Here is a 51884-nt window from a genome sequence, read left to right as displayed (position 1 = left end):
CGGCACGCCCTCTGCCGCCAGCCGCCTGATCAGCGCCCAATCTTCCAAAGTGATCACTCTCCAATCGTCGAGTGTTCACTTTTCACCGCCACAACTGTCCAGTTTTCAACCGCCGCCGACAACCATGCAAGTCGAGCCGTCGCATCGGGTGAACTGTCGGAGTTGTTCGAGCTGTGGGAAGAAACTGACGAGCTAGACGAGTGGCTTCTTCCGGCTCGAGAGACCGTCGCGAAGCTGACCTCCTGAAACCCAGCCGGAAGTGCCAATGAAAAAGCAGGGCGGCTGACGGTCGGCGGCGTGCCCCTTACTCGATGGGCGTCACGGCGTCGTGCAGCGATATGCCTGCTCTGCGATCTCTTCGTGCAAACCGGAACTTCACGTCGGGGCTCCATTCCCGGCTCTCTCCTTGCGGCGATGGATATCCGGCAGCGCGAGGGTCCGCGAGCCACATCGTGCGGAAGTCACCCGCTCCTGCTTCGAAGCGCACCAGAGCGAGCCCGCTGGGTCGGTCAGCGGACACGACCTCGATCCAACTCGAATGCTTGTATGTCGGGATGTTGAAGTCGTACCGAGCGAGAGGCAAGGCGGTCCGGTGGGCAGGGTCCAAAGAGATGGGCGACTGAACGAACACGTGAAAGGCTGACTCGACCAGACGCTCCCAGTCGTCATGAGCGTCCTCGTCACGCCAGCTGAGGAGCGCTCGGTCAGCTACCGGCATCAGTGTCAGTATCGACTCTCGGAACGTGGCGATCAGCTCGCTGATCTCGAATGACACCATGCCCTCTGTTTGTCCCACATCATGAGCCTACGAGAGTCGGCTATGTAGCTACGACCCACGACGCAAACCACCAATCGCTCGGCTCCTGGGCGGCAGCTATGGCCGTGGTTACGCGAGCGTGGACAACGTCCAGAGGTTCAGCAACGTGTCGAACTGGTGCCAGCCGCCCGTCCGGCCCACCATCGCTGTTTTCGAGGCGACCAACCCGGATGAGACCCAGGTCGAGCAATCGAGCGAGGCTCTCGAATGCCGCACTCACGGCGTCCGGCGTAGGTCTGTCCTTGGTGCTCTCGATCAGCCCGAGGTCGAACAGCATTGAGACGGTGTGCACGTCGTCAATCTCGGCATCACGAAGTAACGCAAGCTCGCCTTCGGTCAACGCCGTCTCGTCACTCATTTCCACACAGCGTAGGCCTTGAACGCAGGTGCAACCGTCGAAGCTGGTGCCGGTAGCGGCGATCCTCCCGGGGCCTCACTGTGGCAGCGCCCAGACTGCCGTCACTTGCGGTGTAGACAGCTGTCGATTACTTTCGGCGCATGAGAGCTTCGTCACTGGTCTCCGCGGTGGTTCTGGGAGCAGCGCTCACCGGGGTGCTCACCGCGTGTGCAGCCCAGGACGAGTTGCCGGCCTTCTCGCAGCCGCAGGAAGAACGCGACCGACTGCCCACCGACGGCACAGCGGACGTGCTGGATTCGGTGGAGGAGGCGTCCACTCGCTTCCTCTGGGAGGACGAGACGGGCACGACGTTCTATGCGGCTCGGGGCACGGGGACCAGCGACGGATACAGCTGCCTGGTGATCTTCGCCGGCAGCGAAGGGCACAGCGCCTGCGGCGGCCTCCCCATCACGGTCGGACTCGGCGGCCAGCCCGAGTACATGCTCAGCGTCACCGTGGGTGGCGACAGCGACGAATGGATCGAGGTCGCTGACAACCTCTACGTCGCCAGCGACGCTGCGGAACAGGGACGGTAGACGATCGCGCCCCGCGCCGCCCATCCTCGCGCCGGTGTAACAATCGAGGCGCCTCGGGGCACTACGGGGTATGGAGAGAGTGAGCTCACGGGACGGCACCACTCAATGGGAGCTGGCTCGGGCAGGTGACGAATCGGCCTTCGGGGCGATCTTCGACGCCCACCGAGACCGGGTGTTCCGCCACGCGTACCGTTTCGTCGCCGATCGCCACGACGCAGAGGACGTCCTGGCGACGACGTTCCTCGAGCTGTGGCGCCGACGGGACACGGTAGGGCTGGTCGATGGGTCTGTGCTGCCGTGGCTGCTCGTCACCGCATCGAACACCGCGCTCAGTTCGCGCCGCGCTCGGCAGAGATACCAGAAGCTTCTCGGCAGGATCCCCCACGACGAAGCCCTCCCCTCGGCGGAGGAGGAGGCCTTCGCCCGCCAGGAGACACTCGACTCCCGTCTGCGCGAAGCGCTGCATCGACTCCGAGACATCGACCGCGGCCTCGTGGCGCTGGTGATGCTCGAGGGCTACCCCACCGCCGAAGCTGCAGCCGCCCTCGGCATCACTCCCGGCACGGCTCGCACCCGCCTCTCCCGAGTGCGCACCCGGTTGCGGCTCGAACTCTCCCCCACAAGCGCCCCCGCACTCCCGACCGAAGAGGCCAGCTCATGAACAGCTTCTCCCCCGGACCTGAATTCTCCAGCGCCCTGCGAGGTGCCCTGCTCGAGCAGGTCGGATCGCGAACACCTGCACGCAGGCGACGCTGGTGGCTCGGCGTCACCGTGCTCGGGATCGCAATGGTCACCGGCACCGCGGGCATCGCGACCGCGAAGCTCCTCACCCCGCCGGGTACCCCGATCATCCATGCCCTTGCGGATCCGGTCTCCGGATCGTTCACCGGCACCGGGACGCTCGATCTCGGCCCAGTCCCCGCCCACGCCACCGGAATCTCCGTCACCGTGACCTGTCACACAGACGGCACGTTCAGCTTCGGATCGTTCGGCAGTCTCTCCTGCGCCGAAGGATCCACCACGGATGCGTGGGGCACGGTGCCGCTCGGCCTCGATCAACAGGGCACGATCACGCTGGAGACGACACCAGAGGCATCCTGGTCGATCACGGCCCACTACGTCGAGACGATTGACACGGACTGGGGAACCAACGCATCCGGAGAGACCTTCGGGGCGCCGAAGGCCGATGGCCTCGAGAACCCGGACCTCGTGCCGGTCACCGCCCTGAACTGCACACGCGGGTACGCACGGCACGACGACCTCTATGCCGTGAACGACATCACCGAGATGACGTGGGACGAGGGCATCGCCTTCGTCAACGGGGCCAACCGGCTCGACCGGTACATCCCCGTCTATGAGTCCGACGGCACGACCGTCGTCGGTGAGTTCCTCATACCCGGCACCGACAGCACGCCGATCTCCCTCGACTGCCCCTAGGCAGCGGAGTGCGGGGGCGCAGTCGGCAGTCACCTGCTCCGCCCGGTGAAGGATGCCGCCTGCCGGCCTCGGTGCCGGCCACGATGCGCTGAGCACGGGACTCGCGGACGTCACCGACGCCCGGGCACGCACACGGGGACAACCGGCGGTCGCCGGCACCGTCTACGCTGGGGGCATCCGGGGGGAGATGGCGTGGCGACAGAGGACAGTGGGGCCGAGGCGGTGCGCATCGGGGGCGACGTGACCGGGGCCGAGGTCGGGGCTCGCGAGGTCATCCGGCTCGGGATCGTCGATGATCACGAGTCGGTCGCGCTGGGAGTGCGGGAGGCGTTCCGCGACGACCCGAGCGTCGAGGTGGTCGCGTCGGCACCGACCGTCGACGGGCTGATCGCCGCGCTGGGGGCGGTCGACGTGGAGGCCCTCGAGGTGGTGGTGCTCGACCTGCGGCTGGCCGACGGGTCGTCGCCCGTCAGCAACGCGGAGCGGCTCTCGGAGCGGGGAGCACGGGTCATCGCCTACACCTCGGGCGAGCACCCGCAGCTGATCAGGCTCGCCGCCACCAGCGACGTGATGGCGCTCGTGCGCAAGTCGGCACCCATGAGCGCGCTCGTCGATGCGGTCAAAGGGGTGCGGCGGGGTGCCCACCTGCTCTCGGCCGACCTCGCGGCGGCCATCCACTCCGACCCGCGCATCCGGAGCGCCGGCCTGAGCCCGCAGGAGGTGAGGGTGCTGCAGCTGTTCGCCGACGGAGTGAAGTCGCAGGTCGTCGCCAGCGAGCTCGGCATCGCCCCGGGCACCGTCGACGACTACGTGCGCCGCATCCGCTCGAAGTACAGCGCGGCAGGGCGGCCCGCGCACACCAAGATCGACCTCTACAAACGGGCCGTGGAAGACGGCCTCCTACCGGTCCCGCAGCTGTGAAGCAGAGCGGTCGCGCGCGGCCCGGGGTGACCGAGCGGCGCTTCACCCGCACCATGGTGCTCTGCCTTGCCGCGACCGCCGTCGCCTTCGGGGCGGTGGTCACGGGGCCGATCCTCACTCAGTCGGGCTTCGAGACGCCGCTCTGGGCCGTGGCGTCGCTCCTGATCGTGTTCGGATCGCCGGTGGCCACCGCCGTCGCCGCCCTCGCCGGCTCGGATCGCGGTGTGCGGGCCGGGCTCGTGCTCACCAGCGCCGGATTCGTGGTGCTGCTGCTCACCCTCGAGCTCGGCCTCCGCTCGGGCACGCTGCCGCCGGAGGCCGGGGCGCCCTGGATCCTCGGCATCACGCCGCTGGCCGCCGCGACCGCTGCCCTCGTGCTGCCACCGCTGGCCGCCTGGGGCTACTCGCTGGCCCTCGCCGCCCTCGTCGCGGTCGCCCGGATGCTCGCCTTCCCCGAGTCGATCGCCGACGTGGCTCTGCAGGATGCCCTCGTCGCCCTGCTGCTGCAGTCGGTGTTCGCAGGTCTCACGCTCGCCACGCTGCGGGCGGCCCGCTCGCTCGACGCGGCTGCCACGGCGGCCCGAGCCCAGGCCGTCGCCGACGCCCAGGCCGAGGCGCGCGCCCGCGAGCAGCGGCACACGGATGCCCTGATCCACGACACCGTGCTGGCCACGCTGCTCCTCGCCGCCCGTGGGTCATCCGGTGCCCCGGACCAGCGGGCCGCCGAGCTGGCCCGCCGCGGGCTCCAGCAGATCGAGCAGCTGGCCGCCCCGACCGTGGCGGCCGGCCCGGTGGGAGGCCAGGAGCTCGTCTGGCGGGTGCAGGCGCTGACCACCGATCTCGACCCCTACGCGGAGTTCGTGTGGACGGTCGCCTCCGAGCTCGAACTGCCGGCGATGGTGGCGGATGTCGTGGTCGACGCGGTCGCCGAGGCCCTCCGCAACTCCCTCCAGCACGCCGGCGCCGAGGGCGTCGCCCGCACCGTCGTGGTCGACGTGCGCGATCGTGAGCTGCACGTCGCCGTGCTCGACGACGGCGCCGGCTTCGACCTCGCGGCGGTGCGCCCCGACCGTCTCGGCATCCGGCTCAGCGTCACCGAGCGGCTCGCCGCCCTCGCCGGCGGCCGCGCCCTCGTCTCGTCGCAGCCGGGCGAGGGCACGAGCGTCGTGATCGGGTGGCGGGCGGATGCGGCGGGTTGACCGGGCGGCTCCCGTCGACCTCGCCGCGCTGGTGGGCATCCCGGGAGCCGGTTCGAGCATCCTGCTGGCCGTCTACCTGGTGACCGTCGTCACCCTTGCGCTGAGCGCCGGCGGCGCGCCCATGCGCAGCTGGTCGGGCTGGGCGGCGCTCGCGGTGGTCGTCGCCGCCGCCGTGGTCGCGGTGTCGGGGCGCACCCATCCGCTGCCGCTCGCCAAGACGCTCGTCGTCGTCGGGGCGACGACCCTCGCGAGCATCCTGGTGCCGCTCGAGCTCGACGCCCGCATCGGCAACGGCTACTCCACCTGGCAGATCCTGGCCGGCACCCTGCTGCTGCTGGCGCTGGCCGTGCGCGGCCGGATCGCCGCCGCCTGGAGCGGGTTCGCCGTGATGGCCGCGCTCACCGCCCTGTGGACGACGGTCGACGGCGCCGGCCCCGTGACCGGCCTGCTGATGGTCGCGCACGAAGCCGTCGCCCTGCTCGCCGGCACCCTCTTCGCCGTCGGGCTCGCCCGGATCATCCGCCCCCTGGCGGAGCTGCACCGCCTCGAGGCGTCGCACGCGGCCGCCGCCGCTGCGGCGCAGGAGTCACAGGCCGAGCGCACGATCCAGCTGCAGCGCCTGACCGGGCCGGTGCGCGACGCGATCGCCCGGATCGCCACGGGCGAGCCCTCGACACCGGATGATCGAGCGGCCTACCGCACACTGGAGGGCGGCCTCCGCGACTCCATCCGCGGGCGTCTCCTGGCGGTGGAGCCGCTCACCGCCGGTGTCCGCCGGGCGCGCCTCCGCGGGGTCGACGTCTCGCTCCTCGACGACACGGGCCTCCGCACGGCCGACGGGGTGGAGGATGCCCGCGACGCGGTCGTGCGCCGCGTGGCCGAGGTGCTCGACGGGGTGACCGCGGGCAGCGTCACGGTGCGCCTGACGGCCACCGGCGCGGAGCTCGCCGCATCCGTCGTCATCGGCAGGCCCGACGGTTCGATGCACCGCGAGCTCGTGCGGAGCGGGCGCTGAGGCGCCTCCGACCTACACTGGCCGCATGATGAGCTCCCACAGCAGTGCCTCGAATGCCGACCTGTTCCGAGCGTCGATCGCCGCGATCGACGCCGAGCACCCGCTGCGGTCGCCGTGGCACTACGACCAGAGCATCACCGGCCCGCGCCTCGATCGACTCGACGCCAAGACGGCCTACTTCGCCGACTACATCCAGTACCTCGAGCAGCGCCTCGCCGCCCTGGAGGCCCGCCTCACCCAGGGCTGAGCCGGATCGAGGAGCACGGTCAGGGTTTCCGGGTGGCCGACGGCCACACGCTGAGCCCCGCGATCCCGATCACTGCGAACACACCCAGGACCATCCAGTTCTGGATGACGAGTCCGACGATCATGAAGGCGACGGCGATGACGACCGTCATGGCGGCTGCGACCCGGTACAGGGTCGATATCGATGCGCTGTTCATACGGATTGCCCTTCGCTCCTGTTTGCTTCTGACTGCTTCTGCTTGCTCCTGCTTCGAGGGTAGGGAGCCCGCCGGCTCGGCACATCCGTCTGACGACGGAGAGCTGAAACTCCTCCCCCGCGCAGACCGGCACGACGCGGGGTGGGTCTTTCGGGCGAGTTATCGGCTCGGGACTGACGCTGCGGGAGGTGCGACACCGACGAGCGCCTCGGACACCGCCCAGAGGCGGTGTGCCGCATCCGGATCGAGCGCGTGCCGCATCACGCCGTGGACTCCGTCGACGATGCTGTCCACGACCTGCGCGGGCCCGCAGTCCTCCCAATACGCCGGGGCACCCATGCCGAGCTCGGCCCGGGTGGCGACGAACACGGTCGTCGCCGCCCCCTGCTCCACCGTCTTGACGCCGTCGGAGTACCGACGCTTCATGTCGGCCAGCACCGCTGGGTCCCAGTGGCGCTGCAACCCGGTCCAGATCCCCCCGGGCATCACGGCCGCAGCCGCGATGCCGTCGTCGTGCCATCGCCTCGTCGCCTCGATGCCGAACAGCACGTTCGCACTCTTGGACTGCCCGTAGGCCAATCCGGCGTCGTACCGCCTCATCCGGAAGTCGAGGTCATCGAACCGGATGCCGCTCGCACCGTGGCCACTCGACGACAGGGAGACGACTCGAGCTCCCTGAGCGTCGGCCAGCGCCCGGTGCGGACGTGTGGCCAGGGCGAAGTGACCCAGATGGTTCACCCCGAAGTGCCACTCGTGACCCCGTGCCGTGCGCTGTTCGGGGACGTGCATGACGCCGGCGTTGGCCACCAGCAGGTGCAGCGGGCCCGACCATTCGCTCGCCAGGCGACTCACGGAGTCGAGGTCGGCGAGGTCGAGCTGCAGCACGCGGAGATCCGCGGCCGGATTCCGCGCCCTGATCTCCGCGGCCGTCATCCGGCCCGCGTCGACGTCCCGCACCGCGAGGACGACTGCTGCGCCGGCCTCGGCGAGAGCCCGCGCAGTCTCGACACCGATCCCCGAGCTGGCGCCCGTGACCAGTGCGGTCCGCCCGTGCAGATCGATCCCCTCGACCACGTCGAGAGCGGTCGAGTGCTCCCCGAACCGATCCGAGTCGTCAGCGACGGGGTTGCCGGTGGCGCGGTCGGGTCGCGGCCCCGGCTGGATCCTGGGTCCCACGATCAGCCGAGTCGGACGGCGGCGATCCCGCCGTCGACGTCGATCGTGCTGCCGTGCACGAACGCGGCTTCGCCGGAGACGAGCCAGCGCACCGCGAAGGCGATGTCGATCGGGCGGACGGGGCGCCCGGCGACCGTCCCGGCCGTCATCGCCGCGAGCACGTCGGCGCTCTCGGCGTTTCCGGGCGTGCTCGTCGCTCCGGGAGCGACGGTGGTGACGCCCACGCCGCGCGGCCCGAACTCGGCCGACCAGGTGCGGGTCATCTGCTCGAGGGCGGCCTTGGACGCCGTGTACGCGGCGCCGAAAGGGACCCCGACGCGCGCCATCCATGATCCGATGTTGACGATCGAGCCCGAGCCGCGCTCGGCCATGGCGGGGGCGAGAGAGGCGACGAGCACGTGGGGTGCCCGGATGTTGGTGGCGAGGACGGCGTCGAGATCGGCGTCGGTCAGGTCGGCGGTGGGGCCCACGGGGTAGATGCCGGCGTTGTTGACGAGCACGTCGACGCGCCCTCCGAGTGCGGCCTCGGCCGCGGAGGCGATGCGACGCACCTCCGATGCGCTCCCTCCCAGGTCACCGACGACGGCGTGGGCGCGACCGCCCACCTCGGTGATGGCGCGCACGACGGCGTCGGCGCGGTCGGCGCTGCGACCGCTCACGACGACCTCGGCTCCGGATGCCGCGAGCACGCGGGCGATCGCCTCGCCGATACCGCTGGTCGAGCCGGTGACGAGAGCGGTCTTGCCTGCCAGGCGGGTGTCGGGAACGAGGGCCTGCAGTTCTTCCTGATTGGACTTCATGGTCCATTCTTAGCAGACAATTGGACCAGATGGTCCAGCGAGGTAGGATCGTCGTGATGGACGACATGAAGCTGACAGCGCGGGGCCGCGCCACCCGGCAGCGCATCATCGAGGCCACGGGCGAGCAGATCCTCGCCTCGGGCATCGGCGGCACGACCCTCGACACCGTCCGGGCGGCGACCCTCACGAGCAAGAGCCAGCTGTTCCACTACTTCCCCGGCGGCAAGGCCGAGCTCGTGCGCGAGGTCGCTGCCTGGGAGGGCGCGCAGCTCCTCGCGGCGCAGCAGCCGCACGTCGACGACCTCGGCTCCTGGGAGTCGTGGAGCGCGTGGCGCGCGGCCCTCGTCGACTACTATCTCGGCCTCGGCCGTTGGGCCTGCCCGATCGGCTCGCTCGCCACGCAGGCGGCGGCCACCGATCCGGAGCTCGAGCGCGTGATCGCCGAGAGCATGGGCGCCTGGCGCGACCTGCTCTCGGCGGGCGTGCGCAAGATGCAGGCGTCGGGCGACGTCGACGCATCAGCCGACCCCGAGCGCATCGCGATGGTGATCCTCACCGCGGTGCAGGGCGGCCTCGTCATGAGTCAGCCGCTGCGGTCGGCGTGGCCGCTCGAAGCAGCGCTCGACTCGGCCCTCGATCCGCTGCACCGCGTTCGCGTCGGATCCGAAGGCGCGTGATCCGATGCCCGCAGGCGGTCAGCGGCCGGCGAGCTGCGCGACCACCGGGGCCAGGGCGTCTGCGGCGTTCGAGCCGATGACGACGTAGGAGAAGCCGGATTCCTCGCGTCGGCGCTGGAGCTCGTCGACAGCTGCGGCCGGGTCATCCGGGAGGTACGCGAGGGAGCCGGCAGCCCGGAGCTCGGCGGGCCGGGTGTCGGGCCCCGTCATGAACGGGGCGACGGTCTCGCCGACCACGGAGACGTGCAGAGCGAGCACGATGTCCCGGATGCCGCGGAACTCGCGTGCGATGGCCTCGATCTCGTCGCGGGGGTCGGCGGGCGTCGTGGCGATGGTGACGATGTCGGCGACGTCGGCCGCGAGGGTCCGCGCCCGGGGGCCGCGCACGGCCATGGCCACGGGCGTGTGCACATCCGCGCCGTCGAGCCGCCGCAGTTCGTCGACCACCGCGCGGATGCGATCGAGGCGCTCGCCTGCAGTCACCGGCGGCAGGCCGAGGTCGCGCACGAGATCCTCGATGCCCGGGCGCCCCGTTCCGATGCCCAGGTCGAAGCGGCCCTGCGTGAGCTGCGTCAGCGAGTGCGCCTCCCACGCGACGTCCCAGGCGGGGCGCAGGGGCGAGGCGTACACCCAGGTGCCCACGCGGAGGTCGGAGATGCTCGCCGCGACAGCCAGCGTCGGCGCCGGGGCCGGCTGCCAGCCCGGGACATCCGGCATGAGCACCGTCGAGTAGCCCTGGCCGGCGATGCGTCGCACCTGCTCCTGCCACGCGGTCATGCTGCCCACGACCGGCGCGACGACGCCGAAGCGGAAGGGCCTGCGCACCTCGGGCATAGCTGACGCCTCCCTCTTCACGACTCCGTGTGCCCGCCCTCGGGTACACACAGAGCGAGCGTCTCACGCGGTCTCGTGGACGTCTACCAGCCAGCCCGCGTGTGAAGGCCGGCGGCGCTCCGGCGGCGGGTCGGCGGCGAGCGCCGCTGCAGGTGCGAGGGGCTCGGCAGCGTCCGAGCGCACTCCTCGAGCGGGAGTCAGGATCGCCGAATCCGGAACCGGCACGATCTCGATCATGTAGCGAGAGGGCGTGGTTCCGAGAGACACCCCGTCGCCCACCTCGCGGCCGACGAAGGGCCATGCTTCGCCCTCCGCCGGCATGACAGCATCCGGTGGCGCGCCATGGCCGGGACGGCGCAGGGACCGACGCTCGACGACGTCGACCACGACCGCGTTCACCGCGATGACCCTGCCGCGTACGCTAACCGTGCAGGGCCCCCGCAGCCGTGGTCTGGGAGCGGTCGGCGAGGCGGCGGTCGTACTGCCCGGGGCGAAGGCGCGCCCGGCGAAGGAGCATCAGCCCGGTGACGATGATGACCGCGTGGAGGGTGATGAACACGAGGTTGTTCAGCAGCGAGTAGCCCTGGCTGATCATGTAGATGTCGTGCCCGATCCCCCGCACGAGCGACAGCCCGCACAGCAGCAGGACCAGGGGTTCGAACCAGCGGGGCACGAACGACGCCGCGATCAGGAACACCCCGAGCACGAGTTCTTCGAGACCGAACATGAACAGGTAGTCCACGAAGCCCTGCCAGCCCGGACCATACACGGCCCCGTCGAAAGCCGGGACGAGCTGCGTCACCCGCCCGGTGTTGATCGCGGGGATGAACGTGGACCCGAGGATGAGATAGACGAGGCCTACGCCCCGGAACCACCATGTCAAACTTTTCATGAGTGCACTGTAACATTAACCATTACGGCGCACTACTCAAAGTGTGCCGAAGCGCGATGAGTGGAGTGGGAACGATGAACAGTGCAGGTGCGGCGACAGAGAATCCCGTCGGTCAGGCGACAACCGAGGTGCGCCCTGCGTGGGGGCTGTGGGGTGGGTCGGCGATCACTCTCGGCGGGGCTCTGCTGTTCGTCGCCACACTCATCGAGGTGCCACTCTGGCAGGAAGAGACCCTCAATCCCGGCTTGCTCGCGGTGTTCACCGTTCTGTTTCTGGGGAGCACGGTCGCCCACGCTGTCGCGATGATCCCCTTGTCCGGCGGCCGGACCGGCTCTGACGGGATCGTCGGCCGGTCGCTCGTCGGCCGGGTGGCGCTGCTGGGGTTCGGTGCCGTGTTCCTGACGATGCAGACGGTCTACTACACCGTCACCTACGCGCTCCCTGCCGCGGATGACTACTCCGGTGTGCTGGCGCTGACCACGGTGCTGGGCGTGGTCCAGCTGGCGCTGCTGCTGATCGGGTCGCTCGTGATCATCAGGGCGGGGGTTGCGACGGGGGCTGCCCGCTGGGCGTTCCTGGCGCTGACCGTCGTCGCGATCATCACCGGGGCGACTGCGAACACGACCGAGAGCACGGAGATCGCGACGGTGGCTCTGCTCTGTTCGACGGGGGCGCAGATCGTCGTCGGGCTGGTGCTGGCGACCACGCGGAACCGGGCGAGGTAACGTCGAGTCATGGCTCGCGCGTACAGCTCTCCTCGCCGGACGGCGGAGGCCGCCTCGACCCGTGCTGCGATCATCGCGGCCGCGTCGACGCTGTTCGTCCGGGACGGATACGTCGCGACATCGTTGAAGGCGATCGCGAAGGAAGCGAACGTGGCCGTGCCGACGGTGCAGCTGCAGGGCAGCAAGCATTCGCTCCTGATCGCAGCGTTCGAGGTCGCGTTCGCCGGCGATGAGGGAACCCATTCCCTCGCGGAGCGGGCCGACGTGGCCGCGATCATGGCCGAGCCCGACTTCGCGACCGCGATCGACCGGTACGTGACGTTCCTGGACGACGCCAACCAGCGCGCCGCCGGCATCATCCGGGCGATGGGCGCGGCTGCAGACGCAGACCCGGCAGCACGCGCCGCCTACGACGAGCTCGAGCAGCGCCGTCACCGGGACATGCTCCTGGCCGCGGGCTGGTTCGCCAGCAGGAACCGCATCCCCGACGACCGCATCCCCGACGCCGCCGACATCCTGGGCTACATCACCGGCGCCGATGCCTACCTCCACTTCACCCACACCCGCGGGTGGACCCGCGACAGATGGAAGGCTTGGACCGCCCACCAGCTCACCCACCTCGCCGAGCAGCTCCCTCAGCCTGCGGAGATCACCGAACCCGCGTAAGCGCGATCTCGACGTCGTCGACGAGACCACGCGCCCCTGTCGCGGCGGCGATCGACTCCCCGACCGCCGCACTCCTCCCGGCGAACGCGCGGTCGTCCAGGACTCGGTGCACTGCGGCCCGGACCTGGGCAGCGGTGGGCCGGCCCGTGCGGAGGTTCACGCCGACACCCGCCCATTGCACGCGGGCAGAGGTCTCGACCTTGTCCTCGGAATCTCCTGCGATCACGATCGGCACCCCGAACCGCATCGCCTGATGCAGACCTCCATATCCCCCGTTGGTCACGAAGGCGGAGGTGCGCGGCAGCAGCACGTCGTAGTCCAGATACGACGCCGCGAATGCGTTCGCCGGCAGCTTCGGAAGCGCGTTCACGTCAGCGCCGCCCGCCGACACCACCACCTGCACGTCCTCGTCCGCCAGCGCCTCGAGGGTGGGTTCGATGACCTCGGAGAAATCGGTGTTCGCCACCGTCCCCTGCGTGACATGCACCAACGGCGCATCCGGTTTCAGCCGCCCCCACCAGTCCGGCAACGGACGCGGCGAGGCCGCCGGGGACACCATGGGCCCGTAGAAGCGCAGGTTCTGTGGGCCGTCGCTGCGGGGGTACTCGAATTCGGGCACCGTGAACTGTGCCAGCACGTCGCTTCGTCCGAGCACATCCATGAAGAACGCGCCCTTCAGCCCTGGCGCCCCCACGCTGGCCAGGAACCGGTCGAGCGCCTGGTGCGCCGGACGGAGCACCATCTTCGCCGATCGATTCAGCACCGCATCACGAACCCGCCCCCACCCGCGGTTCTGGAGGGGCACGATCCCCATGCCGTACGGCGGGCAGTCCCTGCTGGAGAACCCGGCCGGGCCGATCCCGCACATCACCGTCAGGGGCCTCTCCCCCGCCGGTCGCCCGAACAGCGCCTGCACCCCTAGGAAAGTCATGTCGTGGAACACCACGTTCGCCGACTCCCGTTCAAGGAGCTGCAGCACGCGGCCGGCGGCCGAATAGGCGGGACGCACGAACGCCTCCTCGACACCGCGATTGATCGTCGCGAGACCCCGGTTGCGCTCACCCTCCCCCACCGCATCCAGCGTGTCCGCCTCGGGCGGGAGCTCGACGAACTCCACCCCGGCCGCCTCCACCTGGGCCCGGTAACGGCGCCCGGTGAGGAACCGGACCCGCCACCCGCGCCGCAGCAACTCGCTCGCGACGACGAGCAGCGGCCCCACATGCCCCACCGCCGGCATGCTGCACACCAACGCCGACCGTCTCTCACCCATCACGTCCCCCTCACCACGTATTGACTATGTCATAAACATAGCCAATTTATGCGGGCAGCATGGCGAAAAGGCAAGGGCTTGCCCCGTTGCCGGTGTGACGTACTGTGAGAGCTGCAGTTCTTCTCAACGCTCGACTCGCAGCGGTGTGGCCGAACGGTCGATGGCGATGAAGGGCCGCAGTTTATGTTGGACGATTTCAGCTTGAGGGTGATCTTCGCCCTCAACGCGGTCACCCTCCTGGCGCTGTTCACCTCGTCGTTCCACCGGACCCGGTCGCGCTACAGTCTGGGCTGGACCGCGGCGCTGGCCTTCCTGCTGGCCGGATCCGCACTGTTCCTGTTGATCGGCACCTCCGCGCAGGCGTGGGCCATCCCCGTGGGCAACGCGCTCACCGTCGTGGGTCTGGTGTGGGCGTGGTGGGCGGTCCGGTCGCTGAAGGCGCGCTCGCTCCGATGGTGGCACTTCGCCGTTCCGGCCGTCGTCGTGGGCATCGTCACGGTTCTCGACGATCCCGCCGCGAACGATCTGGCCGGCTTCCTCGCCGTGGCCGCCGTCAGCGCCGTGGTGATGGGTCTGGCGGCCCGCGACCTGTTCCTGCTCGACGGCCGCATCTCCCGGTCCCGGCGTTCTCTGCTGACCGCCGCCACGGTGCTGTCCATCTACTACGGCCTCCAGGTCGTGGTGCACCTCGCGGCGCTGGGCGGCGTGATGGCGCCCGCCGTGCTGACGAGTGATGCGACGACGACGGTCATCACCCAGCTGGTGCTCGTCGTCGTGTCGTTCAGCATGGCCGAGCTCAGCCACGACGAAGCCGCCAGGCGCCTGCGTGCGAAGACATCGAGCATCACGCGCGAACTGAGCGAGGGCGCTCAGGTGCAGCGGAACCTCATGCCGGATCGCCCCCTCACCGGCGACGGCTTCTCGGTCGCGGGCGTCTGCGTGCCCAGCCGCACCCTCAGCGGTGACTTCTTCGACTGGGAGGACACCGGAGATCACCTGGTCATCACCGTCGGTGACGTCATGGGCAAGGGTGCGGGGGCCGCGATGCTCGGCGCGACCGTGCGAGCCGGTCTCCGCCTGGCGCGCACCGACGATCCGGGAACCACGGTGCCGCGCATGATGAAGGCGGTCGGCGACGACCTCGCGCGCAACAACTCGTTCGTGACGCTCTTCCATGCCCACCTCGACCACGGAACCGGACGGCTGACGGTGCTCGATGCCGGCCACGGACTCGCCGTCGTGGTGCGTCTGGATGGCAGCCACGAGCCGATCCGATCGGCCAACCTCCCGCTCGGCCTGAACAATCTCGCTGCCGCGGACAGCACCGGCTGGACCACCCAGACGCGGTCGCTCGAGGTCGGCGACAAGCTGCTCGTCTTCAGCGACGGTGTGCTCGACCTGTTCGACGGGTCGCTCGCGTCGCTGGATCTCGCCGTGGACCTCGCGCTGGCACCCCCCGCCACCGGAACGACGTCGGAGAGCGCAGTCGACAGGGTCCGAGCTCTCGCCGAAAGAGCCGATCGTGAAGACGACGTCACGGTCGTCACCCTCGACCGGCTGGCGCCCCGGCCGCCCGACCTCCCGAGCGTGCGCACCGCCGAGAGCCTGGACGACTGCGCTCGAGCCTAGGCCCACCGCTGGCACGTTCCGCCGCACGGGCGGCCGGGCTATCGGGCTACTCGGCGACGACCTCGAAGCCGACGTCGAGGGTGGCGCAGCTGCCGGTGTCGTTGCAGGTCGAGTAGTCCCAGTTGCGTATGTTCACGTACGCCCGGCCGGCGGGAAAATCGGGCGGGAGATCGACGGTCACCTCGAACGATCCGTCGAAGGGCTCGGCGGTGGTGACGGAGATGGGCGGCTGCTCGGCGTGACCCACCACGACCGTCCAGCCCTCCGCGGGGACATCAGCGCCGCAGACGTCGGCCGACGCGAGAACGATCGGCTCACCGGCGACGGCAGGGGACGGCGAGACGGTGATGTGAGGGAGACAGTTCTCCTGCGCACCGCCGATGAGCGAGCATCCGCTGAGCAGCAGCAGCAGCGGCACCGCCAGCGCCACGACCCCCACCCTGACCCGACCGCCCGTCATGCTGACAACCTATCCGAGCCGCTGATCGCTTTCCGGGGTTCTGGTGGAGGGTGGTCGTATGACCGTGGAACGCGCGACCGCCATCATCACCTCACTGCTCGACGGACGGTGGCTCCGGGACGAGGCGACGGCATCGGCGCAGCTCGCCGAGCTCGGCTTCCCGGTCAGGCCGGGAACGGAGACCGAGCTGTCGCCAGGCCTGATCCAATGGGAGCTCGAAGCCACCGCGGGGATCGAGCAGCCGTCGTTGTCCAGCCTGGAGGGGAAGCCCACCACGGTCAATTTCTTCGTGGGGGCTTCGCCGGAGCCCGAGAGTGCGACGACGAGGTCGGCCTATGAAGCCCTCATCGCCTCACTCGACCTCACCCTCGGCGCACCTGAGCGGGTGTGGCCCGATCAGCCCACGCCGGTCCTGTGGCGGAACGGGGACCTCGACGTGGGCATGCAGCTCTTCGACCGGCGCGACGCGAGCGTGGTGATGGTGTGGATCGAGCATCGCCTGCGCAGTCAGGACGCTGAAGCACGAGCACAAGCCGACGAAGGTGCCGGCTGAGGAAGCAGGTCACCCTAGTTTGGCCGAGAGTGATCTTCTTTTCGGCTCAGCCGGGTCGAACGGCGTAAAGGTTCCGGTCATGCTTACTGCAGGCAGGCAGGCAGGCTGGCGACCAGCGTCAACGGTGGGGATCGGCACCGTCATCGGCCGGCCGGGACGGCTTCAGCCCCACGACCACGAAGGTCAGCGCCAGCACGGCGAACGGCAAGGCGAACACCCAGTTGTCCATCGCGACACCCAGGGCAGCGGCGAGGGCGATGAAGGCGGCTCCGACGCCGAGGTACACACGGTTGCTCTCTTTCGCATCATCCATGCTTCGACGCTAGGCAACGAGCGGACGTCGCGCATCCGCCTCCCGACGGATCTCAGGTGCCGGCACGGTGGAGGACGCCGCGACGGTTCGCGGCCCGGACCTCGAGGTGGCGGCGGAAGTGGGAGACGGGCAGCACGAGCAGCACGTTGGACTCGGAGGTGTCGATCGTCAGGAAGCCGAGTCTGTGGGCCAGCGAGAGGGACGGCTCGTTGTCGCGGTGGATGACCGCGGTCACCACTCGCGCGTGCACGGAGTCGAACGCGAAACAGATGAGCGCCGTGCAGGCCTCCGTCGCGTAGCCGCGGCCCCGGTGCTCGGGGTGCAGGAGCCAGCCCGCCTCGACCATGCGCACCTCCGGGGCGATCGCGCGCAGCTGCAGGGAGACATCACCGACATACTGACCATCTCTCTCGACCGCGAGGGCGAGGATGTCGTCGGCCTGACCGAGATGGGTGTGGTGCATGCGGTCTCGCAGGTGCATCCGGGACTCCGCGCGAGTGCGCGCGGGCCAGGACAGGTATCGGACGATCGTCGGGTCAGACGTGATCTGGTGCCAGGATTCCTCGTCACCGGGGGCGTAGGGGCGCAGTGTCAGGCGCGCCGTGGTCATCCGCGGGGCCTCGACCGGGACTTCGATGGGCCGACCTCGAAGGAATCGGGGCCGGTGGACGACTCGCATGGGCGCCTCCATTCGCTGGGGAGGCTTCCCACACACTCCCTCCCGACGACATCGCCCAGCGGGTTGACCTTCATCGGCGATGGTGCTTGCGGCGCGCGAGGAGCGCTGTGACGGTACGGTCCACCTCAGGGAAGTGCAGAGAGCGAAGGCGGTGCGACCCGGATGAAGGTGGAGCAGACGACGTTGATCCGCGTCTCCGACGACGAGTTGGCCGACCTGGAGCGCAGGGTTCGCGCCACGCGCTGGGCTCCCGAGTGGCCTCTGCAGGGGTCGACCGCCGGCACGGACCCTCGCGTTCTGCGGCGGCTCGCCGAGTACTGGGCCGACGGGTTTTTCTGGCCTCCGCAGCAGCAGGCGATCGACGAGCTGCCCTCGTTCAGTGCCACGCTCGACGGCACGGAGGTCCGATTCCTGCGGTTCGAGCCCGAGGGCGCAGGGGCCGGCGGCCTCCCGATCATCCTGACCAACGGCTGGCCGAGCTCGATGCTGGAGATGGTCGAGCTGGCGCGGAGGCTGGCGGCGCCGGCCCGCTACGGTCTCGCCGGCACCACCCCTCGCACCGTCATCCTGCCCGCACTGCCCGGGCTCCCCTTCTCGCCGCAGCGCCCTCAGCTCGGTGTGCACACGCACGAGCTGTGGCACCAGCTGATGCACGACGTGCTCGGCTTCGAGCGCTACACCGCTCACGGTGGGGATCTCGGAGCCGGAATCACGTCGCGTCTCGCGCAGGCGCATCCGGAGGCCGTCGCCGGGATCCACCTGATGGCGGTCGCGGGGCCCAGCGATCCGGATGCCGACTCGCTGACACCTGCCGAGCAGCAGTACCTGAGCTCGGCCGCCCGGTGGACCGCCGACGAGGGCGCCTACGAGCACCAGCAGCAGACCCGCCCGCTGTCGTTGGCGCCGGCCCTCTCGGATTCGCCGGTCGGTCTGCTTGCGTGGATCCTGGAGAAGTACACGGCGTGGAGCGACTGCGGCGGCGACGTGAGCACGCGCTTCAGCGACGACGTGCTGCTCACCCAGGCGTCGGTCTACTGGTTCACGAACTCGATCTCCACGTCGTTCCGCCCCTACTTCGAGTTCGCGCAGGGGTATCCGGGGCCGATCACCGCGGTCGAGGTGCCGACGGCCGTGGCGGTCTTCCCCTTCGACCTCGGCAGGCCGCCTCGGGAGTGGGCGGAGCGCACCTACGCGCTCGAGCAGTACACCGTGATGCCGCGGGGCGGGCACTTCGCCCCGCACGAGGAGCCCGACCTGCTCGCGGCCGACATCTCGGCGTTCCTCGGGCGCCTCGACTAGTTGCCGCCCGAGTTCGGCGAACGTCGTGGAGCACGGCCGCCGAGGCGTACGGCGTCTAGGTGGCTAAGAGCGCAGTAGTCGATCCGTCGAAGTAACGCGAGTGCGTCCGCCGGATCGTCTCGAGGGAGTCAGCGTTGAGGGAGGCGATCTCCCAGTCGCCGTCCTCACGCTCGTTCTCGATCTCGATGCGGCGGAGAAGAGCATCGCGATGACCGGAAGGGCCATCGAACTCTTGCACCCGTACTTCACGAGAGCGTCGGTTGTATTCGACCAGGAAGGCTGGCATCTAGTGCGCGTCCCTTCGTGCTTCTCGATGCATATCGATCAGCAGGTCTCGTAGTTCGTCCAGTCCAGAACGGAGATCGTTCTCCCGACCTCGCTGTGCCTGCTGCATTCGTTCCAATCTAGCTCTAGTTTCCGAGAGTTGCGCCGCAGCCTTCTCGGTGTCATGAGCAGGAACGTGCCCCAGGTTCTGTTCGGCCTCGTGAATGGTCAGCGCAAGCCGTTGAATCTCGACTGCTGAGTCTTCCACGCGTGCGATGCCGACGCACGAGATGCGTTGCATCGATCGGACGATCTCGGCGCTGGAAGCAGCTTCTGGGATCGCCCCGTACCGGATACTCCGACCCAGGACATCGCCGGCGGCCTCGTAGGCGTTGGCCCAGGCGCTCTGGAGGTGAGTGCGGACCTGAACCTCGACGCGCGCATCCAGTCTGAGCCAGAGGTGAACCGCACGATAACCAGAATGGTCACCCTCCCGAAGATCGTGGACGGCTGCCTCATCGTGGTCGAAGCAGCCACGGATGGCAGTGATGACCGCATCCTGCTCAGCCAACGTCATCTCGGCTTCGAATCGCAATCCGGCAACATCCTGGATGTTCGGCAGCTTCATGCTGCGCTGATCGCGCAGCCTGTCGCGAAGGGTGTCGATCGTCTTGACTCGAGACGTGATCTCAGGTCGCCGCTCTCCGAGCAATGGCGTCCAGTCCACGTTCTCGATGACGCTCTGTACGTCGGTCAACACGTCGGCGTACCAGACCATAGCCTGAGAATATGAAGGCGTTCCTTCCGGCACTGGCCGATCATCGCGGATGCAGTCGCCGAGCTTGCGCAACCTCTGGGCGGGCCAGGGACAGCTAGTCATCCCCGGGAGGCTACCGCCCAGTCGGGAGCGGCCGTGCTGAGTAATTTGGTGCCACCCAATGCGGGTCGGAGAGCACGAACGCCCGCAACTCCAGTTGCCCTAGCGCAACTCTGGTTGCTTATTCGCAACTCTAGTAGCAGAATTGGTGAATGGATCTCGAATCCCCCCTCCGCACGATCGCCAACCCGGTCGAAGCCGAGGCGCTTCGTGTCCTGGCCGGAGCGGACACCGAGTTCAGCGCGTCGCAGGTTCATCGACTCATCGAGACTGCGTCGCCCTATGGAGTGCGCAAGGCTCTCGCGCGCCTCGCCGACGCCGGCCTCGTCCTGCCGACATCCCGCGGCAACTCGACGTTCTGGCGCGGGAATCGACAGCACGTTCTCTGGCCTGCGATCGAATCGGCCGTCGATGCCCGTCGGGTGCTGCTCGAGCGTCTGCGTGACGAACTGGCCAAGCAGGACGGAGTCGCAGCGTACCTCTACGGATCATTCGCGAGGAGGTCAGCCGGCCCCCAGTCCGACATCGACATCCTGATCGTGTATCCGGATGACACCTCGGAGGAAGCCATCATCGACTTCGCTTCCGGCCTCAGCGAGCAGATCACGGCGTGGACCGGCAATGAGGGGCACCTGTACAACGCGACGCGCATGTGGCTCCACGAGGCGATCGAAGGCTCCGACCCCGTCATGATGTCCGTCCGCGAAGATGCAGTGGCGCTGGTGGGCCCCGAGTTCGAGCAGCTCCTCCGGGAGCCCCACTCCGCGAGGCTCGCGAATGCCTAAGCACAGCACGGTGAGCCTGGACAGAGGGGGAGCTCGGGCCAGGCTGCAGGAGGCCCGCGTCTATCTCGCCATGGCCGAACTCGCCGGACCAGGCAACGCCGCCGAGAACAAGGTCGCCGGATCCAACGCGATTCTTGCCGGCATCGCTGCAGCCGATGCGATCTGCGGGCTCGTGCTGGGAGAACGCAGCGCCGGCGATGACCATGCTCAGGCCATCAACCTGCTCAAGAAAGCCATCCACCCGTCGACCAAGTCCGCCACCAGTCTGAAACGGCTCCTCACTCAGAAGACGCCGGTGCAGTACGGTGCGGATGCCATCAGCGCGAGCGATGCGGCCAACCTGATCCGATGGGCGCGCGACATCCTGCAGGAGGCCGAGACCAAAGACCGGTAGTGATGCACGTCACTGTGGCCTCGTCGTCGGATCAGCCGATCGGAGCCGGTGAGCCACCTCGGTGGTCGTCCGCAGGCTGGCGGGCAGCGCTCCGAAGGGGAAGCCGCCCAAGAGGGGGAATCTCAGTGGCACGAGACCTCCAGGTGTCAGCACCACCACGTTCAGACACCACTCCCCGTCCCACCGACGCTGCGCCTGCACCGGATCCACGGAGTGGACCACACCCCACGGCAGGTGCAGAAGCTCATGCGGTTCTCTTCGGCCCACCCAGATGCCGAGCGCCTCCTCGGACACAGAGAGAGTCAGTCCCCACGGCAACTGCAAGAGAGGCGGAACACCGTCGAGCTGGCGCATGTGATGCAGCACATCGTCGGTCGAGTTGATCTCGAGCGTCTGCTTCACACCGACGTCCATCGTGCGCAGCGCTCGCCGCCGAACGCCCCATCCCCCGACAAGAGCAGCACCCCAGATCATCAAGACAACCCCGACCATCACCGACACTGAACTGACGGTGGCATATGCGAGGGCGTCGCCGGTCGTCACACCGTCACGACCGACTCCCCAGAAGATGAGACCGAAAACGAGCAGCAACCCCGCCGCAAGACGGAGAGTGAATCGCACGACATCGCGCATTGGACCGGAAACGTTCCGCCAGCCTCGGTGGATCGGAAACTGATTGCTCACCGGGCACGTCGAGTGCTGGCGGTCGAAGAGGGCCGCCTCTGCTCATTCGCGGTGCCCTCGGCCGGGACGTCGGGGGCGGCTCCCTCGTGGCGCCGGAGGTAGGCGGCGCGCACGGCGAGGCCCGCTCGGGCGTCGTGGATGAGGGGGTGGAAGAAGGCCGTGCGGTAGGCCGCGTTGGTGGTGACCGACACGAGGAAGTTGAGCGACGAGACACAGCTCAGGAAGATCGACGTCTTGACGAGCGCCCAGGTGAACGGCACCTCCACGCCGAACAGCTCGACCATGGTGAGCCGGTCGCCGACCCACGCCCGCAGCACCTCCGGTGAGAACGCGAAGGAGCCGAGCACGATGAGGAACACGCACACGATCGCCGCGAAGACCAGGGTCTGGAGCACGAGGGCGAGCACGAGCACGGCCTGCAGGTTGGCTCGTTCGCGACGGGCCAGCGGAGGACCGGGCGTCGAGGCGTAGCCGTCGAGCTCGGCGAGGGCCGACGACTGCACGAGACGGATGCGCTCCGCCGGCTGCATGCTCTCGTCGAGCTCCTTCATCTCGACCCGGCTGACCGGGATCACGAAGAGGAGCCCGAGCACGAGGAAGAAGATCGCGACGGCGACCAGGCGGGTGGGCGACATCGTGCTCGTGACATCCCACAGGGGCTTGGAGAAGAACGCGAACACGACGACGAGCATGAGGATGGGGAGGGCGCGCGTGACGAGAGCGCCGATCGCGGTGAGCTGCTGCAGTGCCGCGTGGGCCGCCCAGGCGAGGAGCGAACCGACGCCGAGCCAGGTGAGCAGCACCGCGATCGCCACGATGAGGAGGTGGACGCCCGCGTGCCAGGCGGCCTCGCCGAGCGGCGATGTCAGGGCCGTCACGCCGGGCAGGACGACGAGGTAGCAGACGAGCACGACGATCCCGGTCGGAAGGGCGGCTCGCGGATGCGCCCGGAGCACCCGGGCGGAGAGGATCCCGAGAACGATCGGCACGGCCACGAACCCCACACCGACGACCAGCACCCCGCCGACGAGCAGCGCCACGATCATCGTGGAATCGAGCTCGACATCGATGTCGGCGTCGACACCGAGCTGCACGAACAGGCCGGCGACCAGCGCGAACACCATGAACGGCACGACCCGGCTCACGAGCCGGTCGCCCAGCGCCTCCGTGCGCACGAACAGGGGCAGGCCCACCGCTCGCAGCCATCGCTCGACGTCGCGCTCCTGTGCAGCCATCCGGCACCCCCTGCGCCCATTGTGCCGTACTCCCCCGGCGCGGCACGCGCGCTCCGGCGCCGATGACCCCGACCCCAGGCGACCAGCCGGGGTTCCGGTGCACCATGGGGGGATGGAACCCACGATCCGTCGGGCGATCGAGGCCGACTCGGAGCAGCTCGCCCTGCTGAGTCTTGTCGCGTGGGACGAGGCGTACCGGGACATCCTGGACCCGGATGCACTGCGCCGCCGCCACGACGAGCCGTCGGCTGTTCGACGGGAACGGTGGGTGAACCGGATCGCGGAGAACGAGGTCTTCGTCGCCCTGGCTGACATCGAGATCGTCGGCTATGCACGCACGACGGCGCCGGCTCCGGGAGAGAGCCACGAGCTTCTGGGGCTCTACACGCGAGAGCGGTACTGGCGTTCCGGACTGGGAAGCCGGCTGCTGCTGCAGTGCTTGCCGTCGGGGGCGGCCCACCTCTGGCTGTTCGAGGGGAACGAGCGGGCCCTGCGCTTCTACGAGCGCCACGGCTTCTCGCTCGACGGCCGGCGCCGGCTCGACCCTCCGTACGGCGCCGAGCTCCACATGTCACGCGGAGCAACTTGGTAATGGATGCACTGTTTCCACCGAACCTAACCCCGCCGCCTGTAGGCGGAGAAGCCCCGTCTGCCAGAGCAGAGCTAGCGGTCTAGAGCTAGACGAACTATTAGCTCCCCTGACTATGCGGACGGCGAATGACCCGATCCGTTGCCCACAGGTCTCTCGAGAAGACGCGACGACGACGTAACCTTTCCCGGGCATCCGGACAATACAGGGTATGGGCGATACAGAATCGAGTGAGGCCAGTATCTGGCGTCGGGGGCTCGACGGGGATGCAAAAGCCTTCGGGGAGATCTTCGACCTGCATAAGGACCGGGTGTTCCGGCACGCGTACAGGCTGCTGCTCGACCGCCATGACGCGGAGGACGTCACAGGCACCGCCTTTCTGGAGCTCTGGCGCAAGCGCGCCACCGTCCGGGTCGTCGACGGATCGCTGCTGCCGTGGCTCCTCGTGACCGCGGGCCACGCGGCGGCGAACACCCGGCGCGCCACGTCTCGCTACCGAACCCTCCTCGACCGCATACCGCGCACCGAGCACCTGCCGGCGGTGGAAGAAGAGGTGCTGGCAAGGCTGGCGCCGTTCGGAGAGGACCTCCATCGGCTCCTGCAGCAGCTGGGGTCGATCGATCGGAGTCTCGCCACCCTCGTGATCGTGGAGGGCTACCCCATCGGCGAGGCCGCCGAACTCCTCGACCTCACTCCCGCAGCCGCCAAGACGCGGCTCTCCCGCATGAAAGCGCGCCTCCGACTCACCATCGCGCCGGCACTCTCCGGACAAGGGGACATCTCATGAACGACCTCGAACTCGACCCCACCTTCTCCCAGGCCTTCCGCACCGCACTCGTCGACGAGGTTGCGCTCGGCAAGCGGCCGCGCCGACGCCGGGTCTGGCTCGGCGCCGTGTTCGCCGGGATCCTGCTGGCGACGGGGGCGGGTGGGGTGGCCACGGCCACCCTGATGTCGCCTCCGGGGATGCCCGCCTATGAGCAGTTCGGCGAGAAGGTCACGGCGACCCTCACCGAGACCGGCACCCTCGACCTCGGCGCGCCACCGGAGGGGGCCACCAGCATCAGCTTCACCGTCGTCTGCCACACCGAGGGCTCCTGGTCGCTGGAGGGTTACGGAGGGGCGAACTGCAGCGAGGTGGGGATCGGCTCGGCCCGAAGCGGCACCATCCCGCTCACTCTCTCGCAGCAGTCCATCGTGCTCTTCGAGCTCCAGCCGGGCACAGAGGTGACGGTGACGGCCGCCTACAGCAAGAAGATCAAGACCGAGTTCGGTGTCAATGCGGCGGGCGAGACCTACGGATCGGGTGTCGGGGATCCCGATGACACCCGCACGTACGCGATGAACGAGAATCCCGGACCGGATCTCATCGCCGCCCACGCCACGAACTGCAAGACCGGGTACATCCGCTGGGAGGAGGAGAACGAAGCCTCGGGCGGCAACATCTCAAGCTTCGAGGAGGTGACCGAGTGGATGGAGAACGAGGTCCACCTCGACAAGTACATCCCGGTCTACGAATCCGACGGCACGACGGTCATCGGCGAGTTCCTCATCGCCGGCCAGCCCCGCCCGGGCCAGCCCCTCACGGCCCTGCCCCCGTGCCCGTCGGGTCAGTGACCTCCTCCTCGGGGTCGTCCTTCTGGCAGAGCGCCTACGCGGGGCTGGCGATGGCCGTGCTGTGGCCCGTCTCGAAGCGGACGTGGGGGCCGTAGCGCTCCCAGAGCAGGTCGATCTGGGCCTCGTTCGGCGTGGTGCCCGTCATGCCGAAGAACACCAGGCCGTCGGCATCCGGGCCGAACGTGGTCACCTCCGACACCGCACTCCGGGGCACGGCTCCGGAGTCGAAGTCATCCATGATGCGCTGCTGCAGAGCGAGGGCGTCCTTCTCGGACCGGAGCGACGTGTAGAAGGCCACCTTCTCGGCCGGCAGGCCCGACGCGGCCAGGAACGCCTGCTCCATCTCCGGGGAGCGATCGGTGATGTAGATGCGCAGCACGTCCGGATCGCCCGGAATCCCGCCGCCGATACCGGTGTAGACGTCGGGGTGGACGCGCGGACCGTACTCCCGGATCGCCTGGAGCCCGGCGACGAACTCGGCGCTGATGAGACCCATGTCGACCTCGGGGTTCCCTGTGCCGTGCTCGGCCGGGTCCAACACCGACATGGGCCCGACCGACGGGGTGGGGCTGGGCTCAGCGGCTACCGTCGCAGGCGCCTCTGTCTGGGGCGTGTGTGACGCGCATCCGGTCAGGAGCGCTGCGGCGACCACACCCGCAGCGACGAGCAGCCGCGTTCTCGGCGACATCACCATCCGGCACCCCTCACTCGCTGTTCCGGCAATTATGGGAGGAGGATGGCGCTCGAGCAAGCATGTGACACTTGTTGAAGAGAGTTCGCCGCATACCGCTGCGAGCCGGGTGGACGGAGCACGTGATCGGGTCGGTACTGTTCCTGGCCGGGATGCTTGGCCTCACGCTCCCGGCGCCCAGGCGCAAGAAAGAGGAGTGAGCCCGTGGTGGCGTCGTTCGAGTGCGTGACCCGGTCGAGCAGGTCGGTCGAGGAGATGTTCGATCTGGCGCGCAGCATCGAGGCCCACACGGAGTCGCAGGCAGGCTCGGCGGAGGAGGCCGTCGCCGGGGTCACACAGGGGCTCATCGGCGCCGGCCAGGATGTCACGTGGACCGCTCGACACTTCGGGATCCGGTTCTCGCTCACCAGCGCGATCACCGAGTTCGACCCTCCGCACCGCTCCGTCGATGAGCAGACCCGGGGGCCGTTCAAGGCGTTCCGGCATGAGCACGTGTTCGAACCGGCCGATGGGGGCTCAGTGATGATCGATCGCATCCGCTTCACGGCGCCGTTCGGACCCGTCGGCCGCGTGGCGGAGAAGCTCGTGCTCGAGCCCTACCTGCGTCGGCTCATCGCCGATCGCGGCTCGTTCCTGGCCGAGTCTCCGTCGGCCCCCACGAAGGAATAGCCGGTGCACACCACAACGAGCCGGGTGAGTCCGCGAGTGGCCGGGTGGCTGGCCATCTCGGGTTCGCTCGTCATCGCCGTCACGGGAGGCTTCCTGATCGCGAACCCGCCCTGGAGCATCCTGGGCGCGTTCGTGCTGGTGGCGGCCACGATCCTGCTGTCGGTCGGGACCGTGTGGCTCCACCGGCGCTCCTGGCACGAGCCGTGGCCACCGGATGCGACGCGGTCGGTGCAGCAACAGCTTCGCCGACTCCGCGTGATGTCGGTCGTCGGCAGCATCCTGTGGGTGGGCCTGATCGCTCTCGCCATCCTCAGCATCATCAGCCGGAACTGGTGGCAGCTGCTCTATGTGGCCTTCTTCCTGGTGATGGGCCTCAGCAACCTCAGCCTGAACCGGCGCACACTGCGGCTGCTGCGCGAGAGTGCAACAGCGCCGGAGCGCTCCGCGGTTATCCACGGACAGCCGGACTCTCCCTGACGGCGGCTGCTCCGCCTAACGTCGCTTGAGCGGTCCCGCTCGGGACGCCTCACGAAGGAGCACGATCCATGAATATCACCGGGAACACAGTCCTCATCACCGGCGGCACCTCCGGCATCGGCCTCGGTCTCGCGCTGCGGCTGCGGGAGGCGGGCAACGCGGTGATCATCGCCGGTCGCCGGAAGGAACTCCTGGACGCCATCACCGCGGAGCACCCCGACATCGCCGCCGTCGAACTCGACGTGACCGACCCGGACTCCATCGACCGGGCACGCGCGAGCCTCGTGATGACCCATCCCGATCTGAACATCCTCGTGAACAACGCCGGGATCCAGCTCAGGGAGAACCCCCTCGAGCCGCTCGACCTCCAGGTGGCGGAGCAGCAGATCACCACCAACCTCCTCGGGCCGATCCGGATGGCGTACGCGTTCACACCCCTCCTCGCCGGCCAGACGGGAGCCGCGATCGTCAACGTCACCTCGGCCCTCGCCTTCGTGCCCTTCCCCGCGACTCCGACCTACAGCGCGACGAAGGCGGCGCTGCACTCGTTCACCGAGAGCCAGCGGATCCGCCTTGCCGGGACCGGCATCCAGGTCGTCGAGATCGTGCCAGCGGGCGTCCGCACCGATCTGCTCGACCAGAAGGACAACCCGGATGCCATGCCGCTCGACGAGTTCCTCGACCAGATCATGACCCAATGGCGTGAGAACCCCGGCGCCCCGGAGCTGGTCGCGGAGCCCGCCCGAGGAATCCGCGGGGCCACCGCCGACGGCTCGTACGACGATCTCCTGGCACTCTTCAGCACCCTCTGAGCGCGGCGTCCGGTCCCTCGCTCCCGAGCGGGGGATCGGCGCTCTCTGGATAACAGCGGCCGGCCGCCTCATGATGAGTGCATGGACAAACGCCTCCTCGCCGAGTTCCTGCGGTCACGCCGCGAGCTGCTGCGGCCGCGTGACGTGGGCCTCTCCGAGGGACCGCGGAGACGAGCGCCCGGGCTCCGCCGCGAGGAGCTCGCTCAGCTGGCGGGCATCTCCACCGACTACTACACCCGTCTCGAGCAGCAACGGTCTCCCACCCCGTCGACGCAGGTCGCCGCCTCCCTGGCACGGGCCCTCCGGCTGACGCTCGATGAGCGAGACCATCTGTTCGCGCTCATCGGCCACAACGCACCCAGCCGGTTCGACCGCACGGACCACGTGAGTCCCGCCCTGATGAGCGTGCTCGATGGACTCGTCGACATCCCGTGCCTCGTGCAGAACGATCTTCACGACACCCTCGCGATGAACCCGCTCGCCGAGGCCCTGATCGGTGACGAGACCGCCCACACGGGTCTCGCCAGGAGCGGCTTCTACCGCTGGTTCACCGATCCGGAGGAGCGTCGTCTCTACCCACCCGAGGCGCATGAGATCCACGGACGCTTCCTCGTCGCCCGCCTGCGGATGGCTACCACCACGGGCAGCGACACCGCGAGGGCCCAGCACCTCGCAGCCGAGCTCTCCCACCTGAGCGTGGAGTTCGTGCGCCTGTGGAACTTCCATGAGGTCGCCCTCCGCTACGACGACTGCAAGGTGCTCGTTCACCCGCAGCTCGGACGGATCGAGATCGACGCGCAGATGCTCTTCACCGAGAACCGCTCGCAGACCCTCCTCGTGCTCAATCCCGGCGTCGGCGGAGACAACCGCAGCAAGCTCGACCTCCTCAAGGTCATCGGTCGCCAGGACCTCGGACTGCCCACCTCACCCCGATGAACCCGATGAAGGAGAACCCCCATGCACATCCCGGCCAGCTCATCCCGAGAGATCACCACGCCCGACGGCACCATCTGGAAGTACGCGGTGAAGGACGAGGTGGGCATCTCGTACCAGACCCTGAACACCAGCAGTCCGGAGTCCGGGCGACACCTGAACAAGGAGGTCCATGAGATCTACTTCATCATCCAGGGCACCGCCACGTTCACGGTGGGCGACGAGACGTTCGAGGTGAGCGACAGGGACATTGTCGTCGTCGAGCCGATGGTCGCGCACTCCATCGAGACCGACGGCCTCACCTTCATGACCATCACCCGCCCGGACTGGTTCTTCGAGCAGTACGAGCACGTCGGCGCCTGACCGACCCGCCGCCGGGTCAGAGGCTGCCCGCTACGGGTTCGAGGTGAGCGAGGGCCGCGAGAGCAGCTCGTACTCGAGTTCGATGCCGAAGCGCTGGCGGCGACGGCGGGCGGTGAGCCGGCGGTCGATGCCCGCACCGATGAGCGCGAACGCGAGCGCGATGCCCGCCAGCGGGCCGGCGTGCGTGGTGGTCAGGAGCCAGAGACCGCCGAGGAGCGCCAGCACGCCGAGCACGAGCAGGACCGAGCCCGCACGCTGCACGCGCTGGATGCCGAGCAGTCGCTCGGTCGGGGTCTCGATCATGCCTTCGACAGTACGCCTCACCACCGACACCGCCTCCCCCTTGCGCGACACTCGCAGCTGTGTTGGGCCTGGTCGCCCTCCGCGCGGGCCTTCGAGGTCAGGCGCGCTCGACGGGGAGCCACAGCTCACACGTGGCCCTGCTGAAGTCGGCGGCGCGCTCGAGCACCGAGACGATCGACGGTCCGGGGCGGAGCCGCCAGGGGTTGGAGGGGAACCAGTCGGTGGCGGTCGCGACCCAGGCCTGCTGCAGTGCGGCCGGGTGCTCGCCCTCGGTGCGGAAGACCGCCCAGGTGCCGGCGGGGACGTCGATCGTGTCGAGGTCGCCGGGAACGGCCGTCGTCTCGGTGACGGCGACGCCGTGCAAGTAGGTCAGGTCGCTGCCCTCCTCGTAGTCGGGATCGACGTCGGCGCTGACCTGGAGGAGCCCTGCCGGTTCGGTGTCGCTCAGCTCCTTGAGCCGCGCGTGCTCCGAGGGCGGCAGTGAGGCGATGTGGGCCTGGATGTGCGGATTGATGCCCTCGTGCACGAGCGGCACGCGGATCGCGTGGCCGACGAGACGGAAGGCCGGTCGATCGGTGATGCGGGTGTCCATGGTGATGTTCCCTTCGACGGTCAGGCGGAACCTGAGCTGCGGTTGCGTGCGAAGGGGGCCGCCGTCTCGCCTGACGTCGCCCACGCTCGCACCGTGCACGGAACGGAACGCCCGACCGAACGCCTCGGTCGATCCGTAGCCGTAGCGCACTGCGGTGCTCAGCAGGTCGTCGCCCCGGAGCACGTCGGCTGCCGCCACCGACATGCGGCGCCGGCGGATGTACTCCGACAGCGGCATGCCCGCGAGCGACGAGAACATCCGCCGCAGGTGGTACTCGGTGGTGCCGACCTCGGTCGCGAACGCCGCGACATCGAGGTCGTCGCCGAGCCTCTCCTCGACCCGCTCGACCAGCCTGTTGAGCTCCGCGATCATGGCGCCTTCCTTCGACACCCACAATTCCGGGTCTTCCCGATCGGCACCCTACTATCGCGGCCCGATCGGATCGCGGCTGGAACCCCATGGCTTCCTGTTTAATGAGAAACTCTCGTATCGCCTCGATAGGCGGATGGGAGGTGAGCCCACATGTATGGGTTGGCTCGTTTCCGACGAGGGCTGCCCTGCGTCGTCGTCGCGGTCGCGGTGGCGCTCACCGGGTGCGCCGGCACGGTGGGCTCGCCCGGTACCGGAACGCGGCCACCCTCAGCTGCATCTGCAGCGCCCCAGCTCCCGACCCCCATCCCTCCGCTCAGCACCGAGGTCGGGCCCGGGGAACTGTCCGGGGAGGTGGTGTCCGCATTGCTGGCTTTTCGGGACCTCGGGCCGGTTGCGTTCAAGGAGAACTACGCGGGGGTGTCATCCGGGACACCGGCATCTGCCGATGTGCTGGTGATCTACCTCGCTCACGGCACCGACTCGGTGGAGGAGCAGATTCGGCAGGAGGTCGGGCTGCCCCGGGAGAAGGTCGCCTTCGTCGAGGCGTATCAGTCCCTTGCAAAGGCGAAGGTCGTGGAGGAAGCGCTGTGGGCGGATCTCGCGGCCCTCCAGCAGAGTGGGATGAAGTTCGTGACTTTCGGTGTGGAGGAAGACGGGGTCGTGGGCATCGGGCTGGCAGGCGCGAGCGACGAGCAGGTCGCCCGGTTGTTCGAGGCGTACGGGCCCTACCTGCGGATCGACCGGGAGGCCGAGGAGCCGACGCTGCTGTAGACGAGCTGTCTGCCGCCGCTCAGACCTCCCCCTTGCGCACACCGGTGCGGCGCGGGGTGGGTCTTCCGGTCGAGTTGTTGGCTCGGGTCTGGCGTGCGTCCGCGAAGCGGATGCGGGAGACAACTCGACCGGAAGATCCACCCCGCGCCGCGCCACCCCGAGCGACCACACATCCACCGGCCACAGAGCGCGCCCCGGAAACCCACCTACACTCGACTGATGCCTGAAACCCCGCGCGACCTGTCCGACGGCTTCGTGAGGGTGCGGGGGGCGAACGAGAACAACCTGCGGAACGTCGACGTCGATGTGCCGAGGGATGCGATCGTCGCCTTCACCGGCGTCTCCGGCTCCGGCAAGTCGTCGCTCGCGTTCGGCACCATCTTCACCGAGGCCCAGCGGCGTTACCTCGAGTCGGTCGCCCCCTACGCGCGGCGGCTCATCCAGCAGGGGCACGATCCGCACGTCGACTCCATCTCGGGGCTCCCGCCCGCCGTCGCCCTGCAGCAGCGGCGCGGGGCTCCGAGCTCACGCTCGAGCGTGGGCACCGTCACGACGCTGTCGAACTCGCTCCGGATGCTCTTCTCCCGCGCCGGCACCTTCCCCGAGGGCTTCACGACCCGGCTCGACTCCGACGCCTTCTCGCCCAACACCGCGGCCGGCGCGTGCCCCGAGTGCCACGGGATCGGCGTGGCCCACACGGTCACCGAGGAATCTCTCGTCCCCGATCCCTCGCTCAGCATCCGCGACGGGGCCATCGCGGCCTGGCCAGGGGCGTGGCAGGCGAAGAACCTCCGCGACATCACGATCGTGCTCGGCTACGACGTCGACCGGCCCTGGCGGGAGCTCGACCAGGCCGACCGCGACTGGCTCCTCTTCACCGACGAGCAGCCCGTGGTGCAGATCACGCCGCAGCGCGACCGCGTGGCGAAGCCCTACAACGGCATGTTCTGGAGCGCCAAGAAGTACGTCTTCCACACCCTCGCCGACTCCAAGAGCGCCATGATGCGGGCGAAGGTGCTGCAGTTCGTGCGCTCGGGCCCCTGCCCGCTCTGCCACGGCACCGGACTCCGCCGCGAGGCTCTCGCGGTCACCTTCGCCGGGCACTCCATCGCCGAGCTCAACGCGCTGCCGCTCACCGAGCTCGCCGAGGTCATCCGCCCCACGACCCTGCTCCAGGATGCGGCGCCCGCGCTGCCGACGACGCTCTCGGGCGAGCGCACCGACGTGGCGGTCGCCATCACGACCGACCTGCTGGCGCGCATCCGGGTGCTCACCGAGCTCGGGCTCGGCTACCTCGGGCTCGGCCGGGTGACGACGACGCTCTCGCCCGGCGAGATGCAGCGGCTGCGGCTCGCCACCCAGCTGCGCTATGGGCTCAGCGGCGTGATCTACGTGCTCGACGAGCCGTCGGCGGGCCTGCACCCGGCCGACGCGGAGCCGCTGCTCGATGTGCTCGAGCAGCTGAAGCGCTCGGGGAACTCGGTCTACGTGGTCGAGCACAACATGGATGTCGTGCGGCGGGCCGACTGGATCGTCGACGTCGGCCCCGGTGCCGGCGAGGGCGGCGGCGCGGTGCTCTACAGCGGTGAGGTCGCGGGGCTGGCCGAGGTGGAGGAGTCGGCGACGCGGCCGTTCCTCTTCCCCTCGCCGAGCGGGGAGGCCGCGGATCGGCGTGCGCCGCGCGAGGCCCGGGAGTGGCTGAACGTCGAAGGGATCGGGCTGCACAACCTCGTCGACGTCGACGCCGCCATCCCGCTCGGGACGCTCACGGCAGTCACCGGCGTCTCCGGATCGGGCAAGTCGACGCTCGTGAGCCGGGTGCTCCGCGAGGTGGTGCGCGAGCACCTGCGGGCAGGCCCGGGCGGGGCGGATGACGCGGCGGACGACGACGCACCGGATGCGGGGGCGGGCGCCGGCGGCCGCGGCGCAGGCGGGGCTGCCGGGGCGGATGACACCACCGGAGCCGGAGCAGACCTCGCCGAGGCCGTGCTCGCCGACGCACGCGTCGACACCCTGACCGTCCGCCGGGTCACCGGACTCGAGCACATCGACCGCCTCGTGCGGGTCGACCAGAAGCCGATCGGCCGCACCCCGCGCTCGAACCTCGCCACCTACACGGGCCTCTTCGACTCCGTGCGGGCCACCTTCGCCGCCACCGACCTGGCGCGGGAGCGCGGGTACACCGCGGGCCGGTTCTCGTTCAACGTGGCGGGCGGCCGCTGCGAGACCTGCCAGGGCGAGGGCTTCGTGTCGGTCGAGCTGCTGTTCCTGCCCGGCAGCTACGGCCGGTGCCCCACGTGCCACGGCGCGCGCTACAACGCCGACACGCTCGAGGTGACCTACGAGGGCAAGTCGATCGCCGAGGTGCTGGCCCTCACGGTCGACGAGGCGGCCGGCTTCCTCGCGGCGGTCCCGGCGGCGGCCCGCAGTCTCCGTACCCTGCTCGACGTGGGTCTCGGCTACCTGCGGCTCGGCCAGCCCGCCACGGAGCTCTCGGGCGGTGAGGCCCAGCGCATCAAGCTCGCCACCGAGCTGCAGCGGGTGCGCCGCGGCCACACCCTCTACCTCCTCGACGAGCCGACCACGGGCCTGCACCCCGCCGACGTGCGGCGCCTGCTCGCCCAGCTGAACGCCCTCGTCGACTCGGGCGACACGGTCGTGGTGGTCGAGCACGAGATGGACGTGGTGGCGGCCGCCGACTGGGTCATCGACCTCGGCCCCTCCGGAGGCGACGCGGGCGGCCGCATCGTGGCGACCGGCACCCCGCAGACCGTGGCGAGCTCCCCCGACAGCCGCACGGCCCCCTACCTGGCCGCCCGCCTCGCCCGCGACCCGCGCTGAACCCGCCGCCGGGAGATCCGGCCCAGCTTGAGAGCGCTCAGACCTCGTCGGTCAGGTACTCGACTCCGACCATCTCGAGCAGCTCGGCCATGTCTCCAGACGCATCCGCCCGCCTCACCGCAGCGACGTAGTCGGACGGTTCGACCGACCAGTCGAAGACGCGATCCCCCGTCAGCGCCAGCAGGAGGACATCGGCGAAAAGCCGCGTGATCCGCCCGTTCCCGTCGACGAAGGGGTGGATCTTGACGAGCTGGTGGTGCGCGCTCATCGCGAGCAACTCGGGCGAGAATCCGATGGCGTCGGCGTTCTCCACCTGCCACGTGAGGTTCTCCAGTGCGCCGTAGAGCCGCTCTCGGATGTACTCCGGCGGAGCACCGACGTTCAACTCACGATCGCGGAATCGGCCGGCCCACTGCCAGATCTGCTGGTTGGCCAGCTGGTGCATCTTCTCCAGGTTGAAACGACCCGTGATGTCCGCAGCGGTCAGCTCTCCGGACGCCACGGCGTCGTAGAGCTGGTATCGCAGATCGCTGAGCGCCTGTGCCTCCGCCTCGTACAGGGCAGCTCTGTTCTCGAAGCCGATGCCCGGCAGGAAGGCCACCTCGTCATCCGGATCGACGGGAGTGGCCCCGTACTCGGCAGAGAGCTCAGCCAATCATCTGACGCGACGTGGACTTGAAGTTCGCCACCAAAGAGTCTTTGCTCGCGGTGCTCGGTCTCGGCTCGTGCGGAGGCAGCCGTCCTTCGATGCTCATGGTCTTCATCGTCGACTTCACCACACTCTCGCGCAGTCGCTTCGGGCTGATCGGCTTCCTGGTCGGCATCGCACTACCTCCATTCCTGGTCATTGTGAGTCGTACGCGCGCTGGAGTTTCACTTTACGCCGCAGCCGCCCGCGTGGGAATCGTCACGGGAACCACCGGAATCTGCGGCCGTTCGGTTCGGGACGTCGTCAGCCGAGCAGTGACATCAGCTCGTTCGTGGCGACGTCAGCGTCGGGGAGGGGCAAGGGCTGCTCGGCGACTGCCCTGAGGGCGGCGCGGAAGGTGGTGGCGGTGCCGGGCCAGAGCAGGGTGAGGCGGCTGCTGCGGTCGTCGACGTACCAGGAGCGGCAGCCGCTCAGCCAGACGGTTCCGCGGCTGGCGGCGTCGAGCTGGTCGGTCCAGGCCTGCTCGGCCGCGGGCGAGGCTTCGATCACCTCGGCGCCCTCGGTGCGCATCCGCGTGGCCAGGGATCCGGCGAGCTCCGCCTGGGCCTCGATCATGGCGAACGCCGAGTTGTGGCCGAGCGCCGCATTCGGCCCGTCGAGCACCATCAGGTTCGGGAAGCCGGCCATCAGGATCGACGCGTACGCCGTCATCCCCTCGGCCCAGTGCTCGGCGAGCAGCCGGCCGCCGCGCCCCCGCACGTGCTGGGCGAACGGCGGGCGGGTCGCGGCGAAACCGGTGGCGAACACGAGGGCGTCGACCTCGTGCCGGGCACCCGAGGCGGCCACGGCGTGGTTGCCCTCGAGCGCCACGATGGCCGAGGGCTCCAACGTGACCGCCCCCGACGCGATGGCGGGGTACCAGTCGTCGGAGAGCAGGATGCGCTTGCAGCCGATCTCGTAGTCGGGGGTGAGGCGGGCGCGGAGCGACGCGTCGGGCACCTGGGCCGCGAGGTGACCGAGCGCCACCTGCCGCAGCGCCTCCCGCTCGGGCCCCTCGGCGACCCGCGCGGCGTGCCCGGCCTCGAACTCGCGGAAGAGCGACTCCCGCTGCGCGTGCATGGCCCCCGGATCGCGCGCGAACGTCGCCCGGACGGCCGCCGGGACCGGCGCATCCGCCCGCGGCACCACCCACGGCGCCGTGCGCTGGAACACGGTCACCCCGGCGGCCACCCCCGCCAGGTGCGGCACCAGCTGAACAGCGGATGCCCCGGTGCCGACGACGCCGACCCGCGCGCCCGCGAGATCCAGCCCCGGCACCCAGGCGCTGCTGTGCATCACGGCGCCGGTGAACGACTCCCGGCCGGGCAGCTGCGGGAGCACGGGCTCGGAGAGCCGGCCCGCCGCGAGGATCAGTACACGGCAGACGAGCTCGCCCCGGCTGGTCGCCAGCCGCCAGCGCCGCCGGTCGTCGTCCCAGGAAATGTCGGTGAAGTCGGTCCCGAGCAGCAGCTGCGGGGCCAGACCCTCGTCGCGCACCACGCCCCGCAGGTACTCCTGAATCTCGGCCCCGGGCGCGAACCGCCGGCTCCAGCCCGGGTTCGGCCGGAACGAATAGGAGTAGAGGTGCGCGGGGATGTCGCTGGCGACACCCGGGTAGACGTTGTCGCGCCACGTTCCGCCCACGTCGTGGGCACGCTCCACCACCAGCACGTCGGTGATGCCTCGCCGCCGCAGCTGGGCGGCGGCGGCGATGCCCGCGATCCCGGCCCCCACCACGATGGTGTCGACCTCGCGCGGCGAGGCATCCGGAGCCGGGTGGGCCGGCTGCTGCGACAGCGACGGCGTCGTCATCAACGCCCGCTCACGACGAGTGCCTCCGCGATGGGCCGGTAGGCGGTGTCGCGGCGGAGGGCGGGGCGACCGGATGCGCGGGCCAGCGACTCGACGTCGGCATCGGTGAGGGTGAGGCGCGCCTCGGGCCCCGCCTCGGGCCAGAGCGCGCCGTCGAGGAGCACCCCGCCGATGTCGTCGGCGCCGCCACGCAGCACCTGGCCGGTGGTGCCGAGGCCGAGCTTGGTCCAGGCGGCCTGCACGTGGTCGATGCGGCCGGCCAGCAGCAGGCGGGAGACCGCGATGACGGCGCGTGAGGCCTCGGGCGAGGGCCCACGGCCCGCCAGGGCGGCCAGCGCTCGCGGCGCGTCGCCCGGCACGAACGGCATCGGGATGAACTCGGTGAAGCCGCCCGTGCGCTCCTGCAGGGCGGCGAGGGCCCGCAGGTGCGCCACGATCTGGGCGGGGGTCTCGACGTGGCCGAAGACGAGGGTCGAGGTGGAACCGAGGCCGGCACGGTGCGCGGCCTCGACGGTCGCGATCCACTCGGCGGCCGGGGGCAGCTGCCCCTGACTGAAGGCAGCGCGCACGCCGTCGTCGAGCACCACGGCGGCCGTGCCGGGCACGCTGCTGAGGCCGGCCTCGCGGAGCTCGCTGAGGAACTGCGGCAGGCTGCGACCGGTGCGGCGCGCCCCGTCCTGCAGCTCGGTGGGGCGGAAGCCGTGGATGCTGAGCTCGGGTGCGGCCTCGCGGATGGCGCGCACGACGTCGAGGTAGACGGTGCCGGGCAGGTGCGCCGCGGGTCGGCCCTGCAGGCAGAGCTCGCTCGCGCCGAGCTGGGCGGCCTCGGCGGCGAGCTGCTGCACCATGTCGAGGGTGAGCGCGGGGGTGGGCGCCCCGGGGTCATCGGCGTCGTGCTCGCCGCCCAGCGTCAGCAGGCTCGTGTCGACGTTGCGGTTGACCACGTACGTGACGGCCCGGTCGCCGCTCGCCTCGCGCGCCGCATCCGCGATGCCGGCGAGTTCGTCGAGGGCTCCGCCGCGAGCACCCAGCAGGAGGACGGCCTGGTCGTCGGTGATCGCGTCTCCGGATCCCCGCGCCGCGGAGAGCAGAGCGGCTCGGAGGCCGTCGTCGACGTGGGCGGCTCGGTGGGCACGACCGGCTCCGGCGGGCACGTCGGCAGCCGACTCGTCGGCGGGCACGTCCGCCGTGCGGCGCGGCGCCACCCGTGCCGACTCGTCGGCGAGCAGCGTCTCCGGATCCATGAGCGCCTGCAGCGCCGGGGTGATGTTCGGGTCGAGCCAGCGGTCGGCGTCGGCGAGGTACTCGGGGTAGGCGGTGAGCCGCTCCTTCAGGGCGAAGCCACCACGGCTGGTGAGCTCGGCGAGCAGGTCGATGTCGGGCCAGGGCCGCTCGGGGTTGACGTGGTCGGCGGTGAGCGGGCTGATGCCGCCCCAGTCGTTGATGCCGGCCCGCAGCAGCAGCCCCAGCTCCGGGAGGTCGGTGAGGTTCGGCGGCGCCTGCACCGTGGCATCCGGACCCATGACGATGCGGGCCGTGGCGACGGCCGCGATGTACTCGTCGAGCCCGAGGTCGGGGTCGTTCTGCATGGCCGTTCGGGGCTTGGAGCGGAAGTTCTGCACGATGGTCTCCTGCAGGTGCCCGAACCGGCCGTGCAGGTCGCGCAGCGCGAACAGCGCCTCGGCGCGCTCGGCGTGGTTCTCGCCGATGCCGAGCAGCACTCCGGAGGTGAACGGGATGCGGGAGCGCCCGGCATCCTCGATCACCCGCAGCCGCAGCGCCGGATCCTTGTCGGGCGAGCCGAAGTGGGCGCCTCCCGGCTCCGACCACAGCCGGGTGGCGGTGGTCTCGAGCATCATCCCCATCGAGCCCGCCCACGGGCGCAGCCGCTGCATCTCGTTCCACGACATCACGCCCGGGTTGAGGTGCGGGATGAGGCCGGTCTCGTCGAGCACGCGCTGCGCCATCGCGCCCACGTACTCCAGCGTGGAGCCGTAGCCGTGCTCGGCGAGCCAGCTGCGGGCGGCGGGCCAGCGCTTCTCGGGGCGGTCGCCGAGGGTGAAGAGAGCCTCCTTGCAGCCCATTCCGGCGCCCACCTGGGCGATCGAGATGATCTCGTCGGGCTCCATGAAGGTGGTGATGCCGTGCTTCGCGAGCCCGCCGGGGGTGTCCACGAAGATGCAGTAGTGGCAGCGATCCTGGCACAGCCGGGTGATCGGCAGGAACACCTTCTTGGAGTAGGTGATGACCCCGGGGCGGCCGGCCCGCCGGAGACCGTCGTCGCGGATGGCGGAGGCCCGGGCGAGCAGCCGGTCGAGGTCGTCGCCACGGGCGCCCAGCAGAGCAGTGGCGGTGGGCAGGGCGATCGGCTCACCACCCTCGATGCGGTCGAGAGCCCCGCGCGCGGAGAGCGCGGAGGGATGCGGAACGAGGTCGGTGAAAGAACGGGAGAACTCGGAGGAGGTCACGGTGCGGCTTTCAGGCTCGGTGGATGGTGCAGACGTTTCGACGAACGTCGCGAGCCCAAATCCAGGCCCGATCTGAAGTGATCCCATTCTACCTCGCGATCGGGAAGCACGAGCCGCGCTCCGGCGTTGCACCTCGTGTGACTGTTCCTCTCTCGATCCTCGACCTCGCCCCCATCGCTCCCGGGGAGACCGTGCGCGACAGCTTCGCGGCCTCCGTCGCCCTCGCCCAGCAGGCCGAGGCCAGCGGCTACCGGCGCGTCTGGTACGCGGAGCACCACAACATGGCGACCATCGCGTCGAGCGCCACGGCGGTGCTGATCGCTCATGTGGCCTCCCAGACCTCCACGATCCGGCTCGGCGCCGGCGGTGTGATGCTGCCCAACCACGCGCCGCTGACGATCGCGGAGCAGTTCGGCACCCTCGAGTCCCTGCACCCCGGCCGCATCGACCTGGGGCTGGGGCGGGCGCCCGGCAGCGACCAGGCGACCTTCCGGGCGCTCCGCCGCGACCCGGCGTCGTCGGAGCACTTCCCCGACGACGTGCTCGAGCTGCAGGCCTTCCTCGCCGGGCAGTCGCGTGTGCCCGGGGTCAACGCCACGCCCGGTGCCGGCACGCGGGTGCCGCTCTACATCCTGGGATCGTCGCTGTTCGGTGCCCGGCTGGCCGCCGCCCTCGGGCTGCCCTACGCGTTCGCGTCGCACTTCGCCCCGGATGCCCTGCACCAGGCGGTGGCGATCTATCGCCGGGAGTTCACGCCCTCGGAGCAGCTCGAGCGGCCCCACGTCATCGCCGGCGTGAACGCGATCGTCACCGACGACCGTGACGATGCGGCGGCGCAGCTCGCCCGGGTCAAGCGCGCACGGCTCGTGATGCTGCTGCGCCAGAGCGGCCGCATCCCCCTCGACCGCCAGTTCGGCGACGACGAGCTCGACTACCTGCTGACCACCCCGGCCGGTGCGCAGGTGCAGAGCATGGCCACCTACACCGGTCTCGGCACCGGTGCGGATGTCTCGGACTACATCGAGGACTTCGCGCGCGCGGCTGACGTCGACGAGGTCATCGTGGCGCACGCGTCTCTCGAGACGGCCGCTCGGCTGCGGTCGGTGGAGCTGCTGGCCGACGCGCACGCGCGCGTGGCGGCGTAGGCGGCCGATCGGGCACCGCCCGGCCCGCGGAGACCCTCAGGCGAGGTTCCCCCGAAGCGTCGCGTGCTCGTACTCCTCGCGGAGCCGCTCGCGCCGCTGCAGCTCGGGCACGAGACCGTTCACGACGTCGTCGAACGAGCTGAGGTAGAGCGCCGGCATCACCACGAAGCCGTCGGCCGCGCCGCTGTCGAGGAGGTGCTCGAGCTCGTCGGCCACCGCCGCCGGCGTGCCGACGGGCTGCAGATTGAACTGGCTGAGCGCCTGGCGGAAGGCGAGCCCCCGCACGGTGAGCGACTCGCTCTCGGCCGCGTGCAGCATCGACCGTTCGAAGCCGTCGCTGCCCGTCGCGCCCCGGTGGGCCTCGATCAGGGGCACGGCGGGGGCATCCGGATCGAGCTCGTGCGGCCGGGCGTGCAGCAGCCGGCCGAGCGCCACGAGCACCGCATCGGGATCCAGCGCCTCCTCGAGCGACGCGAGCCTGCGGCGGGCGTCCGACGCCGAGGATCCGAGCACGGGCTGGATGGCCGGCAGGTAGAGGAGTGATTCCGGATCCCGCCCGAGCTGCCGGCACCGCTCCTTCAAGGCCGCCCGCTGAGTCCGGTGCGCCTCCGGCGAGCCGCCCGTGGCGAAGACGACCTCGGCCCAGCGCGCGGCGAATTCGAGTCCCCGCGGGGAGGCCCCGGCCTGCATGAGCACGGGGCGGTTCTGCGGGCTCCGCGGCATCGCCAGCGGCCCCGGGGCGTAGGGCAGGTCGCCGCCCCGCCGTGGTGCGCGGCGCACCCGGACGGGATCGGCGAAGACCCCAGCGATCGGGTCGAGCCGGAGCGCATCCGGCTCCCACCCCTCCCAGAGGTCGATCACCGCCTGCACCACCTCGTCGGCGCGGTCGTAGCGGGCGGCCTTGTCGGGGATGGCGGGGAGCCCGTGGTTGCGGGCCTCCGCATCCGTCGTGGAGGTGACGATGTTCCAGGCCACCCGCCCTCCCGAGAGCTGGTCGAGGCTGAGCAGGCTGCGGGCGATGGTGAACGGATGCTGGAACGTCGTCGACACGGTCGCCCCGAGCCCGAGATGGGTGGTCGCGGCGGCGATGTGCGAGAGGCCCACGATCGGGTCGAGGTAGATCGCGCCCTTGCCGCCGGTGCGGAGGGTCGTGGCGATCTCGCCGTCGGCGTCCTCGGGCACGGCGAGCGCGTCGGCGAGGAACACCATGTCGAACCGGCCCCGCTCGAGCAGCCGGCCGAGGTCGGCGTAGAAGGTGCCGCGCAGCCAGTCGGAGCGGCTCAGCGGGTTGCTCCAGTTGGCGGCGTACTGGCTCGTCGGCGGGTTGACGAGCGCCACGAGTCGGGCCTGCTTCGGCGTCATCAGAACAGAGCTCCCGGGCCCCGGAGCAGCCCGAGCGCGCCGGCGACCCCGATCACGGTCGCGAGGCCGGCGAGCACGACTGCTCCGAACGCGAGGTCGACGGAGGTCACGTGCACCGGTCGCCACACCGTGCGGGGCGTGAGGCCGAGTCCGCGCGACTCGAGCGACTGCGCCATCCGCTCGCCCCGGCGGATGGACTGCACGAGCAGGGCGAAGCCCGCCCGGCCGAACGCCCCGGGCCCTCGGCGTACGGTGCCCTGGCGAACGGTGCCCTGGCGTACGGTGCCGGCACGCCGGAGCGGTGCGCGCACCGACTGGGCGGCGCGGATGACCGCCCACTCCCCCGGCAGCTGCTGCAGCAGCCGGTGGCCGGCCATGAGCGCGTAGCTCGGGCGGGCGCCGAGGCGGGCGTTCTGGTGCAGGCTCGTCATGAGCGCGAGGCTGTCGGTGGTGAGCAGGAAGCCGACCGAGAGGATGCCGATGGCGAGCGTGCGTCCGGCCAGCGCCGCGCCGACGACGAGCCCTTCGACGGTGAGGCGCACCGGGCCCTCCTCCCACAGCGCGGTGCCCGGCCGGCTCAGCACGTTGATGGTGAGCACGCCCGCCGCGAAGGCGAAGAAGGGCAGCTGCACGGCCAGCAGGGTGCGCAGCGGGATGCGCCCGCCCACGGCGGCGCCGATGAACCCGGCGAGGTAGATCACCGCCGGCGTGACGGGGTCGAGCACGAACAGCAGCGCCACCGAGGCGAGGAACAGCACCGCGAGCTTCACGGTGGGGTTGCGGCGGGCGAGCGGCGAGTCGGGCACCTGGGCGGGGTTCAGGATCATCGTGCCGCCTCCTCGAGCGACGTGCCGGCGGCCGTGGGCAGCGGCGGTGCGGTGGCCTCCGGATGCGCGCCGGTCGCGTAGAGCCAGCGGAGCACGCGTACGGCGTCGACGTCGCCCACATCCCGCGCTGGGGTGGTGGGGTCGGCCGGGGCGGTCTCGGCGAGCAGCCAGGCCACGAGGGGCGGCAGCTCGAGGCCGGCGCGGCGCAGGACGTCCGCGTTCCGGAGCACCGTGACGGTCGGACCGTCGGCCGCGATCCCGCCGTCGGCGAGGACGATGACGCGGTCGGCGACGGTCGCGACGAACCGCAGGTCGTGGCTGGAGAACACCACGGCCCGCCCGCGGGCAGCCTCGGTGCGGAAGACGTCGGCGGTGGCGACCGTGTCACGACGGTCGAGCCCGAACGCAGGCTCGTCGGCGAGCAGCACAGGGCGGTCGGCGTGGGCGAGCATGGCGGCGAGACTCAGCCGCCGCTTTTCCCCGCCCGAGAGGCGGTAGGGGTCGCGATCGGCGACGTGCTCGAGCCGGTGCACGGCGAGCTGGCGGTCGACGATCTCAGCCACCTCGTCGCGGCTGCCGGCGACGCCGATCCCGATCTCGTCGCGCACCCGGTGCCCCAGGAACTGCAGCTCGGGGTTCTGGAAGACCATGCTCGGCCGCGCCCCCGCGACCGCTCCCCCGGCCGCAGGCAGGAGCCCGGCGAGGGTGAGCAGCAGGCTCGTCTTCCCCGATCCGTTGGCGCCCAGCAGCGCCACGACCTCGCCGGGAGGCAGCTCGAGATCCACACCCGCGAGCACCGCATCGACCGGCGCGCGCCGTCCCCGTGATCGGCGTGCGCCGGGAGCCGGCCGCCCCACCACGAGCGACCGCGCAGAGAGCAACGGATCGCGGTCATCGTGGTTCGCGACCGACGCCACGTCCGGCGCCTCGACATCACCCTCACCTGGGCCGTCTACCGGCGATGACCGTGCCGCGGTCGCGACCGGCCGCATCCGCAGCCAGCCGCGCAGCCACTCCCCCACCTCCGCCGAGTCGAGGCCCCCTGGTCGCCCGGTGATCGCGAGCAGCTCGGTCTCGAGCGGCAGCCAGCAGCCCGCATCATGCAGCCGCTGCGCATTCTGCGCCAGCACCTCCACGGTCGGACCGCACGCCACCACCCCGCCCGAGCCGTCGAGCACGAGGGCCTTCTCCGGCAGCCCGCGCGCGCCGGCCTCCCCGGCGAACTCGTCCAGGCGATGCTCGACGAGCAGCACGGCCACCTCGCCGCGCTCCGCCACGCGCGCGACTGCCCCGCGCACCGCACGGACACCCGCCGGATCGAGCATCGACGTCGGCTCGTCGAGCAGCAGCACCGCCGACGCGCCCCCACCGCCACCGCCACCGCCGAGCGCGCCAGTCCCTCGGGCGCCGGCGACCCCACCGTCCGCAGGCGACCCGGTCGGGCCGGCCAGGCCGATCCCACCGCCCTCACTCAACCCGGCGAGCGCCGCGGCCATCGCCACCCGCTGCAGCTCCCCACCCGAGAGCGCCGATGTCGCCCGCTCCCGGAGCCCGCCGGCGCCCACGAGGCCGAGCGCGTCATCGATCCGCCCCGAGATCGCCGACGGGTCCACCCCGTGGTTCTCCAGCGGCAGCGCCATCTCGTCGTCCACCCGGGCGAGGCACACCGCGGCCGCCGGATCCTGAGCGACCGCGCCCACCCGTCGCGCCCGCTCCACCACGGGCAGCTCGCTCACGTCGGCCCCGCCGAGCAGCACCGCGCCCTCGACCGACAGGTTCTGCGAGAAGGGGATGACCCCGGTGAGCACGTTGACGAGGCTCGACTTGCCGGATCCCGAGGGGCCGAGCACCAGCATCCGCTCACCCGGTGCCAGCTCGAGCGACACCCCGGCAAGCAGCGGGCGAGGCGAACCCGGGGCGCGCACGGTGACGTCGACCGTGCGCGCCGCCGCGCGATCCGTGTCAGACATCACGCCTTCAGGCGCCAAGGCGGGCCCGGCCGATGGCGAAGTTGTCGACGACCCCGGTGCGGGCCAGCCCGTCGACGATCACCTTGGCGAGCAGCCCGCCGATCACGATGCCCGAGACCACCTGGATCACGAGGCGAAGGAGCAGCAGATCGGTGCCGTACCACCCCGACCGGAAGGCCGAGTAGAAGAACACGAGGCCTGCGCCGAGCGCGCCCGACACCGCGTAGACGAGCCAGCCGTAGCGCCGGTAGCGCATGAGGGCGAACGGCAGCTCGCTGCCTGCCCCCTGGAGGGCGGCCGCGACGAGCAGCAGCGGGCCGACCGCCGAGCCGAGGAAGACGACCTCGATGACGGAGGCGATGATCTCGGCGAGGATGCCCGCGAACGGCCGCCGGATGATCGCGATCGCGATGGGTGCCACGAGCAGCCAGCCGCCGAGCAGCACGTGCTGCGTGAGGTCGCCGAAGGGGCCGGTGGCGACCGAGAGCGCGATCCAGCCCTGCACGAGGGCCCAGTAGAGGAACCCGAAGACCGCTCCGAGCACGACGAGCAGCATGATGTCCTTCAGCTGCCAGGCGAACAGCGAGGTGCGGCGGGTGGTGGCCGTGGCGGTCATCGTGCCGCCTCCGAGGGGCTCGCGATGGAGAGGGTGGCGTGGCTCGTGACGTGCTGCACGCTCCGCCCCACGAGCACCCAGCCGGCCGCCACGGCGCCCAGCACGTCGGCGAGGTCGCCCTCGAGCAGGGTGGCGTAGTGCTCGCCGCGCACGTAGGCGCCGAGCTCCTTGGCGTAGTCGATGGCCTCGTAGATGTCGCGGAGGTGGTCGGGGGTCTCACCCGGGCGGCCCGTGTCGTCGAGCGGGTAGAGCGACCAGTGCGCCGAGGCGCGGATGCCGGTGGCGGGCAGCACGGGCACAGCGGCCGCCTCGGCCAGGAGGCCGGGGGTGGTGCTGCAGGTGACCTCGCCGGGGCAGCCGCGGGAGAGCAGCAGCGAGGCGGTGACGTGGTGGCCGCCGCGGGAGGCGCCCGCGATGACGTCGGAGAGGTACTCGAGCACGCGCTGCTCCGATCCGCGCACGAGGGTGCTGACCGGATCGGTGACGACCACGAGGTCGGTGGAGTCGGCGGCGGCGAGGGCGTCGACGATGATGCGGGCGAAGTCGCCGTCCATCACAGCGATCGTGAAGCGTGCGCCCACGCCGAGGTCTTCCGGGGTCAGGGCCGGGGCCGCGGGCGCGGACGGCAGGGTCGGATTCAGGGACATGATGGCGTGCCTTTCACTGCAGACGGTTCGCGCTCACCGGCGGCGGGCGCGGAGGGCCGACCGATCAGGAGCGACGTGCAGGCGCGGTGAAGGTGCCGAGGCCGAGGGCCTTCGGCTGTGATTCAGAACCGATCATGGTGACGGCCGACTGGCGGCGGTGTCGATCGACGACGAGCATTCGCTCTCACTCTCCCTGCGCTGGCATTATCCAGATCAAGTTCGACGGTCGAAGCGTGGTTCGCTTCCTCTCAGCCCGGCTCACCGGGCTCCCGTGTGTTCAGGACCACTATAGCCACGAGGCACCGGATGCGGCTCCCTGTGCGACGCAGGGTGACCGGGCTAGGGTGAATCGATGTCGCGCACGTCAGAAGTCACCACGACCTCCCGCCCGCTCAGCACCGCCGCCCTCGTCCTGGGCATCGCCGCCGCCGCAGTCGCGGCACTCGGCTGGGTGCCGCTCACGCTGGCTCCGGGCGACCCGGTCACGATCGGCGTCGTAACGGCGCTCTCGTACCTCCTGCCCCTCGCCGGCGTCGTCGTGGGGCACGTCGCGCGCCGGCGCGAGGGCGGGCAGGTGCGGGCGACCGTGGGGCTCGTTCTCTCCTACCTGGCGCTCGCCGCCGTGGTGGTGCCGCTCGTGGTGGGACTCTTCTCCCTAGCCGTCGCGCCCTGACGAGGCCCGCCCCGGCACGCGCGGCACGCCGCCGTCATCGGATGAACTGCTCCACGTACGACGCCCCGAGCCCCACGCGCTCGTAGTGCGCGCGCGCGTTCTCGATCTTCGTGAAGACGTCCTCCACACCCGTCGGGTTCCCGTCGGGGTCGACGTAGATGTAGGCGCCCGTGACGTGGAACAGCGTCGCCATCTCCTCCACGTCGTCCGGGATCTCAAGGGTGTGGATGTCGCCCGGCGGCTCGAACGCGTAGGAGCCCTCCTCCGCCCACCAGCTGTGCTCCAGGTAGTGCCAGCGGCCGCGCAGCACGGTCGCGTGCACGGGGCCCGCATGCCGGTGCCGGGAGAGGATGCCGTTCTTGCGCACCCGGAGCACGTTCACGAAGTAGCCCTGACTCACCGAGAGCACGAGCGGCTTGAACGAGACGTCCTTCGACTGGGGCACCCAGAACCGCTCGTCGTCGTCGAGCGAGAGGGCGCCGGGCACCACGAGGTCGTCGACCATGCCGAAAGGCTGCTCACCCCGGTACGGGATCGCGGCCTCGTCGGGGGTGGCTTCTGCAGCGTTGTTCATCGTCGTTCCTTTCTATTGGGTTCGGATGGCGGTCAGCGCTCGAGCACGACGGCGAGGCCCTGGCCCACACCGATGCAGACCGCCACGACAGCGATCCCGCCGCCGCGCCGCGCCAGCTCGTGCGCCGCGCGCCCGATCACCCGCCCGCCCGACGCGCCGAGCGGATGCCCGATGGCGAGCGCACCGCCGTGGGCGTTGAGCTTCTCCGGATCGAGGCCGGGCCAGCCCGCGAGGCACGCGAGCGATTGCGAGGCGAAGGCCTCGTTGAGCTCCACGACGTCGACGTCGGCCCAGCTGCGACCCGCCCGCGCGAGCGCCTTGTTCGCCGCCTCCACGGGTGCGATCGGGAAGTCCTGCGGATCGACCCCGTGCGCGGCCCGACCCGTGATCCGCGCGAGCGGCTCGCCGTCGAGCACCCCCTCGGCGGCGATCAGCACGGCCGACGCACCGTCGTTGATCGACGACGAGTTGCCGGCGGTCACCGATCCGTCGGCGGCGAAGAGCGGCTTGAGCGCGGCGAGCCGCTCCATCGTGGTGCCCTCGCGGATGCCCTCGTCGCGCTCGAGCGGAGCACCGGGCACCTGCACGATCTCGCCGTCGAGCAGGCCCGACGCCCAGGCCTCGGCCGCGAGCCGGTGCGATCGCAGCGCGAACCCGTCCTGCTGCTCGCGCGAGATGCTCCAGGCCCGCGCGATGCGCTCGGCGGCCTCGCCGTTGCTGACCGTCCACTCCTGGGGAAGCGCCGGATTCGTCATCCGCCACCCGATCGAGGTGTTCCACATCGTGGGGTTGCCGCTGGCCGGCCACGGCTTCGGCGACTTCTCGACCACGTAGGGTGCCCGGCTCATCGACTCGACCCCGCCCGCGAGCACCACCTCGGCGTCACCCGCCTCGATGGCCCGCGAGCCCTGGATGACCGCCTCGAGCGACGAGGCGCAGAGCCGGTTGACGGTGGTGCCGGTCACGCTCGTGGGGAACCCGGCGAGCAGCGCCCCTAAGCGCCACGTTGCGGTTGTCCTCACCGGCCTGGTTGGCGTCGCCGAAGATCACGTCGTCGATCCGCGCCGGATCGAGGCCCGAGCGCTCCACGATCGAGGCCATCACCACGGCCGCGAGATCGTCGGGCCGCACGCCCGAGAGGGCGCCTCCGGCCCGGCCGAACGGTGTGCGCACGGCGTCGTGCACGACGCTCACGGTCATCGCGATCCTCCTTCTTCCTCTGCTGCAGAGGCGAGCTCGGGCGCCGCAGCCTGCAGCGTCAGTCCGGTCAGCTCCTCGAGCGAGGCGACCGTGTGCTCGCCGAACGCCTCACGCACCCGGAGGCCCTCCGGCGTCACGTCGAACACGGCGTCGCCCGTGTAGATCCGGGAGACGCACGCGACCCCGGTGAGCGGATAGGTGCACTCGGCGACGAGCTTCGACGCGCCGTCCCTGGTGAGCAGGTCGGTCATGACGAACACCTGCTTCGCACCGATCGCGAGATCCATCGCCCCGCCCACTGCAGGGATCGCCCCTGGCTCGCCCGTCGACCAGTTGGCGAGGTCGCCCCGCTCGCTCACCTGGAACGCGCCGAGCACGCAGATGTCGAGGTGGCCGCCGCGCATCATGCCGAACGAGTCGGCGTGGTGGAAGTAGGCGGCACCGGGAAGCGCCGTCACGGCTTGCTTGCCCGCGTTGATGAGGTCGGGGTCGATCAGCCCGTCCTCGGGAGCCGGCCCCATGCCGAGCAGGCCGTTCTCGGTGTGCAGGACGATCTCGAGGTCCTCCGGCAGGTGGTTGGCCACGAGGGTCGGGGCCCCGATGCCGAGGTTCACGTAGGCGCCCTCGGGGATGTCGGCGGCGATGCGCCGGGCGAGCTCGTCGCGCGAGAGTCCGGTCATCGCACCGCTCCCGCCACTGACGACTCGGGGCTCTGCTCGAGCGGCGCCCCGTTCACGTCGACGCCGCCCACGAACCGGCCCTCGTGGATCCACGGCCGGTAGCCGACGGCCACCACGCGGTCGACGTGGATGCCGGGCGTCGCGACGCTCTCCGGATCCAGCGCGCCGAGCTCCACCAATTCGTCGACCTGCACCACCGTCGTGGTGGCCGCGGCCGCCATGATCGGCCCGAAGTTGCGCGCCGTCTCCCGGTAGACCAGGTTGCCCCAGCGGTCGCCGCGATACGCGGCCACGAGGGCCACATCGGCTCGGATCGGGTGCTCGAGCAGGTAGCGCCGACCGTCGATGGTGCGCTCCTCCTTGCCCTCGGCGAGCAGGGTGCCGACACCGGTGGGGCTGTAGAACGCCCCGATGCCGGCACCGGCAGCCCGGATGCGCTCCGCCAGGTTGCCCTGGGGGACGAGTTCGAGCTCGAGCTCGCCCGCCCGGTAGAGCCGGTCGAACACCCAGGAGTCGTGCTGCCGGGGGAACGAGCAGACGACCTTCCGGACTCGTCCCTCCGCGAGCAGAGCGGCGATGCCCACGTCGCCGTTGCCGGCGTTGTTGCTCACGACGGTGAGGTCGCCCGCGCCCTGCTCGATGAGGGCGTCGATGAGCTCGACCGGCTGGCCTGCCCGGCCGAAGCCGCCGATCATCACCGTCGAGCCGTCGGCGATGCCGGCCACCGCCTCGGCGGTGCCGGCGACGGTCTTGTCGATCATCGCCGCGGAGCCCTGCCGGTCGTCTTGTCGGCGCTCCGCACGAGGAGCCAGGCCCCCGGGATGATGAGAGCCGCGGCCGCCGCCTTGAGGAGACCGGGGACGATGAACGGCCAGACACCGGCCTCGAGCACCCCCGCGGCCGTCACCGGCTGGCCGAGCACGGCCGAGAGGATGAGCGCCATGTAGGGCACGCCCACGAGGAACGGGATGACGGACGCGGCGACGAAGTTGAGGAAGGCCAGCACCGGCTTGCGGTCCCACGCGCGCTCGGCGAACCAGCCGGCCACGAACGCGGCCGGGATGAAGCCGAGCACGAAGCCGAACGACGGCACGAGCACGTAGGCGGGGCCCGCAACGGCGCCGGCGAACACGGGGAGCCCGGCGAGGCCGGCCAGGAGGTAGGTCGTCAGCGCGGCCGCTCCGCGCCGGGAGCCGAGGGCCGCGCCGACGGCGATGACCCCGAGGGTCTGGCCCGTGATGGGGATCGGGCCGATGAAGAACGAGACCTTCGCGAGGAGGGCGACCACGGCGACGCCGGCGAGCACGAGGGTGGCGTCGACCGCGAGCGCACGGGCGCGGGTGGACGGGCGGGCGACGAGGTCGGCGAGGACGAGTCGCCCGGAGGCTGCTGAGAGGGACACGAGGGTCTCCTTAGGTCGAGGGGTTCGAAGTGGTGGCGAGGAGTTCGGCGACGAACGCGGTGTTGAAGTCGCCGCTGCGGAAGCGCTCTGACGAGACGATCCGGGCGTGGAGCGGAGCCGTGGTCACGATGCCCTCGATCTCGAGCTCCTCGAGGGCACGCAGGGTGCGGGCGATGGCCTCGTCGCGGTCCTGGCCCCAGCAGATGAGCTTGCCCACCATCGAGTCGTAGAACGGCGGGATGACGTAGCCGGTCTCGATGTGCGTGTCGAGGCGCACCCCGAAGCCGCCTGGTGCCCGGAACCGCGCGATCGTGCCGGGGTTCGGGGCGAAGTCGCGATCCGGGTCCTCCGCATTGATGCGGCACTCGATGGCGTGCCCGCGGATGACGACGTCGTCCTGACGGAGCTCGAGCGGCACGCCTCCGGCGATCTGCAGCTGCAGCTTGATGAGGTCGATGCCGCTCACCATCTCGGAGACCGGGTGCTCGACCTGGATGCGCGTGTTCATCTCGATGAAGTAATAGGTGCGTTCGATGTTGTCGAACACGAACTCCACCGTGCCGGCGTTCGTGTAGCCCACCTCCCGGCACAGCGCCACGGCGGCGTCGGCGAGACCCTGCCGCAGCTCGGCGTCGAGCACCGGCGAGGGCGATTCCTCCACGAGCTTCTGGTTGCGCCGCTGGGCGGTGCAGTCCCGCTCGCCGAGGTGCAGCACGGTCTCGCCGTCGGAGATGACCTGGATCTCGATGTGCCGGATGTCGGTGAGGTAGCGCTCGATGTAGACCGACGGATCGCCGAAGGCCACCTCGGCCTCGGACATGATCTCCTGCAGATCCTTCTCGAGCGTCTCGGCGGCCTGCACCACGCGCATGCCGCGACCGCCGCCGCCGGCCGCCGCCTTGATCAGCAGCGGGTAGCCCACCTCGCTCGCGACGGCGAGCGCCTCGGTGTACTCCGAGATGGCTCCGACCGATCCGGGGACCGTGGGCACACCAGCGCGGCGGGCGATGATCTTGGCCTCGATCTTGTCGCCCATCCGGGAGATGACGTCGGAGGCGGGGCCGACGAAGGTCACGCCCTCCTGCTCGCACATCGCGGCGAAGTCGGCGTTCTCACTGAGGAAGCCGTAGCCGGGGTGGATGGCGTCCACCCGGTAGGCCAGGGCCGCCCCGACCACGGCGTGGGCGTTGCGGTAGCTCGAATTGACGCGCGCGGGGCCGATGCACACGGCCTGGTCGGCGAGCTTCACCGGGAGCGAGTCCGCATCCGCCTCGGAGTACGCCAGGACGCTCTTGATGCCCAGCTCCTTGCAGGCGCGGATGATGCGGAGCGCGATCTCACCGCGGTTGGCGATGAGCACGCTCCGGATGCTTCCGCTCCCGACCTTGGGGGTGGAGGTGGAGGTGGAGGTGACGGGCTCAGCCATGGCGCTTGATCACCAGCAGCGGCTGGCCGTACTCGACGGCCTGCTCGTTCTCGACCAGGATCTGGGTGACGGTGCCGTCGACCTCGGCCTCGATGTTGTTCATGAGCTTCATCACCTCGACGATCGCGAGAACGGTGCCCTTGGTGACGGTGTCTCCCACTGAGACGAACGACGGGGCCCCCGGCTTCGGGGAGGAGTAGTAGGTGCCTACCATGGGCGCCTTGATGGCGACCTCGTCGGATCCGAGACCGCCCGAGGGGGCGACAGCCGGTGCGGCGGGGGCAGCTGTGGCGGGAGCGGCAGGCACCGGTGCCGGTGCGGCAGCCGCGGGAGCCGGCGCAGCCACGGGGGCCGGGGCGGGAGCCGCCGCTGCCACCGGAGCCGCCG

Annotated in this window: 60 protein-coding genes, 2 pseudogenes and 1 riboswitch; of the genes and pseudogenes, 28 read left to right on the top strand and 34 right to left on the bottom strand. The window is 70.3% G+C overall.

What is annotated here, in order from left to right; translation table 11 throughout:
- Positions 1-246, top strand: a pseudogene (locus Q0D57_RS00310) (hypothetical protein); the annotation flags it as partial.
- Between the two features lie 58 nt (positions 247-304).
- On the opposite strand, the gene Q0D57_RS00305 reads toward Q0D57_RS00310, so the two are convergent.
- Positions 305-778, bottom strand: a complete 474-nt coding sequence (locus Q0D57_RS00305; protein ID WP_291036492.1) for a hypothetical protein — start codon at positions 776-778, stop codon at positions 305-307.
- A 40-nt stretch (positions 779-818) separates the two neighbouring features.
- The gene (locus tag Q0D57_RS00300) at positions 819-1175 is read right to left on the bottom strand and encodes a hypothetical protein (protein ID WP_291036490.1); all 357 of its coding nucleotides are present in this window, start codon (positions 1173-1175) and stop codon (positions 819-821) included.
- A gap of 140 nt (positions 1176-1315) precedes the next feature.
- Here Q0D57_RS00300 and Q0D57_RS00295 point away from each other — a divergent pair, with 140 nt between their 5' ends.
- From Q0D57_RS00295 to Q0D57_RS00265, 7 genes are all read left to right on the top strand, one after another.
- Complete coding sequence (locus Q0D57_RS00295; protein WP_291036488.1) at positions 1316-1750, top strand: hypothetical protein; 435 nt, start codon at positions 1316-1318, stop codon at positions 1748-1750.
- A gap of 79 nt (positions 1751-1829) precedes the next feature.
- Complete coding sequence (locus tag Q0D57_RS00290) at positions 1830-2411, top strand: sigma-70 family RNA polymerase sigma factor (protein WP_291036486.1); 582 nt, start codon at positions 1830-1832, stop codon at positions 2409-2411.
- Positions 2408-3187 (top strand): hypothetical protein, encoded by a 780-nt coding sequence (locus tag Q0D57_RS00285; RefSeq protein WP_291036482.1) that lies wholly within the window; start codon positions 2408-2410, stop codon positions 3185-3187. Before Q0D57_RS00290 ends, Q0D57_RS00285 begins: the two co-directional genes overlap by 4 nt.
- Positions 3188-3379: 192 nt before the next feature.
- Positions 3380-4108, top strand: a complete 729-nt coding sequence (locus tag Q0D57_RS00280; protein ID WP_291036480.1) for a response regulator transcription factor — start codon at positions 3380-3382, stop codon at positions 4106-4108.
- A 26-nt stretch (positions 4109-4134) separates the two neighbouring features.
- Positions 4135-5307: an ATP-binding protein gene (locus Q0D57_RS00275; protein ID WP_291036477.1), complete on the top strand. Its 1173-nt coding sequence runs from the start codon at positions 4135-4137 to the stop codon at positions 5305-5307.
- Entirely contained in the window at positions 5294-6322 is a 1029-nt protein-coding gene (locus Q0D57_RS00270) for a hypothetical protein (RefSeq protein WP_291036474.1), read from the top strand. The genes Q0D57_RS00275 and Q0D57_RS00270 overlap by 14 nt, the downstream gene beginning before the upstream one ends.
- 25 nt (positions 6323-6347) lie before the next feature.
- Complete coding sequence (locus tag Q0D57_RS00265) at positions 6348-6569, top strand: hypothetical protein (protein ID WP_291036472.1); 222 nt, start codon at positions 6348-6350, stop codon at positions 6567-6569.
- Positions 6570-6588: 19 nt separating this feature from the next.
- Here the strand turns inward: Q0D57_RS00265 and Q0D57_RS00260 are convergent, their stop codons facing one another.
- From Q0D57_RS00260 to Q0D57_RS00250, 3 genes are all read right to left on the bottom strand, one after another.
- The gene (locus tag Q0D57_RS00260; RefSeq protein WP_291036470.1) at positions 6589-6765 is read right to left on the bottom strand and encodes a hypothetical protein; all 177 of its coding nucleotides are present in this window, start codon (positions 6763-6765) and stop codon (positions 6589-6591) included.
- Positions 6766-6924: 159 nt separating this feature from the next.
- Complete coding sequence (locus Q0D57_RS00255; RefSeq protein WP_291036468.1) at positions 6925-7941, bottom strand: SDR family NAD(P)-dependent oxidoreductase; 1017 nt, start codon at positions 7939-7941, stop codon at positions 6925-6927.
- Between the two features lie 2 nt (positions 7942-7943).
- Positions 7944-8741 carry an SDR family oxidoreductase gene (locus tag Q0D57_RS00250; RefSeq protein ID WP_291036466.1) on the bottom strand — a complete coding sequence of 266 codons (798 nt, stop codon included), beginning with the start codon at positions 8739-8741 and terminating at the stop codon, positions 7944-7946.
- 56 nt (positions 8742-8797) lie between these two features.
- On the opposite strand from Q0D57_RS00250, the gene Q0D57_RS00245 reads away from it, so the two are divergent.
- Positions 8798-9418 (top strand): TetR/AcrR family transcriptional regulator, encoded by a 621-nt coding sequence (locus Q0D57_RS00245; protein ID WP_291036463.1) that lies wholly within the window; start codon positions 8798-8800, stop codon positions 9416-9418.
- Between the two features lie 18 nt (positions 9419-9436).
- On the opposite strand, the gene Q0D57_RS00240 is transcribed toward Q0D57_RS00245, so the two are convergent.
- The 3 genes from Q0D57_RS00240 to Q0D57_RS00230 all read right to left on the bottom strand — a co-directional run bounded on the left by Q0D57_RS00240 (position 9437) and on the right by Q0D57_RS00230 (position 11144).
- The gene (locus Q0D57_RS00240) at positions 9437-10252 is read right to left on the bottom strand and encodes an LLM class flavin-dependent oxidoreductase (protein WP_291036461.1); all 816 of its coding nucleotides are present in this window, start codon (positions 10250-10252) and stop codon (positions 9437-9439) included.
- A 63-nt stretch (positions 10253-10315) separates the two neighbouring features.
- The gene (locus Q0D57_RS00235; RefSeq protein WP_291036460.1) at positions 10316-10651 is read right to left on the bottom strand and encodes a hypothetical protein; all 336 of its coding nucleotides are present in this window, start codon (positions 10649-10651) and stop codon (positions 10316-10318) included.
- Between the two features lie 22 nt (positions 10652-10673).
- Positions 10674-11144: a BphX family protein gene (locus tag Q0D57_RS00230; protein WP_291036458.1), complete on the bottom strand. Its 471-nt coding sequence runs from the start codon at positions 11142-11144 to the stop codon at positions 10674-10676.
- A gap of 74 nt (positions 11145-11218) precedes the next feature.
- On the opposite strand from Q0D57_RS00230, the gene Q0D57_RS00225 reads away from it, so the two are divergent.
- Both Q0D57_RS00225 and Q0D57_RS00220 read left to right on the top strand, forming a co-directional pair.
- Positions 11219-11869 carry a hypothetical protein gene (locus Q0D57_RS00225; protein ID WP_291036456.1) on the top strand — a complete coding sequence of 217 codons (651 nt, stop codon included), beginning with the start codon at positions 11219-11221 and terminating at the stop codon, positions 11867-11869.
- Positions 11870-11878: 9 nt separating this feature from the next.
- A complete protein-coding gene (locus tag Q0D57_RS00220) occupies positions 11879-12535 on the top strand; it encodes a TetR/AcrR family transcriptional regulator (protein ID WP_291036454.1) in 657 nt (218 codons plus the stop codon).
- Here Q0D57_RS00220 and Q0D57_RS00215 read toward each other — a convergent pair.
- On the bottom strand, positions 12519-13805 hold the full coding sequence (locus Q0D57_RS00215) for a nucleotide disphospho-sugar-binding domain-containing protein (RefSeq protein WP_291036452.1): 1287 nt from the start codon (positions 13803-13805) through the stop codon (positions 12519-12521). The two genes, Q0D57_RS00220 and Q0D57_RS00215, sit on opposite strands and share 17 nt — an antisense overlap.
- 207 nt (positions 13806-14012) lie before the next feature.
- Here Q0D57_RS00215 and Q0D57_RS00210 point away from each other — a divergent pair, with 207 nt between their 5' ends.
- Positions 14013-15434: a PP2C family protein-serine/threonine phosphatase gene (locus tag Q0D57_RS00210; protein WP_291036494.1), complete on the top strand. Its 1422-nt coding sequence runs from the start codon at positions 14013-14015 to the stop codon at positions 15432-15434.
- Between the two features lie 46 nt (positions 15435-15480).
- Here Q0D57_RS00210 and Q0D57_RS00205 read toward each other — a convergent pair whose 3' ends face one another.
- Positions 15481-15894, bottom strand: coding sequence for a hypothetical protein (locus Q0D57_RS00205; RefSeq protein ID WP_291036450.1), 414 nt, complete (start codon positions 15892-15894; stop codon positions 15481-15483).
- Between the two features lie 58 nt (positions 15895-15952).
- Here Q0D57_RS00205 and Q0D57_RS00200 point away from each other — a divergent pair, with 58 nt between their 5' ends.
- The gene (locus Q0D57_RS00200; RefSeq protein WP_291036444.1) at positions 15953-16447 is read left to right on the top strand and encodes a hypothetical protein; all 495 of its coding nucleotides are present in this window, start codon (positions 15953-15955) and stop codon (positions 16445-16447) included.
- A 118-nt stretch (positions 16448-16565) separates the two neighbouring features.
- Here Q0D57_RS00200 and Q0D57_RS00195 read toward each other — a convergent pair whose 3' ends face one another.
- Together Q0D57_RS00195 and Q0D57_RS00190 are read right to left on the bottom strand one after the other, a co-directional pair.
- Complete coding sequence (locus Q0D57_RS00195; RefSeq protein WP_291036442.1) at positions 16566-16760, bottom strand: hypothetical protein; 195 nt, start codon at positions 16758-16760, stop codon at positions 16566-16568.
- A gap of 52 nt (positions 16761-16812) precedes the next feature.
- Positions 16813-17370 (bottom strand): GNAT family N-acetyltransferase, encoded by a 558-nt coding sequence (locus tag Q0D57_RS00190; protein ID WP_291036441.1) that lies wholly within the window; start codon positions 17368-17370, stop codon positions 16813-16815.
- 231 nt (positions 17371-17601) lie between these two features.
- Here Q0D57_RS00190 and Q0D57_RS00185 point away from each other — a divergent pair, with 231 nt between their 5' ends.
- Positions 17602-18738, top strand: coding sequence for an epoxide hydrolase family protein (locus Q0D57_RS00185; protein ID WP_291036440.1), 1137 nt, complete (start codon positions 17602-17604; stop codon positions 18736-18738).
- Between the two features lie 55 nt (positions 18739-18793).
- Here Q0D57_RS00185 and Q0D57_RS00180 read toward each other — a convergent pair whose 3' ends face one another.
- Together Q0D57_RS00180 and Q0D57_RS00175 are read right to left on the bottom strand one after the other, a co-directional pair.
- Positions 18794-19024 carry a hypothetical protein gene (locus Q0D57_RS00180; protein WP_291036438.1) on the bottom strand — a complete coding sequence of 77 codons (231 nt, stop codon included), beginning with the start codon at positions 19022-19024 and terminating at the stop codon, positions 18794-18796.
- On the bottom strand, positions 19025-19780 hold the full coding sequence (locus Q0D57_RS00175) for a hypothetical protein (protein WP_291036434.1): 756 nt from the start codon (positions 19778-19780) through the stop codon (positions 19025-19027).
- 251 nt (positions 19781-20031) lie between these two features.
- Here Q0D57_RS00175 and Q0D57_RS00170 point away from each other — a divergent pair, with 251 nt between their 5' ends.
- Both Q0D57_RS00170 and Q0D57_RS00165 read left to right on the top strand, forming a co-directional pair.
- Positions 20032-20664, top strand: a complete 633-nt coding sequence (locus Q0D57_RS00170) for a nucleotidyltransferase domain-containing protein (RefSeq protein WP_291036432.1) — start codon at positions 20032-20034, stop codon at positions 20662-20664.
- Positions 20657-21058 carry a hypothetical protein gene (locus Q0D57_RS00165; protein WP_291036430.1) on the top strand — a complete coding sequence of 134 codons (402 nt, stop codon included), beginning with the start codon at positions 20657-20659 and terminating at the stop codon, positions 21056-21058. The genes Q0D57_RS00170 and Q0D57_RS00165 overlap by 8 nt, the downstream gene beginning before the upstream one ends.
- A gap of 9 nt (positions 21059-21067) precedes the next feature.
- Here Q0D57_RS00165 and Q0D57_RS00160 read toward each other — a convergent pair whose 3' ends face one another.
- Together Q0D57_RS00160 and Q0D57_RS00155 are read right to left on the bottom strand one after the other, a co-directional pair.
- Complete coding sequence (locus tag Q0D57_RS00160) at positions 21068-21742, bottom strand: hypothetical protein (RefSeq protein ID WP_291036428.1); 675 nt, start codon at positions 21740-21742, stop codon at positions 21068-21070.
- Positions 21739-22977 carry a hypothetical protein gene (locus tag Q0D57_RS00155; RefSeq protein ID WP_291036426.1) on the bottom strand — a complete coding sequence of 413 codons (1239 nt, stop codon included), beginning with the start codon at positions 22975-22977 and terminating at the stop codon, positions 21739-21741. Before Q0D57_RS00155 ends, Q0D57_RS00160 begins: the two co-directional genes overlap by 4 nt.
- A 112-nt stretch (positions 22978-23089) precedes the next feature.
- Here Q0D57_RS00155 and Q0D57_RS00150 point away from each other — a divergent pair, with 112 nt between their 5' ends.
- The 3 genes from Q0D57_RS00150 to Q0D57_RS00140 all read left to right on the top strand — a co-directional run bounded on the left by Q0D57_RS00150 (position 23090) and on the right by Q0D57_RS00140 (position 25183).
- The gene (locus tag Q0D57_RS00150; RefSeq protein ID WP_291036423.1) at positions 23090-23569 is read left to right on the top strand and encodes a GNAT family N-acetyltransferase; all 480 of its coding nucleotides are present in this window, start codon (positions 23090-23092) and stop codon (positions 23567-23569) included.
- 208 nt (positions 23570-23777) lie between these two features.
- A complete protein-coding gene (locus Q0D57_RS00145) occupies positions 23778-24353 on the top strand; it encodes a sigma-70 family RNA polymerase sigma factor (protein ID WP_291036421.1) in 576 nt (191 codons plus the stop codon).
- A complete protein-coding gene (locus tag Q0D57_RS00140; protein WP_291036419.1) occupies positions 24350-25183 on the top strand; it encodes a hypothetical protein in 834 nt (277 codons plus the stop codon). The genes Q0D57_RS00145 and Q0D57_RS00140 overlap by 4 nt, the downstream gene beginning before the upstream one ends.
- Positions 25184-25217: 34 nt before the next feature.
- On the opposite strand, the gene Q0D57_RS00135 is transcribed toward Q0D57_RS00140, so the two are convergent.
- A complete protein-coding gene (locus Q0D57_RS00135; RefSeq protein ID WP_291036416.1) occupies positions 25218-25730 on the bottom strand; it encodes a hypothetical protein in 513 nt (170 codons plus the stop codon).
- Positions 25731-26078: 348 nt separating this feature from the next.
- Between Q0D57_RS00135 and Q0D57_RS00130 the strand changes: the two genes are divergently transcribed.
- The 5 genes from Q0D57_RS00130 (at position 26079) to Q0D57_RS00110 (ending at position 29128) form a co-directional block, all read left to right on the top strand.
- The gene (locus Q0D57_RS00130; RefSeq protein WP_291036414.1) at positions 26079-26543 is read left to right on the top strand and encodes an SRPBCC family protein; all 465 of its coding nucleotides are present in this window, start codon (positions 26079-26081) and stop codon (positions 26541-26543) included.
- Positions 26544-26579: 36 nt separating this feature from the next.
- On the top strand, positions 26580-27020 hold the full coding sequence (locus Q0D57_RS00125) for a hypothetical protein (protein WP_291036413.1): 441 nt from the start codon (positions 26580-26582) through the stop codon (positions 27018-27020).
- Positions 27021-27088: 68 nt separating this feature from the next.
- Entirely contained in the window at positions 27089-27832 is a 744-nt protein-coding gene (locus Q0D57_RS00120) for an SDR family NAD(P)-dependent oxidoreductase (RefSeq protein ID WP_291036411.1), read from the top strand.
- 81 nt (positions 27833-27913) lie between these two features.
- Entirely contained in the window at positions 27914-28768 is an 855-nt protein-coding gene (locus Q0D57_RS00115) for a helix-turn-helix transcriptional regulator (protein WP_291036409.1), read from the top strand.
- A 21-nt stretch (positions 28769-28789) separates the two neighbouring features.
- Positions 28790-29128: a cupin domain-containing protein gene (locus Q0D57_RS00110; protein WP_291036407.1), complete on the top strand. Its 339-nt coding sequence runs from the start codon at positions 28790-28792 to the stop codon at positions 29126-29128.
- 30 nt (positions 29129-29158) lie between these two features.
- Here Q0D57_RS00110 and Q0D57_RS00105 read toward each other — a convergent pair whose 3' ends face one another.
- Positions 29159-29431, bottom strand: coding sequence for a hypothetical protein (locus Q0D57_RS00105; protein ID WP_291036405.1), 273 nt, complete (start codon positions 29429-29431; stop codon positions 29159-29161).
- Between the two features lie 97 nt (positions 29432-29528).
- A complete protein-coding gene (locus Q0D57_RS00100; RefSeq protein ID WP_291036403.1) occupies positions 29529-30395 on the bottom strand; it encodes an AraC family transcriptional regulator in 867 nt (288 codons plus the stop codon).
- Between the two features lie 354 nt (positions 30396-30749).
- Here Q0D57_RS00100 and Q0D57_RS00095 point away from each other — a divergent pair, with 354 nt between their 5' ends.
- Together Q0D57_RS00095 and Q0D57_RS00090 are read left to right on the top strand one after the other, a co-directional pair.
- Entirely contained in the window at positions 30750-31166 is a 417-nt protein-coding gene (locus Q0D57_RS00095) for a hypothetical protein (RefSeq protein WP_291036402.1), read from the top strand.
- A 219-nt stretch (positions 31167-31385) separates the two neighbouring features.
- Positions 31386-34007, top strand: a complete 2622-nt coding sequence (locus Q0D57_RS00090; protein ID WP_291036400.1) for an excinuclease ABC subunit UvrA — start codon at positions 31386-31388, stop codon at positions 34005-34007.
- 37 nt (positions 34008-34044) lie between these two features.
- Here Q0D57_RS00090 and Q0D57_RS00085 read toward each other — a convergent pair whose 3' ends face one another.
- The 3 genes from Q0D57_RS00085 to cofG all read right to left on the bottom strand — a co-directional run bounded on the left by Q0D57_RS00085 (position 34045) and on the right by cofG (position 38975).
- Positions 34045-34608: a Fic family protein gene (locus Q0D57_RS00085; protein ID WP_291036398.1), complete on the bottom strand. Its 564-nt coding sequence runs from the start codon at positions 34606-34608 to the stop codon at positions 34045-34047.
- A gap of 351 nt (positions 34609-34959) precedes the next feature.
- Positions 34960-36507 carry an NAD(P)/FAD-dependent oxidoreductase gene (locus tag Q0D57_RS00080; RefSeq protein WP_291036396.1) on the bottom strand — a complete coding sequence of 516 codons (1548 nt, stop codon included), beginning with the start codon at positions 36505-36507 and terminating at the stop codon, positions 34960-34962.
- Entirely contained in the window at positions 36507-38975 is a 2469-nt protein-coding gene (gene cofG / locus Q0D57_RS00075; protein ID WP_291036394.1) for a 7,8-didemethyl-8-hydroxy-5-deazariboflavin synthase CofG, read from the bottom strand. The genes Q0D57_RS00080 and cofG overlap by 1 nt, the downstream gene beginning before the upstream one ends.
- Positions 38976-39112: 137 nt before the next feature.
- Between cofG and Q0D57_RS00070 the strand changes: the two genes are divergently transcribed.
- Positions 39113-40120 (top strand): LLM class flavin-dependent oxidoreductase, encoded by a 1008-nt coding sequence (locus Q0D57_RS00070; RefSeq protein ID WP_291036392.1) that lies wholly within the window; start codon positions 39113-39115, stop codon positions 40118-40120.
- A gap of 36 nt (positions 40121-40156) precedes the next feature.
- Here Q0D57_RS00070 and Q0D57_RS00065 read toward each other — a convergent pair whose 3' ends face one another.
- Genes Q0D57_RS00065 through Q0D57_RS00045 form a run of 5 tightly spaced genes read right to left on the bottom strand, consistent with a single transcriptional unit; the run spans position 40157 to position 45542 of the window.
- Positions 40157-41482, bottom strand: a complete 1326-nt coding sequence (locus Q0D57_RS00065; RefSeq protein WP_291036390.1) for an NtaA/DmoA family FMN-dependent monooxygenase — start codon at positions 41480-41482, stop codon at positions 40157-40159.
- Positions 41482-42309: an energy-coupling factor transporter transmembrane component T gene (locus Q0D57_RS00060; protein WP_291036387.1), complete on the bottom strand. Its 828-nt coding sequence runs from the start codon at positions 42307-42309 to the stop codon at positions 41482-41484. Before Q0D57_RS00060 ends, Q0D57_RS00065 begins: the two co-directional genes overlap by 1 nt.
- Positions 42306-44279, bottom strand: coding sequence for an ATP-binding cassette domain-containing protein (locus Q0D57_RS00055; protein ID WP_291036385.1), 1974 nt, complete (start codon positions 44277-44279; stop codon positions 42306-42308). Before Q0D57_RS00055 ends, Q0D57_RS00060 begins: the two co-directional genes overlap by 4 nt.
- A gap of 7 nt (positions 44280-44286) precedes the next feature.
- Positions 44287-44895, bottom strand: coding sequence for an ECF transporter S component (locus Q0D57_RS00050; protein WP_291036383.1), 609 nt, complete (start codon positions 44893-44895; stop codon positions 44287-44289).
- Positions 44892-45542, bottom strand: coding sequence for a YkoF family thiamine/hydroxymethylpyrimidine-binding protein (locus Q0D57_RS00045; protein ID WP_291036381.1), 651 nt, complete (start codon positions 45540-45542; stop codon positions 44892-44894). The genes Q0D57_RS00050 and Q0D57_RS00045 overlap by 4 nt, the downstream gene beginning before the upstream one ends.
- 173 nt (positions 45543-45715) lie before the next feature.
- A riboswitch (TPP riboswitch) is annotated at positions 45716-45825 on the bottom strand.
- A 69-nt stretch (positions 45826-45894) separates the two neighbouring features.
- Between Q0D57_RS00045 and Q0D57_RS00040 the strand changes: the two genes are divergently transcribed.
- Positions 45895-46215: a hypothetical protein gene (locus Q0D57_RS00040; protein WP_291036379.1), complete on the top strand. Its 321-nt coding sequence runs from the start codon at positions 45895-45897 to the stop codon at positions 46213-46215.
- A 34-nt stretch (positions 46216-46249) separates the two neighbouring features.
- On the opposite strand, the gene Q0D57_RS00035 is transcribed toward Q0D57_RS00040, so the two are convergent.
- From Q0D57_RS00035 to accB, 7 genes and pseudogenes are all read right to left on the bottom strand, one after another.
- Complete coding sequence (locus tag Q0D57_RS00035) at positions 46250-46789, bottom strand: 2,4'-dihydroxyacetophenone dioxygenase family protein (protein WP_259529872.1); 540 nt, start codon at positions 46787-46789, stop codon at positions 46250-46252.
- Positions 46790-46821: 32 nt separating this feature from the next.
- Positions 46822-47989: pseudogene (locus Q0D57_RS00030) on the bottom strand (thiolase family protein).
- Positions 47986-48669 carry a 3-oxoacid CoA-transferase subunit B gene (locus tag Q0D57_RS00025; RefSeq protein WP_291036375.1) on the bottom strand — a complete coding sequence of 228 codons (684 nt, stop codon included), beginning with the start codon at positions 48667-48669 and terminating at the stop codon, positions 47986-47988. Before Q0D57_RS00025 ends, Q0D57_RS00030 begins: the two are co-directional and overlap by 4 nt.
- Positions 48666-49430 carry a 3-oxoacid CoA-transferase subunit A gene (locus Q0D57_RS00020; RefSeq protein WP_291036373.1) on the bottom strand — a complete coding sequence of 255 codons (765 nt, stop codon included), beginning with the start codon at positions 49428-49430 and terminating at the stop codon, positions 48666-48668. The genes Q0D57_RS00025 and Q0D57_RS00020 overlap by 4 nt, the downstream gene beginning before the upstream one ends.
- Complete coding sequence (locus tag Q0D57_RS00015) at positions 49427-50071, bottom strand: biotin transporter BioY (RefSeq protein WP_291036371.1); 645 nt, start codon at positions 50069-50071, stop codon at positions 49427-49429. The genes Q0D57_RS00020 and Q0D57_RS00015 overlap by 4 nt, the downstream gene beginning before the upstream one ends.
- Positions 50072-50081: 10 nt before the next feature.
- Entirely contained in the window at positions 50082-51497 is a 1416-nt protein-coding gene (gene accC / locus Q0D57_RS00010) for an acetyl-CoA carboxylase biotin carboxylase subunit (RefSeq protein ID WP_291036369.1), read from the bottom strand.
- Positions 51490-51884 (bottom strand): acetyl-CoA carboxylase biotin carboxyl carrier protein (gene accB / locus Q0D57_RS00005; RefSeq protein ID WP_291036367.1); only part of this gene is annotated, 395 nt, incomplete at its 5' end. The genes accC and accB, both read right to left, overlap by 8 nt.

This window comes from Herbiconiux sp., assembly GCF_023264895.1.
GTDB lineage: Bacteria > Actinomycetota > Actinomycetes > Actinomycetales > Microbacteriaceae > Herbiconiux.
Note: the sequence above shows the minus strand (reverse complement) of the source record. Positions and strands in the feature narration are given on the sequence as shown.

Coding starts and splice junctions, on each gene's coding strand:
- Q0D57_RS00035 (WP_259529872.1), bottom strand. CDS start 46,789: ATGAACAACGCTGCAGAAGCCACCCCCGACGAGGCCGCGATCCCGTAC.
- Q0D57_RS00285 (WP_291036482.1), top strand. CDS start 2,408: ATGAACAGCTTCTCCCCCGGACCTGAATTCTCCAGCGCCCTGCGAGGT.
- Q0D57_RS00295 (WP_291036488.1), top strand. CDS start 1,316: ATGAGAGCTTCGTCACTGGTCTCCGCGGTGGTTCTGGGAGCAGCGCTC.
- Q0D57_RS00180 (WP_291036438.1), bottom strand. CDS start 19,024: ATGCCAGCCTTCCTGGTCGAATACAACCGACGCTCTCGTGAAGTACGG.
- Q0D57_RS00040 (WP_291036379.1), top strand. CDS start 45,895: ATGTCGCGCACGTCAGAAGTCACCACGACCTCCCGCCCGCTCAGCACC.
- Q0D57_RS00090 (WP_291036400.1), top strand. CDS start 31,386: ATGCCTGAAACCCCGCGCGACCTGTCCGACGGCTTCGTGAGGGTGCGG.
- Q0D57_RS00205 (WP_291036450.1), bottom strand. CDS start 15,894: ATGACGGGCGGTCGGGTCAGGGTGGGGGTCGTGGCGCTGGCGGTGCCG.
- Q0D57_RS00220 (WP_291036454.1), top strand. CDS start 11,879: ATGGCTCGCGCGTACAGCTCTCCTCGCCGGACGGCGGAGGCCGCCTCG.
- Q0D57_RS00225 (WP_291036456.1), top strand. CDS start 11,219: ATGAACAGTGCAGGTGCGGCGACAGAGAATCCCGTCGGTCAGGCGACA.
- Q0D57_RS00140 (WP_291036419.1), top strand. CDS start 24,350: ATGAACGACCTCGAACTCGACCCCACCTTCTCCCAGGCCTTCCGCACC.
- Q0D57_RS00145 (WP_291036421.1), top strand. CDS start 23,778: ATGGGCGATACAGAATCGAGTGAGGCCAGTATCTGGCGTCGGGGGCTC.
- Q0D57_RS00195 (WP_291036442.1), bottom strand. CDS start 16,760: ATGGATGATGCGAAAGAGAGCAACCGTGTGTACCTCGGCGTCGGAGCC.
- Q0D57_RS00115 (WP_291036409.1), top strand. CDS start 27,914: ATGGACAAACGCCTCCTCGCCGAGTTCCTGCGGTCACGCCGCGAGCTG.
- Q0D57_RS00055 (WP_291036385.1), bottom strand. CDS start 44,279: ATGTCTGACACGGATCGCGCGGCGGCGCGCACGGTCGACGTCACCGTG.
- Q0D57_RS00065 (WP_291036390.1), bottom strand. CDS start 41,482: ATGACGCCGAAGCAGGCCCGACTCGTGGCGCTCGTCAACCCGCCGACG.
- Q0D57_RS00230 (WP_291036458.1), bottom strand. CDS start 11,144: ATGAAAAGTTTGACATGGTGGTTCCGGGGCGTAGGCCTCGTCTATCTC.
- Q0D57_RS00250 (WP_291036466.1), bottom strand. CDS start 8,741: ATGAAGTCCAATCAGGAAGAACTGCAGGCCCTCGTTCCCGACACCCGC.
- Q0D57_RS00305 (WP_291036492.1), bottom strand. CDS start 778: ATGGTGTCATTCGAGATCAGCGAGCTGATCGCCACGTTCCGAGAGTCG.
- Q0D57_RS00080 (WP_291036396.1), bottom strand. CDS start 36,507: ATGACGACGCCGTCGCTGTCGCAGCAGCCGGCCCACCCGGCTCCGGAT.
- Q0D57_RS00175 (WP_291036434.1), bottom strand. CDS start 19,780: ATGGTCTGGTACGCCGACGTGTTGACCGACGTACAGAGCGTCATCGAG.
- Q0D57_RS00100 (WP_291036403.1), bottom strand. CDS start 30,395: ATGATCGCGGAGCTCAACAGGCTGGTCGAGCGGGTCGAGGAGAGGCTC.
- Q0D57_RS00185 (WP_291036440.1), top strand. CDS start 17,602: ATGAAGGTGGAGCAGACGACGTTGATCCGCGTCTCCGACGACGAGTTG.
- Q0D57_RS00060 (WP_291036387.1), bottom strand. CDS start 42,309: ATGATCCTGAACCCCGCCCAGGTGCCCGACTCGCCGCTCGCCCGCCGC.
- Q0D57_RS00200 (WP_291036444.1), top strand. CDS start 15,953: ATGACCGTGGAACGCGCGACCGCCATCATCACCTCACTGCTCGACGGA.
- Q0D57_RS00240 (WP_291036461.1), bottom strand. CDS start 10,252: ATGCCCGAGGTGCGCAGGCCCTTCCGCTTCGGCGTCGTCGCGCCGGTC.
- accC (WP_291036369.1), bottom strand. CDS start 51,497: ATGGCTGAGCCCGTCACCTCCACCTCCACCTCCACCCCCAAGGTCGGG.
- Q0D57_RS00155 (WP_291036426.1), bottom strand. CDS start 22,977: ATGGCTGCACAGGAGCGCGACGTCGAGCGATGGCTGCGAGCGGTGGGC.
- Q0D57_RS00120 (WP_291036411.1), top strand. CDS start 27,089: ATGAATATCACCGGGAACACAGTCCTCATCACCGGCGGCACCTCCGGC.
- Q0D57_RS00110 (WP_291036407.1), top strand. CDS start 28,790: ATGCACATCCCGGCCAGCTCATCCCGAGAGATCACCACGCCCGACGGC.
- Q0D57_RS00135 (WP_291036416.1), bottom strand. CDS start 25,730: ATGTCGGTGTTGGACCCGGCCGAGCACGGCACAGGGAACCCCGAGGTC.
- Q0D57_RS00050 (WP_291036383.1), bottom strand. CDS start 44,895: ATGACCGCCACGGCCACCACCCGCCGCACCTCGCTGTTCGCCTGGCAG.
- Q0D57_RS00025 (WP_291036375.1), bottom strand. CDS start 48,669: ATGACCGGACTCTCGCGCGACGAGCTCGCCCGGCGCATCGCCGCCGAC.
- Q0D57_RS00045 (WP_291036381.1), bottom strand. CDS start 45,542: ATGTCCCTGAATCCGACCCTGCCGTCCGCGCCCGCGGCCCCGGCCCTG.
- Q0D57_RS00260 (WP_291036470.1), bottom strand. CDS start 6,765: ATGAACAGCGCATCGATATCGACCCTGTACCGGGTCGCAGCCGCCATG.
- Q0D57_RS00165 (WP_291036430.1), top strand. CDS start 20,657: ATGCCTAAGCACAGCACGGTGAGCCTGGACAGAGGGGGAGCTCGGGCC.
- Q0D57_RS00270 (WP_291036474.1), top strand. CDS start 5,294: ATGCGGCGGGTTGACCGGGCGGCTCCCGTCGACCTCGCCGCGCTGGTG.
- Q0D57_RS00020 (WP_291036373.1), bottom strand. CDS start 49,430: ATGATCGACAAGACCGTCGCCGGCACCGCCGAGGCGGTGGCCGGCATC.
- Q0D57_RS00245 (WP_291036463.1), top strand. CDS start 8,798: ATGGACGACATGAAGCTGACAGCGCGGGGCCGCGCCACCCGGCAGCGC.
- Q0D57_RS00265 (WP_291036472.1), top strand. CDS start 6,348: ATGATGAGCTCCCACAGCAGTGCCTCGAATGCCGACCTGTTCCGAGCG.
- Q0D57_RS00300 (WP_291036490.1), bottom strand. CDS start 1,175: ATGAGTGACGAGACGGCGTTGACCGAAGGCGAGCTTGCGTTACTTCGT.
- Q0D57_RS00105 (WP_291036405.1), bottom strand. CDS start 29,431: ATGATCGAGACCCCGACCGAGCGACTGCTCGGCATCCAGCGCGTGCAG.
- Q0D57_RS00170 (WP_291036432.1), top strand. CDS start 20,032: ATGGATCTCGAATCCCCCCTCCGCACGATCGCCAACCCGGTCGAAGCC.
- Q0D57_RS00150 (WP_291036423.1), top strand. CDS start 23,090: ATGGAACCCACGATCCGTCGGGCGATCGAGGCCGACTCGGAGCAGCTC.
- Q0D57_RS00215 (WP_291036452.1), bottom strand. CDS start 13,805: ATGGGTGAGAGACGGTCGGCGTTGGTGTGCAGCATGCCGGCGGTGGGG.
- Q0D57_RS00190 (WP_291036441.1), bottom strand. CDS start 17,370: ATGACCACGGCGCGCCTGACACTGCGCCCCTACGCCCCCGGTGACGAG.